Consider the following 57,671-nt stretch of genomic DNA (forward strand, 5'->3'; position numbering starts at 1 on the left):
GTTCAGACAAGAATCACGTTCATTTTCTGTTACAGAGTGTTCCAACCTACAGTCCAACAAAGATTGCCAGAACAATTAAAAGTATCACTGCCCGTGAAATTTTCTCTCAAGCTCCAGGTGTAAAAAGAGCATTATGGGGTGGAGCTTTTTGGGGAAGTGGCTTTTATATTAATACTGTGGGACGGCATAGCAATGAGCAAGTAATAGCTGCATATGTGAAAAACCAAGGTTCTGAAAAGGATTATCAAGTTTTGCATAGAAATAATGACATACAATTAAATCTATTCTAAACTAATGCCTCGGGGCTTGCCCCGAGGATTATTTACGTATTTTCTAAATCGGTTTTTTATTTTTTTAGAGTAATGGAAAATTCTAAAAATCACTAGTTTTCAATACTGATTTTTTTATATTTGGCCTCATGAAAACAAAATGGTATTTAGGAACGGTACTTGCTATTCTCGCAATATGGGGAATAGTTCATAATCGTACCTCTTTACCAAACCAAGAGATTTTGGTAAGTTTTCATAACAATCAAATTTCAGAAGAAGATAGCAAAGAGGCTATTGGATTTATAGAGAGGGAACTAGCATTTTTAGATGCCTCTAATATTCAAATTCAGAAAGGTGAGGGGAATCAGTTAAAAATTAGCTATTACAGTAGTTTAGATATTGTTTCCATTCAGAGTTTATTAGCTAAATCTACGCAATTACAATTATCAACGAAAGTTTCTGAAGTTGGTTTTTCGACTAGAACACATTCTAAGAAGCAAAATATTTTTGAACTTGCTGTCTATGAAATTCAAAAATCTTCAAGTCAAAATACAGATTCTTCACAAAAGGCAACCATCATATCAAAACAAGATTATGATAGATCTACAAATTCTCATTTAACGTTATTCTTTAGTGATTTTGTAAATAGTTTTTCAAGTATATACAAAGATTCTTCAAGACATCTTTTTTTTGAAATACAATCTGTTTCTATACAGAGATTATACGAAATACCAGAAGTAAGAGCAGGACCTTCTCCTTCTATTTTCGCATAACAACACAACGTTTGACTATGCAAGTCTTACACAAAAAATCATACAAAAATTTATAATTGTCAAATCTGTAGGGAAATTATATATTTGCCCGATCTACAAAAATTGACCAATAAAAAAATAGAATAATGCAAAACAAAGGACTTATTAAGTTATTTGCTCTTTTATTTGGTATCGTAAGTATTTATCAATTATCGTTTACTTACATCACTAGTCAAAAAGAGAAGGAAGCAGCAGCTTATGCAGAAAGTAAAATTCCTAGTTCAGAGGAAGATTACGTTGCAAAAAGAGAAACAGAAGAAGCTAGTTATTTAGATTCTTTAAAGAAAGAAGAAGTTTATCTAGGATATACCTTTAGCGAGGTTCAAGATAAACAATTGAACAAGGGGCTTGACCTTAAAGGAGGTATCAATGTAATTCTTCAAATATCTGTTAAAGATATTCTTAGAGGATTGGCAAATGATTCTCAAAATGTAACTTTTAACAAGGCACTTGTGGCTGCTGATAGTGTTTCTAAAAGTAGTGATGAGCCTTATTTAGATTTATTTTTCGACCAATTTGATCGTATTTCAAACGGACAAACAAAGTTGGCTTCTCCAGAGATTTTTTATAATAGATCTTTAGATGAAGACATTCAAATGGGAGAGGATGATAATGTAGTTAAAAATGTTCTTAGAACAAAAGTAAACGAGTCTATCACTTCTGCTTTTGAAGTATTACGTGAGCGTATTGATAAATTTGGTGTTACACAGCCAAACATTCAGCGTTTAGGAACTTCTGGAAGAATTTTGGTTGAATTGCCAGGAGCAAAGGATATTGAAAGAGCTAAGAAATTATTACAAAGTACAGCTCAATTAGAATTTTGGGAAACATATTCAAACCAAGATGTGATTCCATATTTGATTTCTGTAAACTCTAAGTTTCAAGAAATTGAAGAGGCTAAAAAAGCAACAACAGATACTACTTCTGTAGAAGAAGCAGGAGATGAGATTAATGATCTTTTAGCAAATACAGAAGAAGATTCATTACAGCAAAAAGCAAATCCATTATTTGAGAAATTGGGAATGTTCCAACAAAAATCAAATGTAATTGGAGTTACTTCGGTTAGAGATACAGCTGCTGTAAATAAATTATTGAACAGTAAAGAAGCGCAACGTTTAATTCCTTCAAATTTACAATTTGTAAGATTTGCTTGGAGTAAACCAGATACTGATACAGAGACTGTAAGTCTATACGCTTTAAAAGGAAATAGAAACAACAAGCCAGAAGTTGGTGGAGATGTTGTAGTAGACGCAAGTGATGATTTTGATCCAAATGGAAATCCTGAAGTGTCTATGAGAATGAACGGAGTAGGAGCAAAAGCATGGGAATCTTTAACAGGTAAGGTTTATGAAAACGGAACTGCAATTGCAATTGTTTTAGATAATACGGTTTATTCTGCACCAGGTGTAACTAGTGGACCAATTTCGGGAGGAGTTTCTTCTATTACAGGTCAGTTCACTATCAATGAAACTAAGGATTTAGCTAATATTTTAAGAGCTGGTAAATTACCTGCAAGAGCAAATATTATTCAATCAGAAGTTGTTGGGCCATCATTAGGTCAAGAAGCAATTAGCAATGGTTTTATGTCTTTCATGATTGCAATGGTAATTGTACTAGTATGGATGGTATTCTATTACGGTAAAGCCGGTATTTTCTCAGATATCGCTTTGATTTTCAACGTGCTTTTAATCTTTGGTGTGTTAGCAGGTTTAGGAGCTGTATTAACATTACCAGGTATTGCAGGTATCGTTTTAACTATTGGTATGGCGGTAGATGCAAACGTAATTATCTACGAGCGTATCAAGGAAGAAAGAGAAGCTGGAAAAGGGCTTTCGGAGGCTGTTAAAGATGGATTTAGTAATGCACTATCTTCAATTTTAGATGCGAACATTACCACAGGTTTAACGGCGATCATCTTATTAGTATTTGGTACAGGACCAATTCAAGGTTTTGCTACTACATTATTGATAGGTATTTTAACATCATTGTTTACTGCGATTTTCGTAACTAGAATTATGATTGAAGGTTACATTGGTAGTAACAAGCGTTCTTTAGATTTCTATACAGGTGCTACTAAAAACTTGTTTAGAAATATGAATGTAGATTTCTTAAGCAAGAGAAAAATTGCATACATTATTTCTGGAGTACTTATAGTTGTAGGTTTAATATCGTTATTTACCAAAGGATTAGATCAAGGTGTAGATTTCGTAGGTGGACGTACATACCAAATTAGATTTGAGCAACCTGTGAATGCTTCTGAAATTGCATCTGAATTGAAAGCTGTTTTCAATAGTGCAGAAGCAAAAACAATTGGTGACGATAGTCAAATTAAAGTAACTACTAAATATAAAGTAGACGAAGAAGGAACAGAAGTAGATGATGAAATTCAGCATAAATTGTTTGAATCTCTTCAAAAATATCTACCAGATGGAACTACTTACGAAGATTTCTCTTCACCAAATTCAGATAAGAAGATTGGAATTATGCAATCTATCAAAGTAGGACCAACCATTGCAGATGATATCAAGCAAAGTGCAATATGGGCGGTTTTAGGTTCATTAGCTGTAGTTTTCTTATATATCTTATTAAGATTCCAAAGATGGCAATTCTCTCTAGGTGCTGTAGCTGCAGTATTCCACGATGTATTGTTAGTATTAGGTGTTTTCTCTATTACCTATTCTTTCATGCCATTTAGTATGGAGGTTGACCAAGCATTCATTGCGGCTATCTTAACGGTAATTGGTTATTCCTTGAATGATACAGTAATTGTATTTGATAGAATTCGTGAAATTACATCCGAAAGAGGATGGAAAGGTGGTGAAAATGTGAACCAAGCTTTAAGTAGCACTTTGGGTAGAACATTGAACACCTCTTTAACTACATTGATTGTAATGATAGCTATCTTTATTTTTGGTGGTGATTCATTAAGAGGATTTATGTTTGCAATGATTGTTGGTATTGTTGTAGGTACATACTCTTCATTGTTCATTGCAACACCAATCATGTATGATACAATTGAAAATAAAGCAAAAAAGGCAAAAACTTCCGTTGAGCCTGAAGCTTAAAAGACAATTGATTATTTAAAAGAAAAGCCGCTATAAAGCGGCTTTTTTTATGTTTTAATTTAACTGATAGTTCAGCATCCAGTAGACACCGTATTTATCTTTACAGCGTGCATATAAAGCATTCCAGCTAGTTTTTTCTGGTTTTGTAATAGTTTGTCCTTCCGAAGTGAATTTATCGAATAGCGAAGTTAATTCTTCCTCAGATTCCAAAGCTACCGACATCTGCACTTGATTTCCTGAATTTAACGGAGTGTCTGGCGCAGCATCATATGCCATGATATGAATTCCTTTTCCTTTGAGCTCTGCGTGTTGTAGTTTATTACGGTAATCTTCAGGAATATCTATAGATGCATTTTCATAGGTCTGTTGGTTTACAATTTTTGCATTAAAGCAATCTCTGTAATACGATAGTGCTTCTTGGCATTCTCCTCTAAACGTTAGATATGGCTGTACTTGTTTCATAACTTAATTTTTTTTGTTTTTCTAAAGCTATGATTTATGAAATGGAAAGTGGGTTAAAATCTGGTTAAGCTCATTTTAAAGGTTGTTAATAATTAAGTGTAAAATTTACACATATTTTGTTTGAATTCATTTAGAAATATTCGAAATTGCCCTATCTTTAAGTCATGTTTAAAATAATTGACTCTAAAGTATGATTTTGGAATATTTTTAGTTTCATTTATCATAAATCAATAAAGCAAACTTCTAATCAAATGAGAAAAATACTTTTAGCTTCTATCGTTGTTTTATCAGTTCTAGCATGTGATAAGGCTTCAAAATCAGAAGCGGTTCCAGTTGATAATGGTGCTATCTCTTACTTTCAATTAGACCAAGTAAAACTTTTAAAGAGTCCTTTTAAAAATGCAGAGGAATTAGATATAAAATATCTTTTGGAATTAGAACCAGATAGATTATTAGCTCCGTTTTTGAGAGAGGCAGGTTTAGAACCTAAAGCCGAAAGTTATCCTAATTGGGAGAATACTGGTTTAGACGGTCACATAGGTGGACATTATGTTTCTGCTTTATCTCTCATGTATGCTTCCACTGGTAATTCTACTATCAAAGAACGTTTAGATTATATGTTAGCGGAACTAAAACGTTGTCAGGATGCAAATGGTAATGGTTACATTGGTGGTGTTCCTGGCGGAAGTGCCATGTGGAAAGAAATTAAAGAAGGAAATATTCGTGCCGGTGGATTCAGTTTAAACGATAAATGGGTTCCATTATATAATATCCACAAGACATATTCGGGGCTTCGAGATGCTTATCTATATACAGGAAGCCAGGAAGCTAAAGAAATGCTTATCAAGTTTACAGATTGGATGATAGCAATTGTTTCTGATCTTTCAGATGAACAAATTCAGGAATTATTGATTAGTGAACATGGCGGTTTAAATGAAGTTTTTGCAGATGTTGCTGCTATTACAGGAAGTGATAAATATCTGAAATTAGCAAAGCAATTCTCTCATAAAGAGATTTTAGATCCATTATTGAATCATGAAGATAAATTAACTGGTATGCACGCCAATACTCAAATTCCAAAAGTAATTGGGTTTGAACGTATCGCAGAAATAGATGGAGATACAGCTTGGTCTAATGCAGCTAACTATTTTTGGGATGATGTAGTGAATAAGCGATCTGTAGTTATTGGAGGAAATAGTGCGTATGAGCATTTTCACCCTACCAATGATTTTACAAAAATGATTATGGGTACGCAAGGTCCTGAAACTTGTAATACTTACAACATGTTAAAGCTAACTAAGATGTTGTATCAAGATCATGGAACCGAAAATTACATGGAGTATTATGAGCAGGCTTTGTACAATCATATTTTATCTACACAAGATCCTGAAACAGGTGGTTTGGTCTATTTTACACAAATGCGTCCAGGACATTACAGAGTGTATTCGCAGCCGCAAACCAGCTTTTGGTGTTGTGTAGGTTCAGGGATTGAAAATCACGCCAAATATGGTGAAATGATTTATGCACATACCGATAAGTCATTGATTGTAAATCTGTTTATTCCTTCTTCATTACAATGGAAAGATAAAGGGGTTACTTTGATACAGGAAAATTCATTTCCGCAGGAAGCAGCAACATATTTTACGGTGAATACTGATTCTGTAAGTGAATTCACACTAAGATTACGCAATCCAAAATGGACTCAAGGTAAAGCTTCAGTTACTGTAAACGGAGAAACTTTAGAAGATTTGGATACAACACAAGGATACATTGCTATTCACAGAAAATGGAATAATGGCGATAAAATAACTTTTGATTTACCAATGAATTTGAAAGCTGTACAAATGCCAGATGATTCCAATTATTTTGCATACATGTATGGTCCTATAGTTTTAGCCGCAAAAACGGGAACTGATCATTTAGATGGTTTGTTTGCAGATGCCAGTAGAGGAGGGCATATTGCTCATGGAGAAATTGTTCCATTGAACGAAATTCCAACAATTGTTTCAAAACCAAATGAGCTTACCTCAAAAGTTTCTAAGGTGAAAGACGAACCTTTACATTTTAAATTAGGAAGTCTTTTTCCAGAAGAAAAGTATACAGATAGCTTAGAGTTGATACCTTTTTATCAACTACACGAAGCTAGATACATGATTTATTTTCCACAGGCTACTCAAGAAGGTTTGAAGGAAATGCAAGAAAAATTAGAAGCTCAAGAAGCTGCTGAACGTATTTTAGAAGAAAAATCAGAAGATGTTGTGCTTTCAGGAGAACAGCAACCAGAGTCAGATCATTTTATAAAACAAGATGGAACTTGGACAGGATATGATTACGAACAACATTTTAGAGAAGGTTCTGGGTGGTTTAGTTATCAGATGAAAAATACAGCTAAAAAAGGTAAGTATGTATATGTTCAATATTTAGATGTAGATAAATTAAGAGCGTGTGATATTTTTATAAATGGAAAAAAATTAGAGCATATAACTTCTAACGGAGATGATGGTAAAACCTTAAAAACCATAACCGTTGAAATTCCCGATAGTTTAAAAGATAGCAAAGAATTTACTGTAAAGATTACAGCAGCGAATAATTTATGGATGCCAAAAATTGTTCAAGTAAGAGTCCTTAATACCAGGTTATAGGTATAATTTGTTTGTTTTAAAATGAAAAGGTTAGCCATTTGGCTAACCTTTTTTATTATTAGAAAGTAGAAAAATTAGTTATAGTTTTTCTACTTTAATGTAGTTCATAGAAGTGTTTACTTTTATAGCATCTAAATCAGCTTTTTTAAGTTTTTGCCAATCATTGGTAGCATTTATTCTTAGCTGGTTATTATTTATTTTAATGTCAATTGGCATTTCAAAATTTGACACATCTGTTTTCCAACGATACAATACGCTTTTTCCATCTTTTTTCAGTTCCAGAACAGGAATGGTAGTATATCTTAAATATTGATCAAAGATTGGCTTTAGATTTAAATTAGTTTCTGCTTCAAAGAAATCTACTACATCTTTTGTTTCTATTTGTTGATGCTTGAAATGTAATGAATAATCTTTCAGCAGTTTCCACCATTTATCATCATCATTTACCACATGTCTAAGCGTATTTAGCATGTTGGCACCTTTGAAATACATGTCTCCACTTCCTTCTTTATTTACGCCATAATCTCCTATGATTGGAGCATTATTTCTAATGTTTCTACGAAGTCCGTACACATATTTCATTGCATCTTCATAACCCCATTCACATTCTGTATAAACAACTTCAGTATACGTAGTGAAGGCTTCATGAATCCACATATCAGCAATATCTTTGGAGGTAATACTGTTGCCAAACCATTCATGACCCGTTTCATGAATAATGATATAATCCCATTTAAGTCCGGGACCATTTCCGGAAAGGTCGGTACCCAAATATCCTTTCATGTATTTGTTTCCGTAAGCTACCGCACTTTGATGTTCCATACCCAAAAACGGAGTTTCAACCAATTTATAGCTATCTTCTTTAAAAGGATATTCCCCAAAATGCTCCTGAAAACAATCCATCATTGGTTCCACTTCTTTAAACTGAATTTTCGCTTTTTCAAGATTTTCTCTTAAAACATAAAAGTCTGTATCCAAGCCCTTGTAATTTTCTCCAAAATGTACATAGTCACCAATATTAAGTGAAACATCGTAAGAGTTTATAGGATTGATTACTTTCCAATGCCATTTGGTATAGCCGTCTCCAAGGTCTTCCGAACCTTGTAAACGTCCGTTTGAAACGTCCATAATACCATTCGGCACCGAAACTAAAATATCCATTCCATGATCTGGCTCATCAGATTGATGATCTTTCACAGGCCACCAAACACTAGCTCCCAACCCTTGGCAAGCAGTAGCAATCCATGGTTGGCCGCTTTCACTAGTTTTGTATACAAAACCTCCATCCCAAGGAGCATTTTTAGCAACTTTTGGATTACCTGAATAGTAAAACTGAATTTCTTCTGAGGTGTTTTCTTTTAATGGATTTGAAAAGTCGATAAAAACAGCATTGAACTCTCTGCGATATGGCAACGTTTTTCCTTTATAAACAATAGAATCAACTTGCAAGTTTTCAAATAAATCAATTTGAATAGTTTCTAAGTCTTCTTGTGGAATGAATTTAATAGTGTTTGAGCCGCTTATGTATTGTTTTTCCGGCTCTACTTTAACATCTAAAGTGTAGTGTTGCACATCAAAATTACGCTCTTTACGTAACGAACCTCTTAAAGTATCGGCTTTGGTATAGGTTGGTTTTTCTTTTAAAAGTTGAGCATTTAATGCAGCCGAACTAATTAAAAATAGGCTGATAAAAAGTAGTTTTTTCATTCCTTGAAGATTGATATTAAGGTATAATTACAAATATAACATTAAAATGGAGCTTTTTGAATCAGCGTGATTTCTTCTCTGCTAACTGGATGTTGAAACGTGATTTCTTCGGCATGTAAATGTAATCTATTAGCTTTGGTTCCGTATAAATCATCTCCAACAATAGCGCAATTGAGTCCGTTAACGTGCGCGGAGTGCACTCGTAATTGATGTGTTCTTCCTGTAATAGGAAAAAAGTGAATGCGAGTTTGGTTTTCAGTTTTCGAAACTACTTTAAACTTTGTTTTGGCAGGTTTTCCGTGTTCGTAGCAAACTAATTGCATCGGTCTGTTATCAAGATCTACGCGCAGAGGTAATTCAATAATCCCTTTTTCTTGCGTAATTTTTCCGTTCAGCAGCGCCACATATCGCTTTTTAATAGAACGCTTAATGAATTGCGACTGTAAGTTTTTATAAACCGATTCATTTTTTGCGAGTAACATAATTCCTGAAGTCGACATATCTAAACGATGTACTATGAGTGGTCCGGTAGCCTCTGGATAGCGTTCTTTGATAAAAGTATAAACGGATTCTTTAATTGTTTTTCCAGGAACTGAAAGCATTTCTTCCGGTTTGTTCACAGCGAGCATGTATTCGTCCTCAAAAATAATTTCTAAAGGAGCCGTTTTTACAGCCTCTTGAATAGGATTTTTAGCTACTTGAATTCCTTCCAACATATGTCCCAAAATAGGTTCACACTTGCTACGACACGATGGATAGAATTGTTGGTGTTTGCGCACTTCTGATTTTGGAGAAGCTCCCCACCAAAACTCAGCCATGGCAATCGGTTTTAAGTTGTGTTGATAGGCGTATTGTAACAATTTTGGAGCTGCACATTCACCAGCAGCTGCAGGCGGATTGTTATCAAAAATTTCACCTACACTTTTTGTGTTTCCATTTGCATTTAAAAAAGTGTACTTATCAAATAAACGTTGTTGTAAAGCCGCAGATTTTTCTTTTCTCTCTTGTTTTATTCTTAAGATTTCGTTGTCAAAAACAGTCAACTTTTCACGTACTGTTTTTAAAGTTAATCGCCAATAGGTTTCCATTTTTTTGAGTAGAATTTTCTCTTGTCGGCTTTCTTCATCTAATTGAAGGTTGAACTTTTGAAATTCTGTTTCGTTTAAAGAAAGTTTGGCTTCTTTTCGTTTATGATCGCGTTCCTTTTTTAAGGTTTTGATACGCTTTTTTTGTTTCGAAATATCTTCAGTTGCTTCAATTTCAAGTTTAGCTACTTCTGATTTAGCCTCTAAATAGGCTGAAGAATTTTCGATAGCTTCCAAATCACTATTCAGAGCATTCACAATTTCTTCTTCCTGCTTGAAAAATCCATCTTTCTGTAACATATCAAACACAGGAGGAACAAAATACGAATGCAAATTTTCATCAGCCAACTTTCCAGAAAATGCAGCTAGAAATCCGATTTCATTTTCTGCATTTTCAACTACTAAAACACCAAACATTTTACCAATTACCAATCCTTTTTGAGTAGCATTTAATCCAAAATTGTGTTCAAAATCAGTTTGATTTTCTAAGTATTTCTGAACCTGATTTGACGCTAAAACACTTAATGGGTGTGGACTGTAATAGAATGGAAAAGTAAATTCGTTTGGTAACGAAATTTGACTAATATCTTCTTGAAATGTGTGAAAATGTGTGGGTTGAATTTTAGACATAAAAAACGCTCCATGATTTTGGAGCGTTAAAAGTACAATATAAGTTTGAGATGCTTTAAACTTGAATAACACCTAAGTTGAATTTTTTCTCAATTGGCGCTTGATTAGCTGCCTCAATTCCCATAGAAATCCATGTTCGGGTTTTTAACGGATCTATAATGGCGTCTGTCCATAAACGTGCCGCAGCGTAATACGGAGAAACTTGCTCATCATATTTCGATTTGATTTTCTTAAAAAGTTCCGCTTCTTTTTCTGGAGTAATGTTTTCTCCTTTTTTCTTTAAGGAAGCAGTTTCAATCTGCAATAATACTTTAGCAGCTGAGTTACCACTCATCACGGCTAATTCAGCACTTGGCCAAGCCAACATAAAACGTGGATCATAAGCTTTTCCGCACATAGCGTAATTTCCTGCACCATAGGAATTTCCAATAACAACTGTAAATTTTGGAACTACCGAATTGGCAACAGCATTTACCATTTTGGCACCGTCTTTAATGATACCACCATGTTCACTTTTGCTGCCCACCATAAATCCGGTTACGTCTTGTAAAAATACTAACGGAATTTTTTTCTGATTGCAATTGGCAATAAAACGGGTGGCTTTGTCGGCAGAATCGGAGTAAATAACGCCCCCAAACTGCATTTCTCCTTTTTTAGTTTTCACCACTTTTCGCTGATTGGCCACAATTCCAACAGCCCAACCGTCAATTCGAGCATAGGCTGTAATAATGGTTTTTCCGTAATCAGCTTTGTATTCTTCAAACTCAGAATCGTCTACCAATCGTTTGATGATCTCTTTCATATCGTATTGATCAGCCCTTGATTTTGGTAGAATTCCGTAAATATCTTCTTGTTTTTCTTTGGGTTGTAAAGCTTCAATTCGGTTAAATCCGGCATCTTCAGCCTTTCCAATTTTATCAATAATATTTTTAATGGTATCTAGCGCATCTTTATCATCTTCCGCTTTGTAATCGGTAACTCCTGAAATTTCGCAATGAGTTGTAGCACCACCCAAGGTTTCGTTATCAATGCTTTCTCCAATGGCAGCTTTCACCAAATAACTTCCCGCAAGGAAAATACTTCCGGTTTTATTCACAATTAAGGCTTCGTCACTCATGATAGGTAAGTAAGCACCTCCGGCCACGCAACTGCCCATAACGGCCGCAATTTGCGTAATGCCCATGCTGCTCATTTGTGCATTATTTCTGAAAATACGACCAAAGTGTTCTTTATCCGGGAAAATTTCATCTTGCATTGGTAAGTAAACGCCAGCACTGTCTACCAAATAGATAATTGGTAAATGGTTTTCCATGGCAATTTCCTGTGCTCGTAAATTCTTTTTTCCAGTAATAGGAAACCAGGCTCCTGCTTTTACGGTAGCATCATTGGCTACAACAATAACTTGTTTGCCTTTTACATAGCCAATTTTTACCACAACACCGCCAGAAGGGCAACCGCCGTGTTCTGCATACATATTCTCACCCGCAAATGCGCCGATTTCTATACTTTCGGAATTTTCATCTAACAAATAATCAATGCGTTCTCTAGCGGAAAGTTTTCCTTGTGCATGTAGTTTTTCGATGCGTTTTTCACCACCACCTTTATATATTTTAGCTAGTTTTTGGCGAAGGGTAGAAGCAAGCAGTTTATTGTGATCTTCGTTTATATTGAAGTTGATGTCCATCTTAATTTATAATTTTATGGAAAAATACTAAACTTTGCTTACAGTTCCATAAAAAAAGGCTACACATAATTTATGTGTAGCCTTTATTGCATAAGAATATTTATGATAATTAATCTTGCTCTATAGAAAGGGCTTCTTTGATGATCTCTACAGGTATAGCGAATCCAATACCTTCAACACCAACTCCAAGAAGTTTTGCATTGACAACACCTAGTAATTCACCGCTTTTAGAAATTAAAGGTCCGCCACTATTACCAGAATTAATACTAGCATCAGTTTGAATGTATGAAAGTTCTTCTTCTTCTTTAACTCGAATACCTGAAATGATTCCTTTACTGATTGATTGACCTAATTCAATAGAGTTTGGTGTACCTACGGCAAAGATTTCATCTCCAATTTCATAATTTTTTTGACTAGAAATAGTGAATGAATTTTCAAAAACATGGTTTTCATCATCAACTTTTAGTAAAGCTAAGTCATATTTAGGATTTGTTCTTAGAACCGAAACAGAAAGTTCTTTACCATTGTTTGTGATAGCTTGAAGAGAGTCCGCGGTGGCGATAACATGTAAGTTTGTAACAATGTAGCCCTTATCACCTATTATAAGACCACTACCATGTCCTAGATTTGACTTGATAGTAACAGTTGAGCTCATCGCTGTTTTGATATCAGTAGGTGTAGTTGAGTTTTTAATAACTATTTGTTCAAGTTCTATTTCTTCTCCAACATTATTTTTATCAATAAGTTTGTCTACGGCCTCATTTCCCATAAATTTCAAAAATGAAGAACTAATAGCATCTTGTAAACATTTTTTAATCTGCTCTTCATCTTTTGAAAACTTGAAGTCACCAGATGCTCCTTCAATAGATTCTGTGTATTCAGGTCTTCCATAAAAATCGGTAATTTCCCATTCAATTGCAACCTGTGAAGTTAAAAATCTTTTTGTACCTCTACATGCTTTATCATAAATATTATTGAATTCTATTTTTTTGATTGTAGCATTGATATATTTGGTATTCGTTCTATCTTTTATAATTGTTTTAGTAGTGTCTATATAGTTGTATTTATATAAGATTTCATTCAAAGAGCTTGTGAATACAGTATTGTCATATTCTAATTTTTCATTGTTTCCAGTGATATCTTTAAATTTATCTTTTCCCTTAGTATATTGTCTGTTTTTAATGATTTTAACCTTAAAATCATCTTCGTCAATATCAAAAGAAGTAGATTCGATGAAAACATATTTTTGTTCATCATTTCTTTTACTAATTTTTTGAGGAATTTTATTATTATAAACATCTTTTTTGTAGTTCCAAGATTTAGGACCAAAGTCTGTCAATGGAGGGTAGAATAGTAGTCCAAAAGGAACCCAACTCATTATGTATAAAGGAGATTTAGGTTTTTGGTAATGAATCAAATATGTATCTTTAAATCCTTCTTGTTCAATTTTAATTTGTTTTACCCAAGTATCTCTCTTCATTTTGGTAACAACATTTTTACCTTCTCCTTGAAGTTCATCGTTCACGTAAACTTTTGCATTAGAATTGTTGGTATGTACAGTAACTTTTTGGTACTTACCATTTAATACCGAAGCGCAACTTGTAATACAGATTGCCGCGCATGATATAGCTATCAACTTGATAGTAGTTTTCATCATTAGTTTAGATTAGGTTAGTTTAAATTTTTCTTAAAATTAAGTTAACAAATCTAACTCTTTTAAGATAAAAAGCAAACTTAATTTTTGAAGATTGAAAAAATGTTATATTACAATTAGCAAATAAATTTTTTAAAATTGCGATATTTGCAATTATGAATTGTAAAGAATTGCTGTTCTTTGGCATTTTCATACAACGTTGGTAGAAAACGAATTCTAGTTTTTTGCCGTAGTCATGAACCCTTAATTTAATTTAAAATGATGAATAAGAATACGGTACTTTCATATGCCACAATTATTATGATTATAGTAGGTTTACTTCTAATTGGCTTAGGAGCTTTTAGATATGACCATGTAGCGGGTTGGGGGTTTGCATCTGTAGGTATTGGTTTTTTTGCAATCGCTTGGGTATTTAATGCATTGAAAGGTCGCGTATAATTTTTTTTGATTTTCTTTAATTTCTACTAATTTTTTAAAGTAACTATGTCAGACGATAAAAAAGTTATTTTTTCCATGAATAAGGTAAGTAAAACTTACCAAAGCACAGGAAAACAAGTATTAAAAGATATTTATTTAAGTTTCTTTTACGGAGCAAAAATTGGTATTCTAGGACTTAACGGTTCCGGTAAATCAACCTTGTTGAAAATCATTGCTGGTGAAGAAAAGAATTTTCAGGGCGATGTTGTTTTTGCACAAGGATATTCAGTTGGTTACTTAGAGCAAGAACCAAAGCTTGATGAAGAAAAAACGGTTATTGAAATTGTAAAAGAAGGTGTTGCCGAAATTGTTGAAGTTTTAGAAGAATACAACAAAATCAACGACATGTTTGGTTTGGAAGAAGTTTACTCAAATCCAGATAAAATGGATGATTTAATGGCAAAACAAGCCGAATTACAAGATAAAATTGATGCTACTAATGCTTGGGAATTAGACACCAAGTTAGAAATTGCCATGGATGCTTTGCGTACTCCAGACCCGGATACTCCAATTAAAGTATTATCTGGTGGTGAAAGAAGACGTGTAGCATTGTGTAGATTGTTACTAAAACAACCAGATGTATTGTTGTTAGATGAGCCTACCAACCACTTAGATGCAGAATCTGTATTGTGGTTAGAGCAACACTTACAACAATATAACGGAACCGTAATTGCTGTAACACACGACCGTTATTTCTTAGATAACGTAGCGGGTTGGATTTTAGAGTTAGACAGAGGAGAAGGAATTCCTTGGAAAGGAAACTATTCTTCTTGGTTAGATCAAAAATCGAAACGTTTGGCACAAGAGCAAAAACAAGCTTCTAAACGTCAGAAAACATTAGAACGAGAGTTAGAATGGGTTAAAATGGCTCCAAAAGGTCGCCAGGCAAAACAAAAAGCCCGTTTGAAGAACTACGATAAATTAATGAACGAAGACCAAAAACAACTGGATGAGAAATTAGAAATCTACATCCCGAATGGTCCGCGTTTAGGTACCAATGTAATTGACGCCAAAGGTGTTTCAAAAGCATTTGGTGATAAATTATTATACGAAGATTTAAGTTTCAATCTTCCACAAGCGGGAATCGTAGGTATTATTGGTCCAAACGGTGCTGGTAAAACTACCATTTTTAGAATGATCATGGGCGAAGAAACTCCGGATAAAGGAGAGTTTACCGTAGGTGAAACTGCTAAAATTGCTTATGTAGATCAGTCGCACAAAGACATCGATCCTGAAAAGTCTATTTGGGAAAACTTCTGTGACGGTCAGGAATTGATTATGATGGGCGGTCGTCAGGTGAATTCAAGAGCATATTTAAGTCGTTTTAACTTCTCAGGAAGCGAGCAAAATAAAAAGGTTTCTTCGTTATCTGGTGGTGAGCGTAACCGCTTGCATTTGGCTATGACGCTTCGTGAAGAAGGAAATGTTTTGTTACTCGATGAGCCTACCAATGATTTGGATGTAAATACATTGAGAGCTTTAGAAGAAGGTTTGGAAAACTTCGCAGGTTGTGCAGTAGTGATTTCTCACGACCGTTGGTTCTTAGACAGAATTTGTACGCACATTTTAGCTTTCGAAGGTGATTCACAAGTATATTTCTTTGAAGGTAGTTTCTCTGAATACGAAGAAAACAAACGTAAGCGTTTAGGTGGCGATGTAACTCCAAAACGTATCAAATACAAAAAATTAATTAGAGATTAGTTCTGTAATTAAATACATAATAAAAGTGATGGTTTTTTAGTAAAATCATCACTTTTTTGTTTTGTGAAATACAATTCTATGAAATGCTATTAATTTAGCTGAATATTAATTAATTTAGGCGTTTTTAAAACCAATTATTATAATGAAGAATAAATTAATCATGTTGGCAATTGCGTCTGCAACTACTTTTGCAACGTATGCGCAAGACGATCTTGTGAAGTCTTTAGAGGGCAACAAGAGTATGGAGGCTAAAGAAGGATTTCAGTTTACAACAATCATCGATTTAGAAAATACATCTGTTAAAAATCAGGGAAGTAGTGGTACATGTTGGAGTTATTCTGGAAACTCTTTTTTAGAGTCTGAAATGATTCGCGAAGGAAAAGAACCTGTAGATATTTCAGAAATCTATACAGCACGTTGTGTATATATAGAAAAAGCCATCAACTATGTACGTATGCACGGAAGCTTGAACTATGGTGATGGTGGTGCATTGCACGATGTAGTGAATATCTATAAAAAGTACGGAGCTTTACCACAGGAAGTATATACTGGATTAAACTACGGTACTGATTACAACCGTTTTGGTGAAATGCAATCTATGTTGAAAGGAATGTTAGATGCAGTAATTGAAAACAAAAACAAAAAATTAACTCCAAACTGGATCAAAGCGTTTACAGCGGCTTTGGATAGTTATTTAGGAGAAGTTCCAGAAAGTTTTGAATACAAAGGAAAAACATACACTCCGCAAACTTTTGCTAAAGAAGTAGTTGGTTTAGATGCTGATGATTACATCGAAATCTCTTCATTACCTAATGAACCAATGTATGAAAAGGTATTTTTACCAGTGCCAGATAACTGGAGTTTTGACTATGTGTACAATGTACAAATGAGAGATCTTACGGCAACGATTGACAATGCTTTGAAAGAAGGATATACTGTTGGTTGGGCTACCGACGTTAGTGAAAAGTACTTTAGCTGGAAAAATGGTGTAGCGTATGTACCTGCAGTAGATTATGCATATATGTCTCCTGAGGAAAGAGCATCTATTTTTAATGGACCGCAAGCAGAATTGGAAATTACTCCAGAAATGCGTCAGGAAGCTTTTGATAACTACACAACTACAGATGACCACGGAATGCAGATTGTTGGTTTAGCAAAAGATCAAAACGGAAAAGAGTATTACAAAGTGAAAAATTCTTGGGGAGAAACAAATGATTACCAAGGATATTTATATGTTACTAAGAGTTTTGTTCAATACAAAACCACTGCTATTTTGGTAAACAAAAATGCAGTTCCTAAGAAAATAATGAAAGGTTAATTCATCTTTTTCAGATCAATAAAAAATCCGCTTTAAAAGCGGATTTTTTATTTTATAAATGCATGATATTTTACTTTTCAGGATACCAATTCAATATTCTCACGTCAATGTCTTCATTTTCTTCTGTAACCATACTACTGAATTTTTTCACATCGCTTTTTCCATTTTTGCCTCTAAAATGATACGGGTAAACTATGCCGGGTTTGAAATCTAAAACAGCATCGGCAGCACTGTCTATCGTCATTGTATACGGAAGATTCATACATACAAATGCAATATCTATATTATGAAGATTTCGCATTTCAGGAATATCTTCAGTATCGCCACTAATGTATATTTTTTTGTTTGCTAGTTTTAGAACATAACCATTTCCACGTCCTTTGGTGTGAAAACTTTTAGCCTCTTCACGAAGATTATACATAGGAATTGCTTCAATCTTAACACCGGAAACTTCTACTTTTTCATCATTATTTACAATTTGAATTTTAGATTGAAGATTTTCGGGTAGTGCTTCCGCAACGGCTTTTGGTGCAATAATAATTGATTTGCTTAAATGAAGTGCATTTAGCGTTTCAGCATTCATGTGATCTCCATGAATATCGGTTAATAAAACAATATCTGGAGTGCCATGCGTATTAAATATTTCCTCATGTCCAACGGGATCTACAAAAATACGTTTGTATTTTGTTTCTAGTATTAAGGAAGCATGTTCTACTGGTGTAATGGTAATTTCGTCTACAGATTCAGACATTTGGCCAAAACTAAAAGTAGTAATAAACGTGCAGATTAATAGAGCTTTTATTTGCGTATACATAGATTTGATTTTTCTTAAATGTACCGCAAAAAAGATTACAAGACCAATAGTTTAACAATTCTTGTACTTATCGTGTAAACCTTTGCCTTCAAGAATCATAGGTGATATTTTTTCCAAACGACTTAGTTTTGTAGCGGCTCTTTTGGCTTCCGTAATATAATCAGCGTATTCTCTTTGTTTGCCTGGAGTAAGTTTGTAGAACGCAGCTTCTAGGGTAGTATCTTCTTTGAAAAGCGCTTGTAATTCCGGTCCTAAAACAAGTGTTTTATTGGTGTTGGCTTTTATTTCAAGTCCTTTTTTCTGATTGTCAATAGCCTGTTGCACATACTTTAAAATGAGTTTTTCGTCAATTTCAGATTCAGATTCGAAACGCCATTGACGTAAGGCTTTGGTTTTTCCTTCTTGAGCATTGTAAAGCAAATTAGCAGTATCGTTGAGCAAGGCTCCCTGGAAAAACCACAATCCGCAATAACTTTTAAAAGCTCCAATTCCTACTACATTTTTGTTGTCTAAAGTGTAAGTGGATGCGCCCCATTTAATGGTTTCTGTTAATTCAGTTGTTAACAGAATTGCGCGAAGTTTTTCAAGCTCTTTTTTCCAGCGATCGTGTTTTTCCAGATATGCACTTACTTGATCCATATAGATTTTATTTTGCTTTTTTAGCAGTTAGTTCAGCAATTTTTACAATTACCTCAGTAGCTTTTACCATACTTTCTACAGGAACGTATTCATACTTTCCGTGAAAATTATGTCCGCCCGCAAAAATATTAGGACAAGGTAATCCCATAAAGCTTAATTGCGATCCGTCTGTACCACCACGAATAGGCTTGATCAACGGTTTGATATCTAAAGATTCCATGGCTTCTTTTGCAGTATGCACAATGTGAATTACCGGCTCTACTTTTTCACGCATGTTGTAATATTGATCTTTGATGTCTAATAATACAACGTCACCATATTTAGCGTTTAAATCGGCTTCAATGTTATACAACAATTCTTTTCTAGCTTCAAATGCTTTTCTATCATGATCACGGATGATGTATTGTAAAGTGGTTTCTTCAATACCTCCCGTAATAGTGTGTAAATGGAAGAAACCTTCTCTACCGGCTGTTTTTTCAGGAACTTCGTCTTTTGGTAAGGCGTTCATAAATTCATTTGCAATTAAAATAGAATTTACCATTTTACCTTTTGCGTACCCAGGGTGAACACTTTTTCCTTTGAAAGTAACTTTTGCTCCGGCTGCGTTGAAGTTTTCAAATTCTAATTCTCCAATCTGACTTCCGTCCATGGTGTAAGCCCATTCAGCGCCAAATTTTTCTACATCGAATTTATGCGCGCCACGACCAATTTCTTCATCTGGCGTGAACCCGATTCTGATTTTTCCGTGTTTGATTTCAGGATGCTGAATCAAATATTCTACAGCAGAAACAATTTCGGTAATCCCGGCTTTGTCATCAGCTCCTAAAAGCGTTGTACCATCGGTGGTGATTAAAGTTTGACCTTTATATTGTAGTAGATCTTCAAAATAGTTTGGAGACAAAATAATGTTTTGCTCTTTGTTTAAAACAATATCTTTTCCGTCGTAATTCTCAACAATCTGTGGATTTACATTAGTGCCTGAAAAATCTGGCGAAGTATCAAAATGCGCTACAAATCCAATAGTTGGCACTTCGTGGTCTACATTGCTCGGAAGCGTAGCCATAATGTATGCATGCTCGTCAATAGTAACTTCTTCAAGTCCTATTTGTTTTAATTCTTCAACAATTTTATTGGCTAAATCCCATTGTTTTTCAGTACTCGGAGTAGTTTCCGAAGTAGGATCAGATTGTGTATCAACGGTAATGTAGCTGATAAATCTATCTACAATATGTTTCATGTGTATGGTTTTATTTCTTCCTCAAAAATACAATCTATTTGTGCGAAAGCTAAAGATTTATCTATAAAAATGTACTTTTGCAACAGCAATTTATCTAACAACACAAACCAATATGTATAAACAACTTATCAGACCGATTTTATTCAAATTCGATCCGGAGAAAATTCATCATTTTACGTTTTCTTTTCTTAAAACTTCGCAAAAATTACCTTTCGTAAAAAGTATTGTCAAAAGTAGATTTGAAGTGTCAGATCCTGCCTTAGAAAGAGAAGTTTTTGGGTTGAAATTTAAAAATCCGGTAGGTTTAGCGGCTGGTTTTGATAAGGACGCCAAGTTGTACAAAGAGTTGTCTTCATTAGGATTTGGATTTATTGAAATTGGAACCTTGACTCCAAAGCCACAACCGGGAAATCCGCCGAAGCGTTTGTTTCGTTTAAAAGCCGATCAGGCTATTATCAACCGAATGGGCTTTAACAATGGTGGAGTTTTGGAAGCGGTGGAACGTCTGAAAAAGAATACCGATGTGTTGATTGGCGGAAATATTGGGAAGAACAAAGTAACGCCAAACGAAGAAGCAGTAGAAGATTATAAAATCTGTTTTGATGCGTTGTTTGATTATGTAGATTATTTTGTAGTGAATGTAAGTTCGCCAAACACTCCGAATTTACGTGCATTGCAAGACAAAGAGCCGTTGACGCAATTGCTACAAACTTTGATGGATAAGAATGCTGAAAAGCCAACACAAAAGCCAATTCTATTAAAAATTGCACCGGATTTAACAGATTCTCAATTGTTAGATATTATTGATATTGTTACCGAAACTAACATTGCCGGAGTTATTGCAACCAATACCACTATTGGAAGAGATAATTTACAATCAGATGCTGATTTGGTGAAAGAGACCGGAGGTTTAAGCGGAAAACCATTGACCAAACGTAGTACAGAAGTAATTCGTTTTCTTGCTGAAAAAAGTAACAAAGCCTTCCCGATTATTGGAGTAGGAGGGATTCATACAGCCGAAGATGCTTTGGAAAAACTAGATGCCGGAGCTGATTTAGTGCAGTTGTATACCGGATTTATTTATGAAGGTCCACAACTGATTAAAGATATCAACCAAGCGTTGTTAAAACGCGCGCGTTAGCGATTGCAGCATGCTACCATGTAGCGCGGAAAGCGCGACGGCTCCGCCGGAACGCCCAAAAAACAAAATATTATGAACAACAGAAAAGCACAATTAGAAGCCTTTGACCGATTGTTAACCATTATGGATGAGTTGCGTGAGCAATGTCCGTGGGATCGAAAGCAAACTATGGAAACTTTGCGCCCGTTGACCATTGAAGAAACCTACGAGTTGGGCGATGCCATTTTGGATAAAGACTTGCCGGAAATTAAGAAGGAATTGGGCGATGTGTTGTTGCATATTGTGTTTTACGCTAAAATTGGTAGCGAAACTAATGACTTTGATATTGCTGATGTGATCAATTCACTTTGTGAGAAGTTGATTTACCGTCATCCGCATATTTATGGAGATACTAAAGTGGAAGATGCTAAGCAGGTAAAGGAAAATTGGGAAAAACTGAAGCTGAAAGAAGGCAAGAAAAGTGTGTTGGAAGGAGTTCCTAAAAGTTTGCCGGCATTGGTAAAAGCCAATCGAATTCAGGATAAAGTTTCCGGAGTAGGATTTGATTGGGAAGAACCACAACAGGTTTTTGAAAAGTTACAGGAAGAGTTGGCAGAGTTGCAAGAGGAAGTTGCTAAAGCAGATGCTGACAAAACCGAAGCGGAATTTGGGGATGTGTTGTTTAGTATGATCAATTATGCACGTTTCTTAAAAGTAGATCCGGAAAATGCTTTGGAGCGTACCAATAAAAAATTCATCAAGCGTTTTCAGTATTTGGAAACCAAAGCTGCTGAATTAGGCAAATCGTTACAAGATATGACGCTGGCCGAAATGGATGTTTTCTGGGAAGAAGCGAAAAAGCTTTAAAACAAATGAATCATAAAGATAGCCGGACGTTTGTGTAAATCTACTTTCGTTTTTTTCCACTCGGCAATACTTTGTGTTTTAATATATTCGGTTGGTAAACTAATATCGCAAGCCACACACAATTGCGTCTGATTTTGCAAAATACTACACATACTTTCTAGCAATTGATTGTTGCGGTAAGGCGTTTCAATAAACAATTGCGACTGATTGATCTCTTTAGATTTGCGTTCTAAATTTTTCAAAGCGTTTTTCTTTTCGCCTTTATCAATTGGTAAATAACCATTGAAGGCAAAACTTTGTCCGTTCATTCCGCTAGCCATCACTGCCATTAAAATAGAAGAAGGTCCTACTAACGGAACCACTTGAATCCCTTTGCTATGGGCAATTTTTACGACATCAGCCCCAGGATCTGCAACACCAGGACAACCAGCTTCCGAAATAATGCCGACATCTTTTCCTTGTAAGCAATTGTCTAAAAAAGAAGGAAGTTCTGATGCTTCTGTGTATTTATTGATAATATGAAGCGTTAAACTCGGTTGTGATTTTTCCGGACAGATTTTTTTAATGAATCTACGAGCGGTTTTTCCGTTTTCAACAATGTATTCATCTACTTGCTCAATCACACGTTTTACGGTAAGTGGCAACACTTCCATAGGATCGTTTTCTCCTAAAGTGGTAGGAATCAAATATACTTTACCGTACGTATTCATGTTGTAGTGTTTTAAGCGTATTGTTCTATAAAGGCATCACAAGCCAAATCAATCATTTGAAAAACATTGGCAAAACCTTGATCGCCTCCGTAATAAGGATCGGGCACTGCTAAATTTTGTCCGGGTTGTGTTAAGTTCAATAAAAAGTCAACTTTTTGTTCTTCTTCTTGTGAATTAGCGAGTTCTATGACGTTGTTGTAATTACTTCTATCCATCACAAAAATAAAATCAAACTCTTGAAAGTCTGATTGTTTAAATTGACGGCAACGTTGTGTGGTAATGTCAATTCCGTTTTCATTGGCAATAGCAATAGATCTGCTATCGGGTAAATCGCCTACATGCCAACTTCCGGTTCCGGCGGAATCAATTTCAAATTTTTCTGGATCCAAACGGTGTTTAAAAATACCTTCTGCTAAAGGAGACCGGCAGATGTTTCCTAAACATACCATTAGAATTTTGGTTTTCATTACAGTGTAAGTTTTTTTGAAATATCTTCAATATACTTTTTGAATTGTTTATCGGTTTCGGCAAGATTATCTACGGTTTTGCAAGCGTGCAATACGGTAGCGTGGTCTCTTTTTCCTATCTGAGAACCAATACTTGCTAATGAGGCTTTGGTGTATTTTTTAGCAAAAAACATGGCCAATTGTCTGGCCTGTACAATGTGTCTTTTTCTAGTTTTAGATTGCAAAGTAGCCACATCCATTTGGAAGTAATCTGAAACGATTTTCTGAATGTAATCGATAGAAACTTCGCGCTTGGTGTTTTTTACAAATTTTTCAACAATCTGTTGTGCCAAATCTAATGTTACTTCTTTTTTGTTGAAAGAAGACTGTGCAATTAACGAAATTACAGCGCCTTCTAACTCACGTACATTCGATTTGATATTTTTAGCAACGTAGTCTATAATTTCTTCAGGCATTTCTACACCGTCACGGTATAGTTTGTTTTTCAAGATAGAAATACGAGTTTCGTAATCCGGACTTTGCAATTCGGCAGACAATCCCCATTTGAAACGAGATAACAAGCGTTGCTCAATATCTTGCATGTCAACAGGAGCTTTGTCCGATGTTAAAATCACTTGCTTACCGTTTTGGTGCAAGTGGTTAAATATATGGAAGAACACATCTTGTGTCCCTGATTTTCCTGAGAAAAACTGAACGTCGTCAATAATCAATACATCAATTAATTGATAGAAATGAATAAAGTCGTTTCTAGTATTTTTCTTAACCGATTCTATATATTGTTGTGTAAACTTCTCTGCAGAAATGTACAGTACGGTTTTTTCAGGATATTTATCTTTAATTTCAACACCAATAGCATGTGCTAAGTGTGTTTTACCCAAACCAACACCACCAAAAACTAGCAATGGATTGAAAGAAGTTCCTCCCGGTTTTTTAGCAACGGCTAATCCTGCAGATCTTGCCAAACGGTTAGAGTCTCCTTCTAAGAAATTGTCAAAGCTGTAATTTGGATTTAATTGCGATTCAATTTTTACATTACGAATACCAGGAATCACAAACGGATTTTTCAATTCCGGATTCTTATTTTTCAAAGGAACATCTAGTTCTTGTGAAGGCATCGAAGGTCTGTTGGTACTAGGAATTTTTTCGGTGAACGGTTGTTTATTGCCATAAGTGTTTTCCATTCGAATTATGTACACTAACTTTGCGTTTTCACCAAGTTCTTTTGTTAAAGCAACTTTTAACAATTTCACATAGTGTTCTTCTAACCATTCATAGAAAAATTTACTAGGTACTTGAATACTTAAAGCATTGTCTGTTAACTTAACTGCTTGTATAGGTTCAAACCAAGTTTTATATGCTTGTGGTTGAATGTTGTCCTTTATAAAATTGAGACAGTTGTCCCAGACCGATTTAGCAGTTTCGTTCATTCTTTCTCTAATTTTTTCGATAATTTGTTCTGTAACAGTGGGTAAGAACAATAAAAATTCCTCAGCTTTAAGTAGGACAAATATGTGAACAAAAAATTGAAAAAAAAAACCTATTGGGGGTTGAATTTTTGAAAAAAAAGACTAAGGCTAACTAACCTTAAATTAACGCTTTGTTAACAATGATAATTATCAATATTTTATGATTATTTCTAATAAAATTTCAACAAGAATTCGTTATGCAGAAACCGATCAGATGGGGGTTGTATACCACGGAAACTACGCGCAGTTCCTAGAAATGGGACGTACAGAGCTATTAAGAAGTATAGGTGTTTCTTATAAAAATATGGAAGATAATGGAATTATGTTACCGGTAATTACAATGACCATCAATTATAAGAAATCAGCCTATTATGATGAACTTATTTTTATTGAAACCTCGTTAGAGAAATTACCGACAGTGAAGATTGATTTTAAGTATGAAATAACCAATGAAAAAAGAGAGGTTTTAGCTACTGCAAATGTAGTTCTAGCGTTTGTTTCTAAAGATACGCGAAAGCCTATTAAATGTCCTGAATATATACTGAAAAAATTACAAAATTCGCTTTAATGTAACCTCGTAAAATGGTACGAATGCTTGTTCGCAAGCCTCGGCTTCTGTTTTACGAACCGCTATTAAAATCTCGCAGCTCATTTCCAATGTTTGAGAAATTACTGTGAGATTTTTTTCTTTGATCACGCGCATCACATTGTTCATGTCTTTGTATTCAAAACTAATTTTGTATTGAAAATCGATGGTGCGTTCTTCTATGTTGGCAACTTCCATGGCCATTTGCGCTGCCGTTCGGTAGGCGTTGATAAGTCCGGGAACTCCTAATTTAACTCCACCAAAATACCGAACTACAATAATAAGAAGGTTGGTCACTTCAAAAGATTGAATTTGCCCATAAATAGGCATTCCGGCAGAATTGTTAGGTTCGCCATCGTCATTGGCGCGGTACTGAATACTTTCTGTACCCAATTGCCAGGCATAACACCAATGGCGGGCATTGTAGTGTTTTTTCTTAATTTCTTCCAGCAGTTCTTTGATTTCGTCTTCTGAACTTACCGGAAATGCATAGCCAAAAAATTTGCTGTTTTTGTCTTTAAATAAAACTTCTTCTGTGGCTTCGGTGATCGTTTTGTATACGTCTTCTTGCAAATCGGATGTTATTTTTTAAAGTCGAAAGGTTGATCAAAAAGTTCAGTGATGTCATTTGTACCGGGAATTAAATTCCAAGTCTGAATGCCCAATGATTTTGCTGTTTCTATATGTTCTAGCGTATCATCTATGAAAAGTGTTTCTGCCGGATTCAAATTATTTTCATTCAATACAAATTCAAAAATGTCAGCATTCGGTTTTCTAAAATTGATTTCGTACGACAAATAAAACACATCAAAACAAGCTTTGAATCGATTCCATTTTTCTTCACCAAAAGTTTTAATGGTGTATTCAATATGTAAATCGTTGGTGTTGCTTAATAAAAACAGTTTGTATTTTTTTTCGGCAGCCAAGGCTTCAATAAATTCCAAACGGTGTTCGGGAATATCTAGCATAATGGCATTCCAAGCATCAATCAATTCAGATTCTGTTGCTGTTGGAAAAATACTTTGATAATACGCTACAAATTCTTCAGTGGTTAACAAGCCCATTTCGTAGGCGTCGTTTTTAGCAATCATTTCTTCCGAAAGTTCAAATGCCCCGAATTTTTTGGAGAGTCTTGCTACAGTTTCGGTTTTATTTAAATTGATGAACACATCACCAAAATCAAAAATAATGTTTTGAATCATGCGTGTTTGTATGTTGTTAGTTGATCTTTTTCAATGCTTGTTGCGCTTGTAATTTCTTGATTTTTTAAAGAAGGTGCTTTCGTTCCATCTTCAAAAATTAGGTTTCCTTCAAAAACAAAAGCTTCATCCCAGAAGTCTTCATCTATAAAAGTTTGAAGCGTTTGTTGTCCGCCTTCTACAATCAAGCTTTGTAAATTGTGCCTGTAAAGTACGTCACAAATTTGCTGAGCGATTGGTTTTAAGAAATCTATTTTTTCAAAATGAATAGATTCTGAATTTTCTTTTGTTTCAGCAGTAATCACAATAGTTTTTGCTTCCGAATTAAAAATGGCCAATTCTTGCGGAAGGCGAAGGTTTTTGTCTAAAACCACCCGAACCGGATTTTTCCCATTCCATTCTCTCGTGGTAAGCGAAGGATTATCGGCCAACGCAGTTTCAGTTCCTACTAAAATGGCTTGTTCTTCGCTGCGCCATTTGTGCACCAATTGTTTCGAAAATGCATTAGTAATCCAAACGGGTTTTTGTTCATCTTTGGTTTTAGGAGCTAAAAATCCATCTTTAGATTGCGCCCATTTCAAGAAGATATACGGTCTTTTTTTGGTGTGAAACGTAATGAAACGTTTGTTGAGTTCTTGGCATTCATCTTCTAGAATTCCGATGGTTACATTATGGCCAGCTTCCATGAGTTTTTTAATACCACGACCGGCAACTTCTTCAAACGGATCTACCATGCCAATCACCACATTTTTAATTCCTTTTGAAATGATCAAATCAGAACAAGGTGGCGTTTTTCCAAAATGGCTGCAAGGTTCTAAACTTACGTAAATAGTAGCTTCAGAAAGTAGCTCTTTGTTTTTTACAGAATTGACAGCATTTACCTCGGCATGAGGTTCGCCTGCACGTTGATGCCATCCTTCTCCTATAATTTTGTCAGAATGTACAATAACACTACCAACCATTGGGTTTGGGTACGTGTTTCCGAGTCCGTTTTTCGCTAGTTCAATGCAGCGATTTAGGTATTTTTCATGTATCTTCACACCGCAAAAATACCATTTTCTAAAGAGAAACCCCCTCATGAAAATCCGAGAAATTCAACCAAAAGATAATGAAGCCGTTGCAGCACTCATTAGAGCAGTGTTTGATGAGCTTGAAATTCCCAAAGTCGGTACAGCTTATGAAGACGAAGCACTGAATCATATGTTTGAAGCCTATGAAATAGATAGAGCTTGCTATTTTGTGGTGGAAGAAAATGGAGAATTGTTGGGAGGAGCTGGAGTAGGACCCTTGGCAAATGAAGCTGCTGAATATTGCGAGTTACAAAAGATGTATTTTTCTCCAAAAGCGCGTGGAAAAGGAGTTGGTTTAGAAATGATGAAAACCTGTCTGCAAAAAGCAAAGGATTATGGTTTTGAATTTTGCTATATTGAAACGATGCCTTTTATGCACGCTGCTCAGAAATTGTATAAGAAAGCCGGATTTGAATATTTAGATGCGCCTATGGGTTGCACCGGTCATACGTCTTGTCCGGTTTGGATGCTTAAAAAACTATCATGAAATTAAAAGAATTCCATAAACAATTTCAAGAAACCTTGTCTTCACTTTATGAGAAAGGAGAAGTGAATACTTTCTTTTTTATGTTGACGGAAGCTTTTTTGGGAATTAATAGATTGCAATTGGCTTTGCGACCAGATTTGGAATTAACTGCGACTGATTTAGCAAAGATGCAACAAGCTTTGGAGGAATTGAAAGTAGAAAGACCCATTCAATATATTATAGGGAAAACGGAATTTTACGAATTGGAATTTTTAGTGAATGAAGATACGCTAATTCCAAGACCAGAAACCGAAGAATTGGTAGATTGGATTGTGCAAGACGTAAAAGCTTCAGAAAACCAATCGCAACGTATTTTGGATATTGGAACTGGAAGTGGTTGTATAGCCATCTCCATAGCAAATAAGCTGTCTAAAGCAGAAGTTTCTGCCATTGACTTATCAGAAGGCGCTTTAAAAGTGGCTCATGAAAATGCACAGTTGAATTCAGTTACTGTGAATTTTGTGCAACAAGATATTTTGAATGTGGAAGAGAGTAATGCACTTTTTCAAAACGAAAGTTTGCATGTGGTGGTTTCGAATCCACCGTATGTTCGAAATACCGAAAAACGAGATATGCGCAATAATGTGTTGCAATATGAACCCAAAACAGCGCTTTTTGTCACCGATGAAGATCCGTTGATTTTTTACGTTCGAATTGCAGATTTCGCAAGTGAAAAGTTGATTCAAGGTGGAGTTTTATATTTCGAAATCAATCAATATCTTGCAGAAGAGACCCAGAAAATGGTTGAAAGTAAAGGATTTTACAATGTAGAAATCCGAAAAGATTTAAGAGGTAATTTTAGAATGCTAAAAGCGATAAAATTGTAAGCATGTCAGCAAAAGAACAAATCACACAGCTTAGAGAAGAGCTAACCCATCATAACTATCAATACTACGTTTTAGATAATCCTTCAATTTCAGATTATGAATTTGATATGAAATTGAAAGAATTGCAGGCTCTGGAAGCGCAATATCCAGAGTTGTACGATGCCAATTCGCCTTCGGTTCGCGTAGGTGGAATGATCACCAAGAATTTTGAAACTGTGGTGCATGAGCACAGAATGTATTCGTTAGATAATTCGTATTCCAAAGAAGACTTGGAAGATTGGGAAAAGCGTATTCAAAAAATTGTGGGTGATGCTTCGGTTGAGTTTACTTGTGAATTGAAATACGATGGCGCTTCTATCAGCATAACCTATGAAAATGGTGTTTTGGTAAAAGCGGTCACTCGTGGAGACGGATTTCAAGGAGATGATGTAACCAATAATGTGAAAACCATTCGTTCGGTTCCATTGAAGTTGAAAGGTGATTTTCCTCCGAAATTTGACATTCGTGGTGAAATTATTTTGCCACACGAAGGTTTTGCGCAAATGAATCAGGCTAGGTTAGAAGCTGGGGAAGATCCGTACATGAATCCTAGAAATACCGCCAGTGGGAGTTTGAAGTTGCAAGACAGTTCGGAAGTTTCCAAGCGTCCGCTAGATTGTTTATTGTATTATATTGTTGGTGAAAATTTAGGCATTCAATCGCAATACGAAGGTTTAGAAAAAGCAAGAGGTTGGGGATTTAAAGTTCCCAAAGAAGCCAAATTATGCAAATCTACAGCAGAAGTGATGGAGTTTGTGAATTACTGGGATGTACACCGACATGATTTACCATACGAAACCGACGGCGTAGTGATCAAAGTAAACTCATTGCAACATCAGGAAGAGTTAGGATACACCGCCAAAGCGCCGCGTTGGGCCATGGCGTATAAATTTAAAGCAGAGCAAGTAGCAACCAAACTCAACGAAATTACCTATCAAGTTGGGCGTACGGGAGCTATTACTCCGGTGGCTAATTTAGAGCCTGTTTTGTTGGCCGGAACTACGGTGAAAAGAGCTTCGTTACACAATGCAGATCAAATTGCGAAACTAGATATTCGTGAAGGCGACGAAGTGTTTGTGGAAAAAGGAGGAGAAATTATACCGAAAATTGTTGGGGTAGATTTTGCCAAACGAAGTTTAGATTCAGAACCTACCAACTACATTACACATTGTCCTGAATGCGGTGCAGAGCTCATCCGAAAAGAAGGTGAAGCACAACATTATTGTCCAAATTATACCGGTTGTCCGCCACAAATTACGGGGCGTATTCAGCATTATATTTCTAGAAAAGCCATGGATATTGAAGGTTTGGGAGGCGAAACTGTAGAATTGCTTTTCAAAGAAGGCTTGATTCATAATTATGCAGACTTGTATGAATTGAAAGTTGCCGATATTGTACCGTTAGAGCGAATGGCGCAAAAAAGTGCTGAGAATTTGGTCGCTGGTGTTGAGAAATCTAAAGAGATTCCGTTTGAGCGTGTGTTGTTTGCATTAGGAATTAGATACGTTGGAGAAACGGTTGCAAAAAAACTAGCCAAACATTATAAAAATATTGAAGCTATTCAAGCAGCAAGTTTGGAAGACTTGGTGGCTGTGGATGAAATAGGAGTGAAGATAGCCGAAAGTGTGGTCGATTTTCTATCGAACGAAGTAAATATTGAATTGATTAGTCGATTGAAATCTTACGGAGTTCAGTTAGCTATTTCTGCAGCAGCATTGGAAAATCAATCGGATACTTTGGTTGGAAAATCATTTGTGGTTTCGGGTGTTTTTGAATCGGTTTCCAGAAATGAATTGAAAAAAATGATTGAAGATAATGGTGGAAAAGTAGCTTCGTCTATTTCTTCTAAAACAAGTTATGTGATTGCCGGAGATAACATGGGACCAAGCAAGCGCGAAAAAGCAGAAAAGCTGAACATTCCTGTGATTTCGGAATATGATTTTAAAGAGATGATTTAGAGTGAAACCAAAAATTGCTCCCATATTTCTAGTATTAGCTATTGTACAAACGGTGGCGTATTCCATATTGGATTATTTTTCGTTTGAACACTATATGAAAATTATGGAAGTCTTAACGATTCCATTTATAGCGTTTTATTATATTTTTAAGACGGAATTCGTGAATCTGCTTTATGTAATAGTATTGATAACTCTTTTTAGCGCAGACGTAATCAATACATTTTTTATAGGCTATGAAGATCTAAGTATCTTTTTGTATGGTTTAGCTCTTTTCTATTATAGTTATAGAGTATTGAAAGGTTTGGTGGATTTTAAAATGAAGGCCGTTCTTTATGTTGCTATTCCGTTTATGTTCATTTACATTGGGTTCTTCTTTTGGTTTAGTGAATACATGCCAATATCAGAAGCCATTATAGTGTACAACTTTTTTATGGGAGTTTTCATCGTATTGGGAATCAAAAGTTATGTTGTGAAACAAACCAAAGAAAATTTTATTTTAATGATTTCAAGCCTTATCATAGCTGTTATTACCGTACTTTATGCATATAGTACTTTTGTAATTGAAGTAGATTGGATAGAATCTATAGCGCTAAATAATTTATTTACGTCATTCCATTTACTTTTAGCTATTTATATTTTAAGGATTGAGAAAATAGAAGTGAAAATTAGTTACTTGAGTCAACTGAGTGATTAAATGATTATGGATTTACCTTCTTTTTGTACTATGGATGTGTCATCAAAATAGAAATCAATTCTTCCCACATTAATGCCATAGCAACCAACCTGATTAACCAATACATCTTCATTGTTTTTGTTTTTGAGGATCATTGGTTTTTCAAGAAACGTATGGGTATGTCCTCCAATAATTAAATCAATATTTTCAGTATTTTGAGCTAACGAAAGGTCACACACTTTCTCTGGTTTATCAGCAAAATAATACCCCAAATGCGACAGGCATATGACCAGATCACATTCATGATCTTCTTTTAATTCTCTTGCCATATCGGTTGCAATTTCAATAGGATCAAGATAAAGAATATCTTTGTAGTTGTCTTTATTTACAAGGCCTTCCAGTTCTACGCCAAGACCAAAAACACCAATGGTAATGCCGTCTCTTACAAATATTTTATAAGGCTTTATATGTGTATCTAATTTAGTGTTAGTAAACACATAGTTTGAATTCACAAAATGAAATTTAGCATTTGGTAATTGGTTGAACAAGCCATCAATTCCATTGTCAAAATCATGATTTCCAAGTGTGGCTACATCATACCGAAGCATGCTCATAATTTTGAACTCCAATTCACCACCGTAATAGTTAAAATAAGGAGTTCCTTGAAAGATGTCTCCAGCATCTAGTAACAATGTATTTGGATTTTCCTTTCGAATATTCTCAATAATGGTTGCTCTTCTTGCCGCTCCACCCTGATTGGGGTAATCTGGGTGATCTATAGGAAAACTATCAATATGACTATGCGTATCGTTTGTGTGTAATATAGTAATGTGTTTTTTATTTGTATTACTACATGAGGTTAGTGTAGGTGTTCCTAAACTTAAAAAAGCAGTTCCTGCAGCAGCTTTTTGAATAAATGTTCTCCTTTTCATATACCTTTATTTTATAATAAAGCGATCATCGGTGTTAGATATAATAGTGTCCTTTTTCATGAAATAATCAGTCATAGCATCTCTCGCTAGATAATTTGTTTGATACGTGTTTACCGATTTTTTAAAGAAATTCATTGCATCACCACCATTATAGAGAAAGTCGTAGGTGGCTACAAAGTAGGTTTTGTTTGGTGAAGTTTTTTGACCGTTAATGGTAAATTTTTTCAGCTTTCGATTTTTGTCTAAGATCAATTGAATTTGTTTAGAAACGGGATGTCCTCGTTTTTTTTCAATTAAATAGGCGAGTAGCTCTGTTATGGCTTCCGAAGGTAATTCAGCTATTATGATCTTATTTTCAAATGGCATTATCTTGTAAACAAGCTTTTTTGTAATATTTCCGATAGGTATGTTTGCTCTAATTCCACCATAATTTAACAACGCAAAATCTACATGTTTTCCTGTTTCGGAATAGAAAACAGAATCAGATTGTTCGTAAATAATATCAGCTAGTAAATTACCCAATGGAGAGTTCATTTTATCAGATTCTTTCAGAATTACTTTTGGAGCATAACTAAGTGAAGCATTTAAAACAGAATCTGCCGCTATCTGAAGTTTAAAAGGAGTAATAAAACTGTCAATCTCTTTAGAGATACTAACCTCATTATTAATGTTTATTTGTTTTCCTTTAATGGTTTTAAGACCTTTTGGTTGTTCTGTACAGCTAAAAAAACAACTTAAAGTTATAAATATAACAAAATGTTTGATTTTCATAGGTTAAAAAGTAGTTGTATCAGAAAGTTAAATTTAAATAATGCTTAGATTTGCAATATACAATTGTAAATGTAAATGATTTTAGATTCTTTTCGCGAAAAGTTCATTGATAAAATTTTAAATAAGAAACTAAATCAACCAAATAATAGATTTAGTTACAACAAAATTCAGCGTATTGGTTGCTTGGTAGATTTAGAAAGCCTAGAAAATATTGAAGCGTTAAAAAATACAGTCTCAATTCTGGGATTGCCTAAAGCAGAAGTACGTTGGTTAGGTTACACGAAAGAGCCATCTACAAATGAAATAGATGCTATAAAGACCTATTCCAAGAAGGATATAAATGCTTTTGGAAAAATAAAATCAGACCATGTTCAGGAGTTTATAAATACTGAGTTTGATGTATTGATAAATTATTTTTCGAAAGACAAATTTCCACTTTTAGTAGTGTCTGGCAGTAGCAATGCTTTGATGAAAGCTGGCTTTCCTGAAGTAGATCAAAGGTGTAACGATATAATAATTAATTGTGAACCGAAAAAGACAGATGTGTTTTTGAAAGAATTAAAAACGTATCTTCAAGTAATAACAAAGTAGTTATGCAAACGAAATTTTTAGGAACAGGTGTAGCGCTGGTAACTCCGTTTAGAACGGACAGCACAGTAGATGTTGCTGCTTTAGAGCGCTTGGTGAATTCTGTAATAGAGAATGGTGTAGAGTATCTTGTAGTACTAGGTACAACGGCAGAAAGTGTAACCTTAACTAAACAAGAAAAGGAGCTAGTGAAAACTACAATAGCTTCTGCCAATAATGGAAGAGTGCCAATGATCTTAGGATTGGGTGGTAACAATACTATGGCAGTTGTTAATGAAATTCAAGAAACAGATTTGTCTATTTATGATGGAATACTATCTGTTTCTCCATATTATAATAAACCTAGTCAAGAAGGGATTTATCAGCATTTCAAAGCAATTGCAGAAGTATCTCCTTTGCCAATTATTTTGTACAACGTACCGGGAAGAACAGGTTCCAACATGTTACCAAATACAGTTTTGCGTTTGGCGCATGATTTTGAAAACATTGTAGCCATCAAAGAAGCTTCTGGAGATTTAACGCAAGCTATGAGAATCATCCGTAACAAACCGGCAGATTTTCATGTAATTTCAGGAGATGATATGATTGCATTACCAATGACCTTGGCGGGCGGATCTGGTGTAATTTCTGTTATTGGTCAAGGCTTACCAAAAGAATTTTCAGAAATGATTCGTTTTGGGCTTTTAGGAAGAACCCAAAAAGCTTTTGAATTACAATATAAAATAATGCCAAGTATAGATTATATTTTTGAAGAAGGAAATCCTGTAGGAATCAAAGCTTTGTTGAAAGCAAGAGGTATTTGTGATCTTGGTGTAAGATTACCACTTGTAGAAGCTACTCCAGAATTACAAGAAAAAATATATCTTTACATGGAAAGATTTAATGCAATATCTGTGTAATGCCCAAAAAAATTAATGATCCCGGTTTTGGAAATTTTTCTACAAAAAATATTCAACGCTATGTAAACAAAGACGGGACATTTAATATAAAACATATAAATAAAAGCAATACAATTTCGGCCACGTATTCTTATTTAATAGGAATATCGTGGCTGAAATTTTTTAGTTTGGTAGTACTGTGTTACACGGTTATCAACATCCTGTTTGCTTGTATTTATCTTATCATTGGTATAGAAAAGTTAACACCGTCTACTGGTGATTTGCTGCATGATTTTTTCAATGCCTTTTTCTTTTCGGCACAAACAATTACTACAGTGGGCTATGGAGGGATTTCTCCAAACGGAGTTTTAACAGGTTTGGTTTCTTCGTTTGAAGCCATGTTAGGATTGTTATGTTTCTCCTTTGTAACGGGGCTACTTTATGGTAGGTTTTCAAAACCCAAAGCCAACGTTAAATTTAGCAATTCCATTGTTTTACGTGAGTTTCAAGAGCAAAATGCCATCATGTTTAGAGTTATGAATACCCAAAAAAGTATCATGATTCGGCCAAAGGTTACGGCAACATTATTACTTTCGGAAGAAGAAAAGCAAGAATATAGAAGTAGTTTTTATCAACTTAGTTTAGAGCGAGATACCATAACGTATCTTCCAACAACATGGACCATAGTTCATGTAATAGATGAAAATAGTCCGTTGAAAAAATACGAACTGGAAGATTTAAAGCGTTTACATGCAGAGATTGTTATTTTGATATCTTTTTATGATGATGCTTTTAACCAAGAAGTTCATCAAGTACATTCCTATTTATTAAGTGAATTGCTTGTAGATCAAAAATTTGAAAAGGCATTTATGTTCAATGATGAAGGCGAAATGATATTTGATCATGATAAGTTCAATACAACAATCCCAAATTCTCGTTAAAATCGAAAAAAACGCTGTTAAAAGTATATTTTAAAAATTACATTTAGCACCTTTAAAAAATCTTTTGAAAAATCATAGAAATAACTAATTTTGCAGAATGCTTAAAAGTATGAGAAAAATTGTTTATCTAATAGCTATAGCTATTGCCTTTACGTCTTGTAGTGAATATCAAAAAGCTTTAAAAAGCGAGGATACAGGAGTGAAGTATACAATGGCAGAGCAATTGTATAACGAAGGGAAGTATAGTAAAGCCAACCGCTTGTTTGAACAAATATTGCCAAAATATGTGGGTAAACCACAAGGTGAGCGTGTCATGTATATGTACGCTGATGCTGCTTATCAAGTAAACGATTATTACTTGGCGGCGTATCAATTTGAGCGTTTTGCAAATTCTTATCCTAAAAGTTCAAAGGCACAAGAAGCAGCGTATCTTTCAGCTAAAGCAACTTATTTAACTAGTCCAAAATTCTCTTTAGATCAAACAGAAACGTATGACGCCTTAAATAAACTGCAGAATTACATTAATAAATATCCAAATTCTGAATATTTACAAGAAACCAACCAACTGGTCCAAGATCTAACGCAGAAATTAGAAAAGAAAGATCTAGAAATAGCCAAACAATACAAAAAGACTTTTAAATACAAGTCTTCGATAAAATCTATAGAAAACTTTTTGGTGGATTATCCAGGGTCTGAGTTGAAAGAAGAAGCGTTGTTCGTTAAGCTTGAAGCTACTTACGAACTTGCAGTAAATAGTTTTGAATATTTAATAAAAGATCGTCTAGAACAAGCTCAAGAGGCTTATGACGATTTAATAAAATATTATCCAAATACCAGTTTTTCTGATGAAGCAACGAAGATTCAGGAAAGCATAACAGAAGAATTAAGTAAAAGATCATAAATATTTAATTATTAGTAGAAGAACATGATTGATTTAAAAAAGACGGAAGCTCCAGCATCAACAATTACTTATAACAAGAATGAGTTTGATGCACAAACAGAAAATATTTATGAAGCTATTGCAGTAGTTGCAAAGCGTTCTATTCAAATTAACTCTGAGATCAAAAAAGAGTTAATTGAAAAATTAGAAGAGTTTGCTACTTATAATGATAGCTTAGAAGAAATTTTCGAAAACAAAGAGCAGATCGAAGTTTCTAAATTCTACGAAAAGTTACCAAAGCCACATGCTTTAGCAGTTCAAGAGTGGTTAGAAGGTAAAATTTATTACAGAAATACAGAGAAGTAAATTTAATAGACAGTAGTTATGACTGTTTTAAGCGGTAAAAAAATACTTTTGGGAGTAACCGGTGGTATTGCTGCTTATAAAACTACTTTTTTAGTAAGACAATTTATAAAAGCGGGCGCGCAAGTTCAAGTGGTAATGACAAACAATGCCAAAGAATTTGTGACGCCCTTAGTGCTTTCTACACTTTCTAAAAATCCGGTTTTATCTAGCTTTACCAAAGATGAAGCATCTGGTGAATGGACCAATCATGTAGATGTTGGTTTGTGGGCAGATATTATGGTGATAGCTCCAGCAACAGCCAATACGTTAGCCAAAATGGTAAGTGGCGAAAGTGATAACTTTTTAATGGCTGTGTATCGTTCTGCAAAATGTCCTGTTTATTTTGCTCCGGCAATGGATTTGGATATGTATAAACATCCAAGTACACAGGAGAATTTTAAAAAATTAGTAGCTTTTGGTAATATCATGATTCCGGCAGAATCGGGAGAATTGGCCAGTGGATTAGTAGGAGAAGGTAGAATGGCCGAGCCAGAAAATATTGTTGAGTTTATTGAAAATGATATAGCGGCCAAATTACCTTTAAAAGGCAAAAAAGTGCTTATTACTGCAGGACCTACTTATGAAGCAATAGATCCTGTTCGTTTTATAGGAAATCATTCTTCGGGTAGAATGGGATATGCTATCGCAACAAGTGCATCCAAATTGGGTGCAGAAGTTATTCTAATTTCCGGTCCTACATTTTTACAATCACCGAACGGTGTGCATACGATTCGTGTAACTTCTGCAGAAGAAATGTACAAGAAAGTTCATGAGTATTTTAAAAATGTAGATATAGCTATTCTATCAGCCGCGGTAGCAGATTACAAGCCAAAAAATGTAGCTGATCAAAAAATAAAAAAGAAAGTATCCTCGTTATCTATAGAATTGGAGCCTACAAAAGATATTTTAGCCTCTTTGGGAGCTGAAAAGAAACATCAATTTTTAGTAGGTTTTGCATTGGAAACTGAAAATGAGTTGGAAAATGCAAAAGGGAAGTTGAAAAGAAAGAATTTAGACGCCATTGTATTAAATTCTTTAAATGATGAAGGTGCAGGTTTTGGAACTTCCACAAATAAGGTTACATTTATTGATAGTAATAGTGTAACTCCTTTTTCTTTAAAAAGTAAAGAAGAGGTTTCAGTAGATATTTTAAACGAAATTATAGCAAGATTACATGCGTAGTGTTATTACCTTTTTGTGTTGTTTGATGGTTGTTTTTGCCAACGCGCAAGAGCTTAAATGTACAGTTACTGTAAACTCTCAAAAGATTGGACAATCAAATCAACAGATTTTCCAAACTTTACAGCAGTCTGCAACAGATTTTATGAACAGTACAAAATGGACCAATAAAAGCTTTAAAAAAGAAGAACGTATTGCTTGTAATATGCTGATTACTGTGAATTCTTATGAAGGTGAAAATTTTGGAGCCACCATTCAAGTTCAGTCTTCACGTCCAATTTATAATTCCACTTATGAATCTCCGGTTCTAAATATCAACGATCAAAATTTTTCATTTACCTATCAAGAATTTCAACCAATGTATTTTAATGAGACAAGGTTTGATTCAAATCTTACATCGGTACTTGCATTTTATGCTTATATCATTTTAGGTGTAGATGCAGATTCTTTTAAAATGAGAAGTGGAACACCGTATTATAACAAAGCAAAACAAGTTTTAAGTATTGCTCAAAGTAGTAATTATGCGGGCTGGAATCAAAATGATGGAGATCGTACAAGATGGGTTCTAATGGATAATCTTCTTTCTAATACTTTTAGAGAGTATAGAACTGTTATGTACAATTACCACAGAAAAGCCATGGACTATTTATCTGACGATGCAGAAACGGCAAAGAAAACCATAGCTTCTAGTTTACGTTTGTTTAAAAGTATGAACGCTCGAAGACCAAATTCCTATTTGTTACAGTCGTTTTTTGATGCCAAAGCAAATGAAATTTTAGATATTTATTCCGGCGGTCCTCAAGTAAGTATTGTTCAATTGGTAGACACACTTAATAAAATAGCTCCCAACTATTCAAGTTCTTGGAAAAAAATTGAATATTAGAGGTTTTATACTCTCTAAAATATCTTCTATATTTGAGGCTTAAAATTCTAGTATTTGTTAGCTTCACTTTTTATAAAAAATTATGCACTAATAGATGAACTAAAGGTTCGGTTCTCAAATGGTTATACTATCATTACAGGAGAAACCGGTGCCGGTAAATCTATTCTTTTAGGTGGTTTATCTTTGGTTTTAGGTAAGCGAGCCGATCTTTCCTTGTTAAAAAATAAAGAAGAGAAATGTGTTATAGAATCTGAGTTTGGTATTGCTGCTTATAATTTGAAAGAATTCTTTGAAGAAGAAGATTTAGATTATGAGGATCAAACTTTTATTCGACGTGAAATTCTGCCTAGTGGAAAGTCAAGAGCTTTCATTAATGACACGCCTGTAACGCTAGATGTTTTGAATAGGTTGGGAGGAAGATTGATAGATATTCATTCGCAACATCAAACGCTAGAACTTACAGAAGAGGAGTTTCAATATCACGTGATTGATGCAGTTGCAGGCAATTTTTCGCTAATCAAGGAATATCAGACGGTATTATCTTCTTATACTGCTGAAAAAAAAGCACTGAATAAACTTCTTAAGGATCAAGAAGAAGCTTCAAAAGAGTACGAATACAATTCCTTTTTAGTAAAGGAATTGGAAGCTTTAAAGTTAGATACGCTTGATAAGGAAGATTTAGAAAGTTCTTATGAGCAATTATCAAATGTAGAAGAAATCAAGGAAAAGCTATCACATGCTTTGCAATTGATAAATACTGATGAAGTAGGGGTTCAAACTTCGGTAACCGAGTTGAAGAATATCTTTGCTAAAATGCAAGGTTATGGCGCCGCTTATCAAAGTTTACATGAGCGTATTCAGTCTGTATTAATAGAAATTGATGATATTAATACTGAAGTTTTAGGCTTAGAAGAAGGATTGGAAACAGACCCTTCCGAATTAGATCGTTTGCAAGAAACACTTCAAAAAATTTATGCTTTAGAGAAAAAGCACATGGTTTCTGGCATTGCTGAACTTTTAGAGATTCAACATAAATTACAAGAAAAAGTCAGTATTACAGAAAATGCAGATGAAGCTATTTTAGAAAAGCAAAAAGCTATTGAAAAAATAGCGGTTGGTCTTAATAAATTGGCAACTCAAATTCATAAGCAACGTGCTAAAGTAATTCCATCTTTGAAGAAAGATTTGGAGAAAATTATTTCTGAATTAGGAATGCCAAATGCACGTTTTCAGATATCCGTAACTCATGAAGATAAGTTTTTACCAAACGGAAAAGACGTACTTACTTTTGAATTTTCAGCAAATAAAGGAACCGATTTTGGGCTCTTGAAAAAAGTAGCTTCCGGCGGTGAATTGTCAAGAATAATGCTAGCTATAAAATCTATTTTATCAAATTATATGAAACTTCCAACTATCATGTTTGATGAAATTGATACAGGAGTTTCTGGAGAAATAGCTATAAAAATGGCAGATATTATGAAGGACATGAGCAAATACATGCAAGTTTTTTGTATTACTCATTTACCTCAGGTTGCTGCCAAAGGAGATCAACATTTAAAAGTTTATAAAGAAAGTACACTACTAGGTACCAGTAGTAACTTGAAACAATTGAATCCGCAAGAGCGTGTTACTGAAATTGCACAAATGCTTGGAGGAGAAAACGTGAGTTCTTCTGCATTATCGCATGCGAAAGAGCTTTTGAGTTAAAAAATTAAAGTATCTTTGAACTTAATATTACAACTTTAGATTAAATTTTGACACATGTATAACTTATTAAAAGGAAAAAGAGGAATTATATTTGGTGCGCTAGATGAGAATTCTATTGCATGGAAAACTGCCGAAAGAGTACACGCAGAAGGTGGTACTTTTGTATTAACAAATGCTCCTATTGCAATGAGAATGGGACAAATTAAAGAGTTGGCAGATAAAACTGGTTCTGAAATTATTCCTGCAGATGCTACCAATTTAGAAGATTTAGAAAATCTTGTAGCAAAATCTATGGAAATTTTAGGAGGTAAAATAGACTTTGTTTTACATTCTATTGGTATGTCTGTTAATGTTAGAAAAGGACGTCATTATACCGATCAGAATTACGACTTTACATCAAAAGGTTGGGATGTTTCTGCAGTATCTTTTCACAAGGTAATGCAAACATTATATAAGCAAGACGCTATGAGCGAGTGGGGTAGTATTGTAGCTTTAACTTATATGGCTGCGCAAAGAACTTTCCCAGATTACAATGATATGGCAGACAACAAAGCATATTTGGAGTCTATTGCACGTAGTTTTGGTTATTTCTTTGGAAAAGAGAAAAAAGTAAGAGTAAATACCATTTCTCAATCACCAACACCAACAACAGCTGGTCAAGGAGTAAAAGGTTTCGGAGGATTTATTGCATATGCAGATAAAATGTCTCCATTAGGAAATGCTACAGCGCAAGATTGTGCAGACTATACGGTAAGTTTGTTTTCAGACCTTACCAAAAAGGTAACTATGCAAAACTTATTTCACGATGGAGGTTTCTCAAATACAGGAGTAAGCCAAGAAGTGATTGAAGAGTTTAGCGGAGAATAAGCTACTTCAAATGATATTTATAGAAAGCCTATACATTTTGTATAGGCTTTTTTTATTGGAAGTTTATATAGAAATTATGTACGAATAGTTCGTAGGGTTTCGTAAACTAATTATTTTTGCAAAAATCAATTATAAATACAGTTTAATGAAAAAAATTACTTTATTCACTTTTCTTTTATTGATGTCATTCCCTTTATTTTCACAGGAAAATAGTTGTGAGGAAACATTTTCACAAAGTGGATACGATACATCAAACGTTACACTAACCGTTGATCTTTCAACCATTGATTGTTATGATCCTGCTTCAACGCCAACGTTTACGTTATCAGATTTTAGTGCAACTTTAGAAACATACTGTGGAAGTTATTACAATTTTGATGTAGTTCTAGATGGAGTTACCGAGCTTTCATCGGTATGTTATAATGATGTTGATGGCCTTGATGTGACTAATGTAAACGAAGTTCAAATTATAGCAAACGATACCAATGGGAGTTCGCAGTATTTGATGCTTTCAGTGGATGTTGAAGTTACGTATACTCCAACCGTAGCTCCAAATTGTGATGCACTTTTGAGTAGTACTCAAGTAGATGTTAATGATGTGTTCTCATGGTCTGCGGCAAGTAATTATCCTAATTCTTATAATTTAACTATTGGTTCCGCATCGGGTGAAGATGATATTTTAGAAGAAACCAATGTAGGGAATACTACATTTTATGATATAGCTTCATTAGGTTTAAATGCTAATACTACATATTATGTAACTATTCAACCGGAAAATATTGTGGGATCACCAACGTGTAGTGAGCAAAGTTTTACCACCTATCCACAACCGGAAAATGATGAATGTTCAGCAGCTACTACGCTTACGGTAAATAGTGATTTATCTTGCTCTAGTTTTACTTCGGGAACACTTTCCGGAGCTACAAATTCTGGAATTACAGATTCATTTTGTTATGGAACCATGAATAATGATGTATGGTATACTTTTACAGCAACTGATGAGAATATACTTATTTCAATAACAAATATTGAAGGTTCTACAAGTACAATAGCCATGTCTATTTATGATGTTACAAGTAGTACTTGCGGTAGTTTAGACGATCCTTTTCTATGCCAATCAAACACAGCAGTTTTAGAAAACCTAACCATAGGAAATGTTTATTTAATTCAAGCTTATACACAAGATGCGAGTATTCAGAATGTAACATTTGATATTTGTGCGGGTGTTATAGCATATCCCGAGAACGATACTTGTAATATGGCCGAGAGTATTGCACTCACCAACTATGATAGTGATTGTGATGTAATTGCTTTTGATACTACCTATGCAACTGACAGTGGTGCTATTGGAAGTTGTGAGAGTTATGACTCTAATGAGTCTGATCTTTTCTATGAATTTACTACAGGATCTATAGGAGGATTTTCTATTGAGGTATTAGAAGGATTGCCGTCTCGTTTAGATATAGCAGTATACGATGCTTGTGGCGGTAATGAAGTTTATTGCGAATCAACATTAGAATCGGGTGAAACTTGGATAACAGGATTGAATCCTGAATCAACTTACATATTGCAAATATGGACAGAATCTTACAATGATGGAGCATTTGAAATATGTTTAAAAGAGTTACCAGCATGTTTGGCACCACAAGATGTTCAAGCTGTTGCGATTACCGAAACCACAGCAGATATTATTTGGACAGAAGTAGGAACATCTACTTCCTGGGAAATAGAATATGGTGTTACAGGTTTTACACCTACTGGAGAAGCAGACGCTATTACAACATTATATCCTTATACAATTGAAGGTTTAACAGCTGGTGTTACGTATGATGTTTATGTACGATCAGATTGTGGAGCTTCTTCTTCTGGTGCTACATTTAATGTTATGAATGATTACAGTGGTTGGACAGGTCCTATTACTTTTACAACTACAGTAACAGCGCCCGTAAACGACGATTGCTCTAATGCGATAGCTATTGGAACGCTTCCATTTTCTGAAACAATTGATGCAACTGGAGCTACCAACAATACCGGGTTTATTCCAGAATGTGATGGTATGAATGATGGAGTTTGGTATACGTTTGAAACTGCTGAGAATAGTGGGTCGGTGACCATAAGTATAACAGATGTGGTAGATTGGGATGCGAAAATTGCATTATATTCAGGTAGTTGTGGAAACTTTATTTGTGAAGGAAGTTCTGATAGTGGTTATTATGGTGGAGATGAATCTATGACAGTTGAGGTAGAATCCAATACGGTTTATTGCTTAAATATAGGATACTACAGTGGTGCAGAAGATGAAAGTGAGGGAGCTTTTTCGTTAGCTATTTCAAGTGAAGATATAAGTTTGTCAAATGATAATTTTGAAGCTGAAAACGAAATATCTTTTTATCCAAATCCAGTTTCTGATAAATTAACAATTTCGGCATTCCATGGTGTTAATAAAATTGAGTTTTTTGATTTATTAGGAAAGAAAGTTCTAGAAACAAATACTTTTCAAAAAGAAAATGTAATAGATGTTTCAAATTTAAAGCAAGGAACGTATTTTATAAAAGTAATATCAAATTCGTCTCAAAATATATTCAAAATTATAAAAGATTAATTGTCAGAGTAATATAAATTAGTAAAGCCTTTCATACAGAAAGGCTTTATTTTTTTATGTTAAAAAGTCGATTATAATATGTGATTTGTTATATAACCAGTAATTTTACGCTTTAATTTCAAAAATTTAACAAATTAATAGCGTATGAAAAAAATTACCTTATTTTCATTTTTATTCTTTGCGTTTGGCTTTTTCATTGGAAATGCTCAAGTGCAGGTAGGATTTGATGAAGAAACAGCTACCACTGTACCTATCCGAAGTTGTTATGGATACAGCTATACACAACAGATTTATTATCAATCAGAATTGAACTCTTCTGGAACAATCACAGCGATCTCTTTTTATGTAGATGAATTAGCTTCAGTAAATGATGCGAGTTCAGATTGGACAATTTACATGGGGCACACTTCTAAAACTGAATTTACTAATGATACAGATTGGGAGGATATCGGTAACCTTTTACAAGTATATTCAGGTACAGTAACTTATCCAGAAGCTGGAAATTGGATGACAATAACATTTGACACTCCTTTTAGTTATGATAATGAAGAAAATCTATTGCTTGCGGTTGATGAAAACCAAGATGGATTTGATTGTACAAATTATTGGGGATCTAGTGCTACAAATGATGACAGATCAATTGTTTATAGTAGCGATTCTACAAATCCAGATCCTATATCTCCTCCAACGGCAAGTTCTACTTATAGTTATATAGCAAACGCTATTTTTACAGGAATTACTCAAAGTTGTTTAGTTCCAACTGATTTAGAGGCTTCTAATATAGCTACTACATATGCAGATATTTCTTGGACAGAGAATAATACTGCAGAGAATTGGACAGTTGAGTATGGAGAATATGGTTTTGAACTAGGTACCGGCACTACATTTGATATCAATCAAACTACTGCTACTCTAGAAGGTTTAGAAGCGGGTACGACCTATGAAGTATATGTTATGGCTGACTGTGGAGACTCCCAAAGCAGTTATTCACAAAGTTTGGTATTTAGTACAGATTGTGTTGCTATAACTTCTTTTCCTTGGACAGAAGATTTTGAAAGCGCAAGTACGCCAGAATTACCTGTATGTTGGACATATTTAAATAATAATGACGATTCAGACTACTTTGAAACATATAGTGGTTATGGTGTAGATGATTCTCAATCAGTTGGTTTGTATACAGATTTTAATTATGGTGCAAATGATGATTATTTAATCTTACCGCAGATTACCTTAACAGGAAACGAAAGACTAAAGTTCAATGTTAGAGCAAGATCTTCAAATGAACCGAATGATTATGAAGTAGTTTTATCTACTACAGGAACAGATGCTGAAGATTTCACCACTGTTTTACAGCCATTGACTACGGTATCCACAACAACTCAAACACAAATAAATCCTATTTACTTAGATGATTATTCAGGAGACGTATACATTGCAATTCATGTACCAGTAGATGGTTTAGATGGATATTATATTTATTTTGATGATTTTATAATCGAAGAAATTCCAAGTTGTTTAGAGCCTCAAGATTTAGCAGTTTCAAATATTACCAACTATACGGCAGATTTATCTTGGACAGAAAATGGAGATGCTTCCACTTGGAATATTGAGTATGGAGAAACCGGTTTTGAAAATGGAACAGGAACAGAAGTTACCGTTACAGAAAATCCATATACCCTTACAGGTCTTACTCCAAACACAGTTTATGAATATTATGTACAAGCCTCTTGTGGAGACGGAGATGAGAGTACTTGGATAGGTCCATTTGAGTTTGCTACTACATGTCTAGCAGTTACTTCTTTTCCTTGGACAGAAGATTTCGAAGGAGCGGTAACGCCAGAGCTTCCTAGTTGTTGGTCTTTCATTAACAATAATGATGATGCGGATTACTTCAAGACTTACGATGAATATGGTGTTGAGGAGTCAACAGCAGTTGGTTTGTACACAGATTACAATTCTGGAGAAAACGATGACTATTTAGTATTACCACAATTCACTCTAACAGGAAACGAAAGATTAAAGTTTAATGTTAGAGCAAGGTCTTCATATGAACCAAATGATTATGAAGTAGTTTTATCTACTACAGGTACAAATGCTGAAGATTTTACTACCGTTTTACAGCCATTGACTACGGTATCTACAACAACTCAAACAGAGATAAATCCAATTTATTTAGATGACTACTCAGGAGACGTTTACATTGCAATTCACGTACCTGCCGATGGTTTAGATGGGTATTATATATATTTTGATGATTTTATTGTTGAAGAAATTCCAAGTTGTCCTACACCTTCAGGGTTAGTTATTTCAAACATAACTGCTAGTTCTGCAGATATCTCTTGGGAAGAAAACGGAGATGCAACTGAATGGACAATTGAATACGGAGAAGCTGGTTTCACCTTAGGTGAAGGAACTAGTATTACAGTAACTTCAATGCCATACACTTTATCAGATCTATCAAGTACTACAGAGTATGAAGTGTACATCTCTTCTAATTGTAGTTATGATGAAGTGAGCGAATGGTCAACTTTAGCTTATTTTGAAACACCTTGTACAGCTTTAGATTTACCATATACAAATGATTTTTCAGACTTCCCTGGATCATGTTGGTCAGAAGGAAACAATAGTTCTATTACAGAAGGTCCAAATGGTGAAAATGGAGCTTGGCTTTCCGATGATTATTTGAATGATTCTGATAGCGGTATCGATGCTGCAAGAGTAAATCTTTGGAATACAGGAGATAGTGATTGGTTAGTTACTCCAGAATTTATGATCCCAACTGATGTAGATTATGGTGTTGCTTACCAAGTTGGTGTTACCACTTATTCTGGTTCAGATGCCATTTCTATGGGATCAGATGATGAAGTTCAATTTTTAATTTCTTCGGATGGAGGAATAACTTGGACAAGTCTAGAAACTTACAATGTAGATAATACGCCTTCTAATGAAGGAGAAGAAAGATTATATGATCTTTCTACATATGCAGGAGAAACTGTTAAGTTTGCATATTGGGCTACAGAAGGAACTGTAGATGATGATGAGGATTATAATTTTTATGTAACTAATTTTGAAGTAGATACTTACCAAGCTCTTGGAAATGCTTCTTTTGAACAATTAGGATTCAAATATTATCCTAATCCTGTAAACAATAACGTATTGAATCTTTCTGCACAAGAAAATATTGAAAGTGTTGTAGTTTACAATTTAGTAGGTCAGCAAGTTTTAACTTTAGAACCAAATGCTACATCATATCAAGTAAATATGACAGCTTTGACACAAGGAACTTATTTTGTTACGCTTTCTATTGGAGGTTCAACAGAAACAATTAAGATTCTTAAAAAATAGAAAAAACATTCATTTAGTTTTATAGCCACCCATTTGGGTGGCTTTTTTTTATGGTACGAATACGTACATTTGTCCTATGGAGTTATACTTTTCAATTGTAGTACCAATCTATAATCGCCCGGAGGAAGCAGATGAGTTATTATCTAGCTTGGCGCAGCAATCTTTTCAAAAGGCATTTGAAATTGTGATTGTAGAAGACGGTTCTCAACGAACTTCAAAAGAGGTCGTTCTTAAATATAAGGAGCTTTTAAATATCTCATATTATTTCAAACCGAATACAGGACCTGGCGATTCCAGAAATTTTGGAATGAAAAAAGCCAAAGGGAATTATTTTATCATACTAGATTCAGATTGTATTATTCCTTCAGATTATCTTCAAAATGTATCTAATTACTTGAAAGAAAATTATGTTCCTTGTTTTGGAGGAGCGGATACTGCTCACGATTCATTTACCAATTTGCAAAAGGCAATTAGTTATAGCATGACTTCCTTTTTCACGACGGGAGGAATTCGAGGAAGCAAGAAAGCTGTAAATAAATTTCAACCACGAAGTTTCAATATGGGAATTTCTAAAGAAGTATTCGAAATTACAGGAGGCTTTGGGAAAATACATCCTGGAGAAGATCCAGATTTAACGATAAGAATTTGGAATGCAGGTTTTGAAACAGCCTTTATACCCAATGCCGCAGTTTTTCATAAAAGAAGAATAAGCTGGGAGCGCTTTTACCATCAAGTTTATAAATTTGGATTGGTGCGTCCTATATTGAATAGTTGGCATCCAAAAACAAAGAAAATCACCTATTGGTTCCCAACTGTTTTTTTGGTCTCGTTTGTATTTAGTTTATTTCTGGCAGTAGTTAATTTCCCTTATTTTATTTATGGATTCATTTTATATTATTTGTTAATTTTTGTTGAAAGTTTATCAAAGAACAAAAATATTAGTATTGCATTTTTATCTTTAGTAGCTGTTACCATTCAATTTTTTGGATATGGATATGCGTTTCTAAAAGCAACGCTGAAATTAACTTTGAATAATAAAAGAGCAGAAGAGCTTTTTCCTAAAGTATTTTTCAAATAATGGAAGATAAGAAGTCTACAACAATATTAACCTTTTTAAGAAGTAAGAGGACCATAACTTTTCTTATGTTCTTTGTGTTTTCTTCTGTGATTTGGTTGCTCATAAAACTATCTAAAGAATATAGAGCAACCTATGAAGTTAAACTCAATTATGCTGAAAAAAATAAGGAACGTGTTATCACAGATGTTTCTATAGATCAAGTTAGCGTAACTCTTCGAGGCAAAGGATTTCAATTATTGAAATACAATTTGATAGGAAGAGATATGACGGTCGATGTTACCGATGCAGGAATTAATGAAGTCTCGGTAAATTTATCATCAGAGAAATATAAAAATGATTTACTCAAAGAAGTTTTTGATGATGATGCTACTATAATTAGCGTTTCTCCATCAAAAATAGCTTTAACCATAGACACTCTTACAAGTAAAGATGTCCCTGTAAAAACCAATATTCAATTGATTTTTAAAAATGGATATATGTTAAGCGATTCTTTGGTTACGGAGCCTCCTTACGTTACAGTGTATGGCCCGGCAGAGATTGTAGATACTATGGAAATTATAACTACTGCTTACAAGAGTATAGAAGATATAGAAGATGGTTTTACCTATGATATACCTTTGAAAGAAGCAGCACATGAAAAACTAAGTTATTCAACAAAGGAGGTTACGGTTGTAGGGAAAGTAGAACGGTTTACGGAAGATGAAATAGATTTACCTGTTCGTTTTATAAATGTACCAAGTAATGTAACTATTAAGTCTTTTCCAAAGGAAGTTCCTGTTCTTATAAAAGGGAGTTTCGTTGACTTAAAAAAGGTTTCAAGAAATGACTTTGATCTTATTTGTGATTATGATGAAATAGATTCAACTTCCACTTATGTGAAAACAAAATTGAATAGAAAGCCTTCTAATATTCAAATTGTAAATATAAAGGACGATAACTTTCAAGTCTTAATTAAAACAAAATGATTGTTGGATTAACTGGTGGCATTGGAAGTGGAAAATCCACAGTAGCTCAAATGTTTCATGATTTGGGAGTTCCAGTATTTATAGCTGATGTAGAAGCAAAGAATCTAATGAATTCTTCGAAAGAGCTTCAGTGTAAGATTATGGAGCTTTTAGGTAATGCGGCTATTGAAGACGGAAGAATTAATAGAAAGTTTATTGCAGAAAAGGTTTTTCAAGATAAACCACTATTGAATAAGCTAAATCAAATTATTCATCCTGCTGTGCGAAAGCATTTTTTAAAATGGACGGAGCAGCAGAATTTTCCATATGTAATAGAAGAAGCGGCAATACTTTTTGAAAGTGGTGGAGATGAAATTTGTGATGTAATAATTACCGTAACTGCGCCAGAAGATGTAAGAATACATCGTGTTTTATCTCGTGACAAAACCAGCGAAGAAGACGTACGAAATAGAATGAAGAATCAAATTTCAGATACCGAAAAGATTCAAAAATCTCACTACGTTATAGAAAACGTTGATCTTGAAGAAACCCGCATAAACGTTCGGGAAATTCATCAAATACTCCTTAAGAAATCCACTGAAATCTAATATTTTAACATTTTTGTTAAGGTTAGGTTAAAAGCCCCGAAATGTTAAAATTAAGTCATTACTTTTGGCACAATGAGTAAGAAATTATTCGTTTTGCTAGTTATCCTGATGAGCTTGTCGCTCATAGGTATTATTTTCGTTCAAGGATATTGGATCAAGACATCTGTGGATGACAAAGAAGAACAATTTTCCATGAATGTGGCTTTGGCGTTGAATGCTGTTTCAGATGAAATTCAACAACGAGAAACTTCAGATTTTATTCGTAGATTGATAGACATCGGTATCGACAGTATTGAGCCTACCAAAACCGAAATTCGTAGATTATACATTCAGGGAGTTAATAGTGAAACCAATCAATCTTACTTGTATGAAAACAGTATTATTGAAGAAGATTATGGTAATACTACGCTCTTTGAAAACAGTACAGATACTATTCAGATTAAGCGATACTACAGCCAAAGTACACAAACCAAAGAATCATCAAGACTAGATGCGGGAATGCCGGTTCCACCGGAAACAATTTCTAAAACGAGAAGATTAGGTGAGCTTGATAAAGCTGCTTTTATAACTAGTTTTAAAGATTTTGCAAAAGAATTGCCTATTACGGAAAGAACTTCCAATGATGAGGTAAAAGAATTGTTATCAAAGGAATTAAAAAACCGACAGTTGAATCTTGATTTCGAATATGGTATTTATAGTAATGGTTTGGCTACTAAAATACGTTCGGAAGGATTTAATTTTTCTAACAAGAATAGACATTCATCTCCGTTATTTATAGATAACGATGGTAATAATGAATACGACCTTTTCATCAGCTTTCCTGATAAAAAAGAATATGTTCTTTCATCTATTTTAACCATGGTAATGTTATCCATAACATTTACACTCATTATTATAGTAGCATATTCCAGTGCATTAATGCAATTGTTGCGTCAACGTCAGATATCAGAAATTAAAACTGATTTTATCAATAACATGACGCATGAGTTTAAAACTCCAATTGCAACCATAAATTTGGCATTAGATTCTGTAAAATCACCTAGAATAATGAATGATCAGGCAAAACTGAATCATTATTTACAAGTGATTAGAGATGAAAACAAGCGAATGCATGCTCAGGTAGAAAATGTTTTAAGAATATCGAGATTAGAAAAAAATCAGCTGAATATTAGTAAAGAAAGACTTGATATTCATGAGCTCATTGAAGATGCTATAACCCACGTATTGTTGATTGTTGAAGATAGAGGCGGTTATATTAATGAACATTACAATGCAGAGCGAACAGAGGTTTTGGCAAATGACGTTCACTTTACCAATGTTTTGGTAAATATATTGGATAACGCTGTAAAATATTCTGAAGGTCCACCGAAGATTGAAGTAACTACCGAAGTAGTGAAAAATAGTGTATTGATCAAAATAGAAGATCAAGGAATGGGAATGAATAAGGCTGTATTGAAAAGAGCATTTGAAAAATTTTATAGAGAACATACCGGAGATATTCACAATGTGAAAGGACACGGATTAGGATTAGCATACGTAAAAAAAATTGTAGAAGATCACCAAGGTGAAGTTTATGCAACGAGTGAAAAAGGCAAAGGAAGTACCTTTTACATAAAGTTACCTTTAATTTAAAAAAACTATGGAGACAGTTAACAAAAAGATTTTATTAGTAGAAGACGACCCAAATTTTGGAATTGTATTGAAAGATTATCTTTCAATGAATGATTTTGATGTTGTATTGGCGAAGAACGGAATGGAAGGTTTTGAGAAGTTTAGAAAAGACAACTATGATCTTTGTATTCTTGATGTAATGATGCCTTACAAAGATGGGTTTACTTTGGCAAAGGAAATTAGAGAGAAGAATGAAAATGTGCCAATTATCTTCTTAACTGCAAAAACCATGAAAGAAGATGTATTAAAAGGTTATAAAGTAGGTGCAGATGATTATTTGAACAAACCTTTTGATTCTGAAGTTTTATTAGCAAAAATTCAAAGTATCATAAGTAGAAAATCTGTTGATTCTATAGCAGATAGTAAGCAATTTGAGTTTACAATTGGTAAATTCCATTTAAATTCAAAATTACGTTTCTTAACATTTGCAGACGAAGAGCCAATAAAACTATCTCCAAAAGAAAACGAATTGCTTAGATTGTTGGCATTACATGAAAACGATTTAATGCCTAGAGAGCTTGCACTTACAAAAATCTGGAGAGATGATAACTATTTCACATCTCGTAGTATGGATGTTTATATAGCGAAGCTTAGAAAGTATTTGAAAAAAGACGAAGATGTAGAAATCTTAAATATTCACGGTGAAGGATTCCGTTTGGTAATCAAGAACGAAGCATAATAAGATATACTACCCAATCATAAAAATCCGGAAAAGGCATTATTTACATAAATAATGCCTTTTCTATTTTTAATAAGTTTCAATCTCTTTTGCCTCTGTTAAATATGAAATTCCTTGTTGGTTTAAAGTTCCAATCATTATTCCTTGTAAAAGTGGTGAATTTTCTCCTGCTGTTTTTACTATAAAATTAGCGCCTGTACCACCGGTTTTATCCGCTTCTGTAACCACAAAGTCAATGGCTTGTAACGGTTTTAATTCAATAGGTTTAGAAAGATAGTTCCGTATTTTCTTTCCTTTAGAATTATAATAATCAACACTTTTCACAAAAGAGTTCTTAGAAATACTTGTGTTACGAATGCTTAACGTAACTGTAAGCTGAATGCTCATTTTTTCAGTGGAGCTATAAATTTCTGAATACACAGGAACATAGAAGCTTTTGTTGTTCAGGGATTCTATATTTTGACTTGTATAAAAAGAAGTAAGATCTGGTTGATGATATTCAGTTTCTTTTTGCTCCTTATTTTCACAAGAAACAGATAACGCAATTATAGTTAAAAAGAATACACTTTTCAGGAAGTTCATAACAAATGGTTTTCTGTAAAGTTACAGTATTTCTTCTATTTTCTGAATAATTTTCTTAAATGGAGTTTGATAATCAAACCAAAGAATTTCTTTATTTTTTCTAAACCAAGTGAACTGTCTTTTGGCAAATCTGCGCGTATTTTTCTTTACTTCTTCTGTGGCAAAATCTAGTGTGAATTCTCCTTTGAAGTAATTGAAAAATTCTCGATAACCTACCGTTTGTAAGGCATTGAGTTGTTGTTTATCTTTTAAGTCTTCCACTTCGTCAAGTAATCCGGCTTCTAGCATGATGTCTACTCTTCGGTTGATTCTGTCATAGACAATTGGCCTGTCTGCTTCTAAACCTATATAAATGGTTGTAAAGTTTCTATTGACTTCTTTATTTTTTAAGAAAGAAGAATAAGGTTTGCCCGTTCCAATGCAAATTTCTAGAGCTCTAATGAGTCTATGCGGATTTTGTGTATCTACTTTTTGAAAATACTCAGGATCTAATGTTTGTAACTGTTCCTGAAGTTCTTCAATAGTTTTCGTATTTAAATCTTCTCGAATACTAGGATCAACATCCGGGAAATAATCCAATCCTTTTGTAAGTGCATCTACGTACAAACCGCTTCCACCTACGCAAATTACTACGTTGTGATGAGTAAAAAGTTCTTGTAGTTTAGTCAAAGCTTCTCGCTCAAAATCACCCACGCTGTATTCTTGCTCAATGCTGATGTGCTGAATAAAATGATGTTTAGCTGCTGCTAATTCTTCTTTTGAAGGAACTGCCGTACCAATTTCCATTTCTTTAAAAAACTGCCTAGAATCGGCTGAAATGATTTCAGTATTGAAATGTTGTGCCAGCTGAATGCCTAAAGCGGTTTTTCCAATGGCGGTGGGGCCAACAACACAGATAAGATATTTTTCTTCAGCTTGCATGTTTTTGCGTTAAAGATTGAGGCATTTGTTGGAGCTCTTTTGCCGCTAAGGCAAAAAGCGACTGCCGAAAGCTTGGTGTTTTGTGGATACAACACAAACGCCCTTATAATTTTTCGCCACAATGATAACAAAATTCTGCTTCATCTCTATGGTCATTGGTGTGGCAATTGCTACAAACTTGTGTATTTGTATTTATTTTTTGAGCCTGTTTTGAAAATTCAACCGTGACAATTCCAGTTGGAACGGCTATAATTCCGTAACCCAAAATCATAATCAACGAAGCAATAAACTGACCTAAATTTGTAGCCGGAGCAATATCACCATACCCTACGGTTGTTAAGGTAACAATAGTCCAATAAATACTTCTTGGGATGCTTGTAAAACCGCTTTCGGCACCTTCGATAAGGTACATAAGCGTTCCCATGATAACCGAAAGGATAAGGACTGTATAGATAAATACCGTAATTTTTAACCGACTTGCTTTTAATGCTTCTTTGAGCTGAGAAGCTTCGCCCAAAAACCGAACAAGCTTTAAAATTCTAAATACACGCAGCAATCTTAATGCTCTAAACGCTACCAAAACGTGCGAACCCACAAAGAAAAATGACAAATAGAGTGGGATGGTGGAGAAAAAGTCAATAATTCCATAAAAGCTGAAAATATACTTGAATGGTTTTTTGATACAAATAATTCGAAGCAAATATTCAATAGAGAAAAGAATGGTAATAATCCATTCGCAAGTAAGCAGTTCTGTATGGTATTGTGCGTCTAATGACTTTACAGACTCTAGCATTACAACAAGAATGCTAATGAAAATTAGAAAGAGCAAGACAATATCAAACCATTTTCCGGCGGGAGTATCTGCTTCGTAAATAACTTCGTAAAGCTTCTCTTTCCAATTTTTTTTCATGTTCTATTCTGATTTTTCGATGATAATATCAGCATTATTTGTGATATCTACAATTTCACTAAAAATCTTTTTAAGGTCTTGATATTCTTCGGGAGTAAAAACGGCTTTTTTAATATAGAATGCGATATCCAGGGTTACCATTCCATTACTTTGTTGGGTTTTGAAATCTAATTTTAGAGCCTCACCAACATTATAGGTAACATTTTCTGGCAAGTGTTTAATTTGGTAAGCATCGTCAAGTTTTAAAATAATTTTATAAATGTACGCTCTTGGATATCCAAAATCAACGGGATAATTCCTTTCTTTCAGCTTGAAAGGATTATCAGAAAATAAAGTTCCTGCTAAAGGATTGAAAAATAGTTGCTGCTCTTGAAACGGATCTTCGTATTCTATTTCAAATAGCTCTTGCAGTTGTTTGTCAGAATCTTTAGCATTACTGTTTTTGTATGAGGTAATTACCGCATTATTATGAGCACTTAGATCATCTTCTAATTGCTTGAGATAGGAATCTTGATTAATTTTATTAATTACTTTTCGTTTTCTTGTCGCGAGAAATCCGGTGTTTTTCTCAGCTTTTTTCACGGTCATATATCCATCGCTATCAATTTGATATTGCATGAAAATGTTTTGCATGGAGAGCGAATTCATGTAGATGTTATCCCAATAACTTTCATTATCAAAATCAATTACACGGCCATAGTTATTTAGAGCTTTAAGTGGAAGCATCCCAAAAGGAAGGTAATCATCTGAAATGTCTAAATAGTAAGTTTTGCCATCTTCAACAAGTTTTATAAACAAATAATTAAAGTCGGTCAATACAGGGTAAAGCAGCGTAGGGAATCCATCTTCTCGTTCTCTGGCTAATACCATATAAGCCTCAAAATCGGATGCTTTGAGCATATTTAATAGTACGAGATTTAATTCAGCTATATTTCCTTTTTTATTTTCAAAAGCTTCTTTTACATTGACATCACTTAAAATATGATTTTCACCATTCCAATTCATTTCTTTTTGTAGGTGATAGTAAATGGCTTTCGCTTTATCAATTCCTTTTGGCATGCTGGCAAGGTGTTCAGGAATTAGTTTACTGAAGGCTCTTTCTTTTCTCGCTTGTTTACCTAGGTCAAAACTGGTTTTTATTTCGTGGTCTATGTCTTTCCAAGATTTGGAATAGCTTTGTTTTACACCATGAAAATTTTGTGTTTCTTTAATTTCATATTTTAGTTGTGAGATAAAATTGTCTTTGCTAGTCATGTAATCTTCCGTTTTAAAAGCCGGAATGTTTTTCATGACATACTTATTGATCTCGCAGTCTGCAGCGCCACCGTTCATTTCTACACATCTTCTTTCTATATCACCGGTATGTTCATCAAATTCTAAAGCACCAATGATCTTGGCATTATATTTATAATTTGCTGGAATTTTTGTGATGTATTGGCTATAAAGTTTCGGAATATCACTTTGAAATTTCCAATCATGAAAGTTATAGAAATAAAAAGGAGTTTTAACGCGATATTCAACGTCAAAAACAGTTCCTTCTTTTGTTTTAGGAATAGTGAATTTAGCAATTCTGTAGTTACTATTGTATTTTTCGTACAGTACGTCATCATCTCCAATAGCAGTTGGTGGCGTATCCATATTATAAGATGTTGCGCGAACAAATTCTAAAGACTCTGTTTTTGTTTTGCTATCGTTCGTGTATAAAGGTATTTCGAATGTAGCATGATCAAATCCTTCTTTATCAAATATTTTAATTCGTGTTTTAAATGTAAAATAGAGTCTTAGGCCCTCGTAGTCTTCAAATATTTCAGCTTTTCCACTTTCATAAAGAACCAGCGCTTCTGCCTCGGGGTCGTCGCTGTAAGACTCCATAGTAAGTTGTTCACGAGTTACTTTTCCATATTCGTAATCTTGTCCCCATACCATAGATGATATAAGAACAGCAAGTATAAAACTTAGCTGTTTCATAGAAGTGTATGTTTATTTTATCTATTGGTTGTTTTTTAATTCAATAATTTTAGAAACTTTTCTTTTTCTTAAATAAGATTGAATAATATGTTGTGCATTGCCGTTGTTTTCTAGGGGAGTGACAATGCCTTCAAGTACCTCAATATGATTTACTTGATAATTTAGATTGTAAAATCCGAAACCTTTTAAGGTGTTTTCTTTGATCAAAATTACGCTGCGTTCATCTACTTCTCGACCTTTGTCTACTATAGCCATATTGTCATACGGATATGTATAAGTTTTAATGGCTTTTTGAAAACGTTCGTTATAAGTAGCTACTGGTTCTTTTTCTACACAAGCGCCATTACATTGCCCAATGGTGTAATTGAAACAGTTTTTCTTTGCTTCTGAAAGACCTAATAATTTATGGCAAAGTTTAAAATCTTCTGCCATTTTGTATAAGGCATTTTTGGCTTCGTGAATGGTAGTGAACGTCATTAAAGGTTCTCTATCAAATACTTCCTTCACTTTTTCTATGGTAATAGTTTGATAGCCGTTTGGTAATTCCTGAAGATAAAATCCTAAATTAAATAAGGTTTGTTTTCTACTTCTGTTAAGGGTGGGTTTGTTTATTTTTATCTCTTCATTC

The 57,671-nt window shown here is 34.3% G+C and carries 51 protein-coding genes (1 of these 51 running past the window's edge); 30 read left to right on the forward strand and 21 right to left on the reverse strand.

All coding sequences use genetic code 11. The features are described from left to right. From tnpA to secDF, 3 genes are all read left to right on the forward strand, one after another. A partial coding sequence (gene tnpA, locus BM383_RS16530; protein ID WP_143106438.1) for an IS200/IS605 family transposase occupies positions 1-290 on the forward strand: 290 nt, incomplete at its 5' end. A 128-nt stretch (positions 291-418) separates the two neighbouring features. Beyond that, a complete protein-coding gene (locus BM383_RS16535) occupies positions 419-1,042 on the forward strand; it encodes a hypothetical protein (RefSeq protein ID WP_093026263.1) in 624 nt (207 codons plus the stop codon). A gap of 125 nt (positions 1,043-1,167) precedes the next feature. Next, positions 1,168-4,146, forward strand: a complete 2,979-nt coding sequence (gene secDF / locus BM383_RS16540; RefSeq protein ID WP_093026264.1) for a protein translocase subunit SecDF — start codon at positions 1,168-1,170, stop codon at positions 4,144-4,146. 54 nt (positions 4,147-4,200) lie between these two features. Here the strand turns inward: secDF and BM383_RS16545 are convergent, their stop codons facing one another. Beyond that, on the reverse strand, positions 4,201-4,608 hold the full coding sequence (locus BM383_RS16545) for a VOC family protein (RefSeq protein WP_093026265.1): 408 nt from the start codon (positions 4,606-4,608) through the stop codon (positions 4,201-4,203). A 251-nt stretch (positions 4,609-4,859) separates the two neighbouring features. Here BM383_RS16545 and BM383_RS16550 point away from each other — a divergent pair, with 251 nt between their 5' ends. Then, positions 4,860-7,250, forward strand: coding sequence for a glycoside hydrolase family 127 protein (locus BM383_RS16550; RefSeq protein WP_093026266.1), 2,391 nt, complete (start codon positions 4,860-4,862; stop codon positions 7,248-7,250). Positions 7,251-7,328: 78 nt separating this feature from the next. Here the strand turns inward: BM383_RS16550 and BM383_RS16555 are convergent, their stop codons facing one another. From BM383_RS16555 to BM383_RS16570, 4 genes are all read right to left on the reverse strand, one after another. Beyond that, positions 7,329-8,957 (reverse strand): M1 family metallopeptidase, encoded by a 1,629-nt coding sequence (locus tag BM383_RS16555; RefSeq protein ID WP_093026267.1) that lies wholly within the window; start codon positions 8,955-8,957, stop codon positions 7,329-7,331. Between the two features lie 41 nt (positions 8,958-8,998). Beyond that, positions 8,999-10,672 (reverse strand): RluA family pseudouridine synthase, encoded by a 1,674-nt coding sequence (locus BM383_RS16560; protein WP_093026320.1) that lies wholly within the window; start codon positions 10,670-10,672, stop codon positions 8,999-9,001. A 55-nt stretch (positions 10,673-10,727) separates the two neighbouring features. Continuing rightward, positions 10,728-12,356 (reverse strand): acyl-CoA carboxylase subunit beta, encoded by a 1,629-nt coding sequence (locus BM383_RS16565; protein WP_093026268.1) that lies wholly within the window; start codon positions 12,354-12,356, stop codon positions 10,728-10,730. Between the two features lie 109 nt (positions 12,357-12,465). After that, positions 12,466-13,836 carry a S1C family serine protease gene (locus tag BM383_RS16570; RefSeq protein WP_177229154.1) on the reverse strand — a complete coding sequence of 457 codons (1,371 nt, stop codon included), beginning with the start codon at positions 13,834-13,836 and terminating at the stop codon, positions 12,466-12,468. 435 nt (positions 13,837-14,271) lie between these two features. Here BM383_RS16570 and BM383_RS16575 point away from each other — a divergent pair, with 435 nt between their 5' ends. The 3 genes from BM383_RS16575 (at position 14,272) to BM383_RS16585 (ending at position 17,506) form a co-directional block, all read left to right on the forward strand. Beyond that, a complete protein-coding gene (locus tag BM383_RS16575; protein ID WP_093026321.1) occupies positions 14,272-14,448 on the forward strand; it encodes a CAL67264 family membrane protein in 177 nt (58 codons plus the stop codon). A gap of 45 nt (positions 14,449-14,493) precedes the next feature. Continuing rightward, complete coding sequence (gene ettA, locus BM383_RS16580; RefSeq protein WP_093026270.1) at positions 14,494-16,188, forward strand: energy-dependent translational throttle protein EttA; 1,695 nt, start codon at positions 14,494-14,496, stop codon at positions 16,186-16,188. A gap of 142 nt (positions 16,189-16,330) precedes the next feature. Next, positions 16,331-17,506, forward strand: coding sequence for a C1 family peptidase (locus BM383_RS16585; protein WP_093026271.1), 1,176 nt, complete (start codon positions 16,331-16,333; stop codon positions 17,504-17,506). 70 nt (positions 17,507-17,576) lie between these two features. Here the strand turns inward: BM383_RS16585 and BM383_RS16590 are convergent, their stop codons facing one another. The 3 genes from BM383_RS16590 to pepT are packed head-to-tail and all read right to left on the reverse strand — an operon-like array spanning position 17,577 to position 20,196. Continuing rightward, a complete protein-coding gene (locus tag BM383_RS16590) occupies positions 17,577-18,320 on the reverse strand; it encodes an MBL fold metallo-hydrolase (protein ID WP_093026272.1) in 744 nt (247 codons plus the stop codon). Between the two features lie 51 nt (positions 18,321-18,371). Continuing rightward, positions 18,372-18,959 carry a YdeI/OmpD-associated family protein gene (locus BM383_RS16595; RefSeq protein ID WP_093026273.1) on the reverse strand — a complete coding sequence of 196 codons (588 nt, stop codon included), beginning with the start codon at positions 18,957-18,959 and terminating at the stop codon, positions 18,372-18,374. 7 nt (positions 18,960-18,966) lie between these two features. Further along, entirely contained in the window at positions 18,967-20,196 is a 1,230-nt protein-coding gene (pepT, locus tag BM383_RS16600; RefSeq protein ID WP_093026274.1) for a peptidase T, read from the reverse strand. A gap of 112 nt (positions 20,197-20,308) precedes the next feature. Here pepT and BM383_RS16605 point away from each other — a divergent pair, with 112 nt between their 5' ends. Next, on the forward strand, positions 20,309-21,337 hold the full coding sequence (locus BM383_RS16605) for a quinone-dependent dihydroorotate dehydrogenase (RefSeq protein ID WP_093026275.1): 1,029 nt from the start codon (positions 20,309-20,311) through the stop codon (positions 21,335-21,337). Positions 21,338-21,409: 72 nt separating this feature from the next. Next, positions 21,410-22,183 (forward strand): nucleoside triphosphate pyrophosphohydrolase, encoded by a 774-nt coding sequence (mazG, locus tag BM383_RS16610; RefSeq protein WP_093026276.1) that lies wholly within the window; start codon positions 21,410-21,412, stop codon positions 22,181-22,183. Here mazG and BM383_RS16615 read toward each other — a convergent pair. From BM383_RS16615 to dnaA, 3 genes are read right to left on the reverse strand one after another with little or no spacing between them, the layout of a single operon-like run. Then, the gene (locus BM383_RS16615; RefSeq protein ID WP_093026277.1) at positions 22,180-22,893 is read right to left on the reverse strand and encodes an SAM-dependent methyltransferase; all 714 of its coding nucleotides are present in this window, start codon (positions 22,891-22,893) and stop codon (positions 22,180-22,182) included. The two genes, mazG and BM383_RS16615, sit on opposite strands and share 4 nt — an antisense overlap. Before the next feature lie 11 nt (positions 22,894-22,904). Beyond that, the gene (locus BM383_RS16620; RefSeq protein WP_093026278.1) at positions 22,905-23,360 is read right to left on the reverse strand and encodes a low molecular weight protein-tyrosine-phosphatase; all 456 of its coding nucleotides are present in this window, start codon (positions 23,358-23,360) and stop codon (positions 22,905-22,907) included. Next, a complete protein-coding gene (gene dnaA / locus BM383_RS16625; RefSeq protein WP_093026322.1) occupies positions 23,360-24,787 on the reverse strand; it encodes a chromosomal replication initiator protein DnaA in 1,428 nt (475 codons plus the stop codon). The genes BM383_RS16620 and dnaA overlap by 1 nt, the downstream gene beginning before the upstream one ends. A 199-nt stretch (positions 24,788-24,986) precedes the next feature. Between dnaA and BM383_RS16630 the strand changes: the two genes are divergently transcribed. Beyond that, on the forward strand, positions 24,987-25,394 hold the full coding sequence (locus BM383_RS16630) for an acyl-CoA thioesterase (RefSeq protein ID WP_093026279.1): 408 nt from the start codon (positions 24,987-24,989) through the stop codon (positions 25,392-25,394). On the opposite strand, the gene BM383_RS16635 is transcribed toward BM383_RS16630, so the two are convergent. From BM383_RS16635 to ribD, 3 genes are read right to left on the reverse strand one after another with little or no spacing between them, the layout of a single operon-like run. Next, positions 25,377-25,985, reverse strand: coding sequence for an IMPACT family protein (locus BM383_RS16635; RefSeq protein ID WP_093026280.1), 609 nt, complete (start codon positions 25,983-25,985; stop codon positions 25,377-25,379). The genes BM383_RS16630 and BM383_RS16635 overlap by 18 nt on opposite strands. A gap of 8 nt (positions 25,986-25,993) precedes the next feature. Then, on the reverse strand, positions 25,994-26,614 hold the full coding sequence (locus BM383_RS16640; protein ID WP_093026281.1) for an HAD family hydrolase: 621 nt from the start codon (positions 26,612-26,614) through the stop codon (positions 25,994-25,996). Continuing rightward, the gene (gene ribD / locus BM383_RS16645) at positions 26,611-27,651 is read right to left on the reverse strand and encodes a bifunctional diaminohydroxyphosphoribosylaminopyrimidine deaminase/5-amino-6-(5-phosphoribosylamino)uracil reductase RibD (protein ID WP_093026323.1); all 1,041 of its coding nucleotides are present in this window, start codon (positions 27,649-27,651) and stop codon (positions 26,611-26,613) included. The genes BM383_RS16640 and ribD overlap by 4 nt, the downstream gene beginning before the upstream one ends. Before the next feature lie 37 nt (positions 27,652-27,688). Here ribD and BM383_RS16650 point away from each other — a divergent pair, with 37 nt between their 5' ends. The 4 genes from BM383_RS16650 to BM383_RS16665 are packed head-to-tail and all read left to right on the forward strand — an operon-like array spanning position 27,689 to position 31,725. Then, positions 27,689-28,168, forward strand: coding sequence for a GNAT family N-acetyltransferase (locus tag BM383_RS16650; protein WP_093026282.1), 480 nt, complete (start codon positions 27,689-27,691; stop codon positions 28,166-28,168). Further along, the gene (gene prmC, locus BM383_RS16655; protein ID WP_093026283.1) at positions 28,165-29,034 is read left to right on the forward strand and encodes a peptide chain release factor N(5)-glutamine methyltransferase; all 870 of its coding nucleotides are present in this window, start codon (positions 28,165-28,167) and stop codon (positions 29,032-29,034) included. The genes BM383_RS16650 and prmC overlap by 4 nt, the downstream gene beginning before the upstream one ends. A 2-nt stretch (positions 29,035-29,036) precedes the next feature. Then, positions 29,037-31,031, forward strand: a complete 1,995-nt coding sequence (gene ligA / locus BM383_RS16660) for an NAD-dependent DNA ligase LigA (protein ID WP_093026284.1) — start codon at positions 29,037-29,039, stop codon at positions 31,029-31,031. Position 31,032: 1 nt separating this feature from the next. Then, positions 31,033-31,725, forward strand: a complete 693-nt coding sequence (locus tag BM383_RS16665; protein ID WP_093026285.1) for a hypothetical protein — start codon at positions 31,033-31,035, stop codon at positions 31,723-31,725. Here BM383_RS16665 and BM383_RS16670 read toward each other — a convergent pair. Both BM383_RS16670 and BM383_RS16675 read right to left on the reverse strand, forming a co-directional pair. Then, positions 31,722-32,636: a bifunctional metallophosphatase/5'-nucleotidase gene (locus tag BM383_RS16670; RefSeq protein WP_093026286.1), complete on the reverse strand. Its 915-nt coding sequence runs from the start codon at positions 32,634-32,636 to the stop codon at positions 31,722-31,724. The two genes, BM383_RS16665 and BM383_RS16670, sit on opposite strands and share 4 nt — an antisense overlap. 6 nt (positions 32,637-32,642) lie before the next feature. Then, positions 32,643-33,407 carry a 5'-nucleotidase C-terminal domain-containing protein gene (locus BM383_RS16675; protein ID WP_093026287.1) on the reverse strand — a complete coding sequence of 255 codons (765 nt, stop codon included), beginning with the start codon at positions 33,405-33,407 and terminating at the stop codon, positions 32,643-32,645. Positions 33,408-33,482: 75 nt separating this feature from the next. Between BM383_RS16675 and BM383_RS16680 the strand changes: the two genes are divergently transcribed. The 16 genes from BM383_RS16680 to BM383_RS16755 all read left to right on the forward strand — a co-directional run bounded on the left by BM383_RS16680 (position 33,483) and on the right by BM383_RS16755 (position 52,662). Continuing rightward, positions 33,483-33,998 (forward strand): DUF6913 domain-containing protein, encoded by a 516-nt coding sequence (locus BM383_RS16680; RefSeq protein WP_093026288.1) that lies wholly within the window; start codon positions 33,483-33,485, stop codon positions 33,996-33,998. Between the two features lie 2 nt (positions 33,999-34,000). After that, positions 34,001-34,894 (forward strand): 4-hydroxy-tetrahydrodipicolinate synthase, encoded by an 894-nt coding sequence (gene dapA / locus BM383_RS16685; protein WP_093026289.1) that lies wholly within the window; start codon positions 34,001-34,003, stop codon positions 34,892-34,894. Then, positions 34,894-35,814 carry an ion channel gene (locus BM383_RS16690; protein WP_093026290.1) on the forward strand — a complete coding sequence of 307 codons (921 nt, stop codon included), beginning with the start codon at positions 34,894-34,896 and terminating at the stop codon, positions 35,812-35,814. The genes dapA and BM383_RS16690 overlap by 1 nt, the downstream gene beginning before the upstream one ends. Before the next feature lie 109 nt (positions 35,815-35,923). Continuing rightward, positions 35,924-36,715, forward strand: a complete 792-nt coding sequence (locus BM383_RS16695; protein ID WP_093026291.1) for an outer membrane protein assembly factor BamD — start codon at positions 35,924-35,926, stop codon at positions 36,713-36,715. A gap of 24 nt (positions 36,716-36,739) precedes the next feature. Further along, positions 36,740-37,060 carry a DNA-directed RNA polymerase subunit omega gene (locus BM383_RS16700; protein ID WP_093026292.1) on the forward strand — a complete coding sequence of 107 codons (321 nt, stop codon included), beginning with the start codon at positions 36,740-36,742 and terminating at the stop codon, positions 37,058-37,060. Between the two features lie 18 nt (positions 37,061-37,078). Next, positions 37,079-38,281, forward strand: coding sequence for a bifunctional phosphopantothenoylcysteine decarboxylase/phosphopantothenate--cysteine ligase CoaBC (gene coaBC / locus BM383_RS16705; protein ID WP_093026293.1), 1,203 nt, complete (start codon positions 37,079-37,081; stop codon positions 38,279-38,281). After that, positions 38,274-39,161: a type IX secretion system protein PorD gene (porD, locus tag BM383_RS16710; protein WP_093026294.1), complete on the forward strand. Its 888-nt coding sequence runs from the start codon at positions 38,274-38,276 to the stop codon at positions 39,159-39,161. Before coaBC ends, porD begins: the two co-directional genes overlap by 8 nt. A 54-nt stretch (positions 39,162-39,215) precedes the next feature. After that, positions 39,216-40,868: a DNA repair protein RecN gene (gene recN / locus BM383_RS16715; protein WP_093026295.1), complete on the forward strand. Its 1,653-nt coding sequence runs from the start codon at positions 39,216-39,218 to the stop codon at positions 40,866-40,868. Positions 40,869-40,922: 54 nt separating this feature from the next. Beyond that, the gene (locus BM383_RS16720; protein WP_093026296.1) at positions 40,923-41,735 is read left to right on the forward strand and encodes an enoyl-ACP reductase FabI; all 813 of its coding nucleotides are present in this window, start codon (positions 40,923-40,925) and stop codon (positions 41,733-41,735) included. Positions 41,736-41,880: 145 nt separating this feature from the next. After that, complete coding sequence (locus BM383_RS16725) at positions 41,881-44,337, forward strand: T9SS type A sorting domain-containing protein (protein ID WP_093026297.1); 2,457 nt, start codon at positions 41,881-41,883, stop codon at positions 44,335-44,337. A gap of 144 nt (positions 44,338-44,481) precedes the next feature. Beyond that, positions 44,482-47,682 carry a T9SS-dependent choice-of-anchor J family protein gene (locus tag BM383_RS16730; RefSeq protein WP_093026298.1) on the forward strand — a complete coding sequence of 1,067 codons (3,201 nt, stop codon included), beginning with the start codon at positions 44,482-44,484 and terminating at the stop codon, positions 47,680-47,682. Between the two features lie 76 nt (positions 47,683-47,758). Beyond that, a complete protein-coding gene (locus BM383_RS16735) occupies positions 47,759-48,760 on the forward strand; it encodes a glycosyltransferase family 2 protein (RefSeq protein WP_093026299.1) in 1,002 nt (333 codons plus the stop codon). Between the two features lie 65 nt (positions 48,761-48,825). Beyond that, the gene (locus BM383_RS16740; protein ID WP_177229155.1) at positions 48,826-49,725 is read left to right on the forward strand and encodes a YbbR-like domain-containing protein; all 900 of its coding nucleotides are present in this window, start codon (positions 48,826-48,828) and stop codon (positions 49,723-49,725) included. Continuing rightward, a complete protein-coding gene (coaE, locus tag BM383_RS16745) occupies positions 49,722-50,312 on the forward strand; it encodes a dephospho-CoA kinase (RefSeq protein ID WP_093026301.1) in 591 nt (196 codons plus the stop codon). Before BM383_RS16740 ends, coaE begins: the two co-directional genes overlap by 4 nt. 72 nt (positions 50,313-50,384) lie before the next feature. Beyond that, positions 50,385-51,944, forward strand: a complete 1,560-nt coding sequence (locus tag BM383_RS16750) for a sensor histidine kinase (RefSeq protein ID WP_093026302.1) — start codon at positions 50,385-50,387, stop codon at positions 51,942-51,944. Between the two features lie 7 nt (positions 51,945-51,951). Beyond that, complete coding sequence (locus tag BM383_RS16755; RefSeq protein ID WP_093026303.1) at positions 51,952-52,662, forward strand: response regulator transcription factor; 711 nt, start codon at positions 51,952-51,954, stop codon at positions 52,660-52,662. Positions 52,663-52,731: 69 nt separating this feature from the next. On the opposite strand, the gene BM383_RS16760 is transcribed toward BM383_RS16755, so the two are convergent. The 5 genes from BM383_RS16760 to BM383_RS16780 form a co-directional block, all read right to left on the reverse strand. Beyond that, on the reverse strand, positions 52,732-53,244 hold the full coding sequence (locus BM383_RS16760) for a DUF3124 domain-containing protein (protein ID WP_093026304.1): 513 nt from the start codon (positions 53,242-53,244) through the stop codon (positions 52,732-52,734). 21 nt (positions 53,245-53,265) lie between these two features. Beyond that, a complete protein-coding gene (gene miaA, locus BM383_RS16765) occupies positions 53,266-54,165 on the reverse strand; it encodes a tRNA (adenosine(37)-N6)-dimethylallyltransferase MiaA (RefSeq protein ID WP_093026305.1) in 900 nt (299 codons plus the stop codon). 103 nt (positions 54,166-54,268) lie between these two features. Next, positions 54,269-55,075 carry an ion transporter gene (locus BM383_RS16770; protein WP_093026306.1) on the reverse strand — a complete coding sequence of 269 codons (807 nt, stop codon included), beginning with the start codon at positions 55,073-55,075 and terminating at the stop codon, positions 54,269-54,271. A 3-nt stretch (positions 55,076-55,078) separates the two neighbouring features. Then, on the reverse strand, positions 55,079-57,043 hold the full coding sequence (locus tag BM383_RS16775) for a DUF3857 domain-containing protein (protein WP_093026307.1): 1,965 nt from the start codon (positions 57,041-57,043) through the stop codon (positions 55,079-55,081). Between the two features lie 21 nt (positions 57,044-57,064). Continuing rightward, positions 57,065-57,671, reverse strand: the 3' end of a protein-coding gene (locus BM383_RS16780; protein WP_093026308.1) for an exonuclease domain-containing protein. 776 nt of this gene lie beyond the right edge of the window; the window shows 607 of its 1,383 coding nt (coding positions 777-1,383); the start codon falls outside the window, past its right edge — the gene reads right to left on this strand; its stop codon occupies positions 57,065-57,067.

It is taken from the genome of Pustulibacterium marinum (genome assembly GCF_900116665.1).
Classification (GTDB): Bacteria; Bacteroidota; Bacteroidia; order Flavobacteriales; family Flavobacteriaceae; genus Pustulibacterium; species Pustulibacterium marinum.

Bases quoted from the DNA above. Each gene is read 5' to 3' on its own strand.
- BM383_RS16535 (WP_093026263.1), top strand. From the start codon at position 419: ATGAAAACAAAATGGTATTTAGGAACGGTACTTGCTATTCTCGCAATA.
- secDF (WP_093026264.1), top strand. From the start codon at position 1,168: ATGCAAAACAAAGGACTTATTAAGTTATTTGCTCTTTTATTTGGTATC.
- BM383_RS16545 (WP_093026265.1), bottom strand. From the start codon at position 4,608: ATGAAACAAGTACAGCCATATCTAACGTTTAGAGGAGAATGCCAAGAA.
- BM383_RS16550 (WP_093026266.1), top strand. From the start codon at position 4,860: ATGAGAAAAATACTTTTAGCTTCTATCGTTGTTTTATCAGTTCTAGCA.
- BM383_RS16555 (WP_093026267.1), bottom strand. From the start codon at position 8,957: ATGAAAAAACTACTTTTTATCAGCCTATTTTTAATTAGTTCGGCTGCA.
- BM383_RS16560 (WP_093026320.1), bottom strand. From the start codon at position 10,672: ATGTCTAAAATTCAACCCACACATTTTCACACATTTCAAGAAGATATT.
- BM383_RS16565 (WP_093026268.1), bottom strand. From the start codon at position 12,356: ATGGACATCAACTTCAATATAAACGAAGATCACAATAAACTGCTTGCT.
- BM383_RS16570 (WP_177229154.1), bottom strand. From the start codon at position 13,836: ATGAAGAGAGATACTTGGGTAAAACAAATTAAAATTGAACAAGAAGGA.
- BM383_RS16575 (WP_093026321.1), top strand. From the start codon at position 14,272: ATGAATAAGAATACGGTACTTTCATATGCCACAATTATTATGATTATA.
- ettA (WP_093026270.1), top strand. From the start codon at position 14,494: ATGTCAGACGATAAAAAAGTTATTTTTTCCATGAATAAGGTAAGTAAA.
- BM383_RS16585 (WP_093026271.1), top strand. From the start codon at position 16,331: ATGAAGAATAAATTAATCATGTTGGCAATTGCGTCTGCAACTACTTTT.
- BM383_RS16590 (WP_093026272.1), bottom strand. From the start codon at position 18,320: ATGTATACGCAAATAAAAGCTCTATTAATCTGCACGTTTATTACTACT.
- BM383_RS16595 (WP_093026273.1), bottom strand. From the start codon at position 18,959: ATGGATCAAGTAAGTGCATATCTGGAAAAACACGATCGCTGGAAAAAA.
- pepT (WP_093026274.1), bottom strand. From the start codon at position 20,196: ATGAAACATATTGTAGATAGATTTATCAGCTACATTACCGTTGATACA.
- BM383_RS16605 (WP_093026275.1), top strand. From the start codon at position 20,309: ATGTATAAACAACTTATCAGACCGATTTTATTCAAATTCGATCCGGAG.
- mazG (WP_093026276.1), top strand. From the start codon at position 21,410: ATGAACAACAGAAAAGCACAATTAGAAGCCTTTGACCGATTGTTAACC.
- BM383_RS16615 (WP_093026277.1), bottom strand. From the start codon at position 22,893: ATGAATACGTACGGTAAAGTATATTTGATTCCTACCACTTTAGGAGAA.
- BM383_RS16620 (WP_093026278.1), bottom strand. From the start codon at position 23,360: ATGAAAACCAAAATTCTAATGGTATGTTTAGGAAACATCTGCCGGTCT.
- dnaA (WP_093026322.1), bottom strand. From the start codon at position 24,787: ATGAACGAAACTGCTAAATCGGTCTGGGACAACTGTCTCAATTTTATA.
- BM383_RS16630 (WP_093026279.1), top strand. From the start codon at position 24,987: ATGATTATTTCTAATAAAATTTCAACAAGAATTCGTTATGCAGAAACC.
- BM383_RS16640 (WP_093026281.1), bottom strand. From the start codon at position 26,614: ATGATTCAAAACATTATTTTTGATTTTGGTGATGTGTTCATCAATTTA.
- BM383_RS16650 (WP_093026282.1), top strand. From the start codon at position 27,689: ATGAAAATCCGAGAAATTCAACCAAAAGATAATGAAGCCGTTGCAGCA.
- prmC (WP_093026283.1), top strand. From the start codon at position 28,165: ATGAAATTAAAAGAATTCCATAAACAATTTCAAGAAACCTTGTCTTCA.
- ligA (WP_093026284.1), top strand. From the start codon at position 29,037: ATGTCAGCAAAAGAACAAATCACACAGCTTAGAGAAGAGCTAACCCAT.
- BM383_RS16670 (WP_093026286.1), bottom strand. From the start codon at position 32,636: ATGAAAAGGAGAACATTTATTCAAAAAGCTGCTGCAGGAACTGCTTTT.
- BM383_RS16675 (WP_093026287.1), bottom strand. From the start codon at position 33,407: ATGAAAATCAAACATTTTGTTATATTTATAACTTTAAGTTGTTTTTTT.
- BM383_RS16680 (WP_093026288.1), top strand. From the start codon at position 33,483: ATGATTTTAGATTCTTTTCGCGAAAAGTTCATTGATAAAATTTTAAAT.
- dapA (WP_093026289.1), top strand. From the start codon at position 34,001: ATGCAAACGAAATTTTTAGGAACAGGTGTAGCGCTGGTAACTCCGTTT.
- BM383_RS16690 (WP_093026290.1), top strand. From the start codon at position 34,894: ATGCCCAAAAAAATTAATGATCCCGGTTTTGGAAATTTTTCTACAAAA.
- BM383_RS16695 (WP_093026291.1), top strand. From the start codon at position 35,924: ATGAGAAAAATTGTTTATCTAATAGCTATAGCTATTGCCTTTACGTCT.
- BM383_RS16700 (WP_093026292.1), top strand. From the start codon at position 36,740: ATGATTGATTTAAAAAAGACGGAAGCTCCAGCATCAACAATTACTTAT.
- coaBC (WP_093026293.1), top strand. From the start codon at position 37,079: ATGACTGTTTTAAGCGGTAAAAAAATACTTTTGGGAGTAACCGGTGGT.
- porD (WP_093026294.1), top strand. From the start codon at position 38,274: ATGCGTAGTGTTATTACCTTTTTGTGTTGTTTGATGGTTGTTTTTGCC.
- BM383_RS16720 (WP_093026296.1), top strand. From the start codon at position 40,923: ATGTATAACTTATTAAAAGGAAAAAGAGGAATTATATTTGGTGCGCTA.
- BM383_RS16725 (WP_093026297.1), top strand. From the start codon at position 41,881: ATGAAAAAAATTACTTTATTCACTTTTCTTTTATTGATGTCATTCCCT.
- BM383_RS16730 (WP_093026298.1), top strand. From the start codon at position 44,482: ATGAAAAAAATTACCTTATTTTCATTTTTATTCTTTGCGTTTGGCTTT.
- BM383_RS16735 (WP_093026299.1), top strand. From the start codon at position 47,759: ATGGAGTTATACTTTTCAATTGTAGTACCAATCTATAATCGCCCGGAG.
- BM383_RS16740 (WP_177229155.1), top strand. From the start codon at position 48,826: ATGTTCTTTGTGTTTTCTTCTGTGATTTGGTTGCTCATAAAACTATCT.
- coaE (WP_093026301.1), top strand. From the start codon at position 49,722: ATGATTGTTGGATTAACTGGTGGCATTGGAAGTGGAAAATCCACAGTA.
- BM383_RS16750 (WP_093026302.1), top strand. From the start codon at position 50,385: ATGAGTAAGAAATTATTCGTTTTGCTAGTTATCCTGATGAGCTTGTCG.
- BM383_RS16755 (WP_093026303.1), top strand. From the start codon at position 51,952: ATGGAGACAGTTAACAAAAAGATTTTATTAGTAGAAGACGACCCAAAT.
- BM383_RS16760 (WP_093026304.1), bottom strand. From the start codon at position 53,244: ATGAACTTCCTGAAAAGTGTATTCTTTTTAACTATAATTGCGTTATCT.
- miaA (WP_093026305.1), bottom strand. From the start codon at position 54,165: ATGCAAGCTGAAGAAAAATATCTTATCTGTGTTGTTGGCCCCACCGCC.
- BM383_RS16770 (WP_093026306.1), bottom strand. From the start codon at position 55,075: ATGAAAAAAAATTGGAAAGAGAAGCTTTACGAAGTTATTTACGAAGCA.
- BM383_RS16775 (WP_093026307.1), bottom strand. From the start codon at position 57,043: ATGAAACAGCTAAGTTTTATACTTGCTGTTCTTATATCATCTATGGTA.